Genomic DNA, 53,684 nt, shown 5'->3' with positions numbered 1-53,684 from the left:
AAATGGGCGCTTACACCTGCCTAATTTCACGCCGCCCACCTCTACCATAACCAACATGGGAAAATACGTGCGTGAGACTATGAAAAAATCACCTTTGAACTTACTGCTCCTAGCATCGCTCACGCTGGGGGCATCACACCAGGCTTGGGCTCAAGATAGCACTAGCTCAGGTTTTTATGAGCGAAAAGAAGAGGGTTGGTTCTGGTACAAAGAAGAGCCAAAAGAACCAGAGAAGAAACCCGAAAAGCCTAAACCGAAGCCGGTGGCAGAAGCGAAGCCAGCGCCGTCGAAGCCTACCGATCCACAGCCGAGCGGTCCAGAAATGTTTTCGGCAAAATGGTTCCGAGAGAACTTACCCAAGTACAAAGATCTAGCTTGGAACGACCCGACTGTTGAAAACGTCAGGACGTTCCTCTACTTGCAAAGATTTGCAATAGACCGCTCAGAGCAATTTTCTGATGCAACAGAGCTTGCTGTTGTGGGTGATCCCTTTTTGGATGAGATAACCAGACGCCCAGCGGCCACGTTTGCTTCACAGCAGGTGGATCGAGATGCTGGCAACGCCAAAAATATGCTGCTCAAAAGTGTTGCCGACCGTGTGGGGATATTCTTCTTCTACAAGTCAGATGACGACTACAGCGAATTACAAGCTCCGCTCATCAAAATGCTTGAACAAGGAGAAGGCTTCTCGATTATCCCTGTGTCTATGGATGGTAAACCTCTCCCCAGTGGAATCTTTCCTAATTACAAAACCGATGAAGGCCATGCCAAACAACTTGGCATCGTAACTTTCCCTGCTGTTTACCTAGCGTCTCCGGATGGTCAATTCGCCCCGATAGGACAAGGACCAATGTCACTTCCTGAGCTGAACCACCGGATTTTGGTCGCAGCTAAACGCAACGGCTGGGTATCAGACGAAGAGTTCAACCGTACTCGTCCGGTGCTCAACCTAGAAAACAACATAGCCGAACGCTTGGCATCACCAGAGTTGGGGTCTGACCTCCAACAGCTATCACAAGCGAGCGGAGACAAAGACAACTTCGTACCACCGGAACAACTAATGAAGTACATCCGGGACAAATTACAGGAGAACTAAAATGGTCACGCACAAGACATTAAAAAGGAGCCTGATTGCCCTAAGTGTGGCGACCAGTCTCTTTATTGCTCCAACAGGAGCTATGGCATCTAACGGCCTACAATCTCAGATGGACAAGCTGTTCAATGAAATGAGTAATACAACACCGCCTGGTGTTTATGAAAGCCAGCGGCGCGGTGTGTTAGCTGGTGGGCGATTCACTGCCAAGACTCGTATCTTTGACGAGAATTTGGTGAGTTTTGCACCTCCATCATGGAAAGCAGGTTGTGGTGGTGTGGACCTATTCGGTGGGTCACTTTCATTTATTAATGCCGATCAAATCGTCCAGCTTCTTCGTGCTGTCGCAGCAAATGCCAAAGGCTATGCCTTCCAGCTTGCACTGGATAACGTTTTCCCTGATGGGGCTAAATGGATAGAGAACTTCCAAAAGAAGGTGCAAGCACTCAACCAACATCTAGGAAATTCCTGCCAACTAGCGCAAGGGATCGTAAACGACCTAACCAGCAGTATGGACGTTAAGCACAAAACCGATGCTTCTATCACCGCCACAACTTCCGGCTTGTATGAAGACTTTTTCGGGTCCAAACAGGAAACCAGCGGTAAGAGCCCTCTGGAAGAACTAAAAGCCAACAAGCCTGATGAATACAACAAAATGATTGGCAACATTGTTTGGAAGCAACTAAAGGGCAACAACGCAAACACCTGGTTCCAGTACGGGGATAACACTCTGCTTGAAGCGATCATGTCTTTAACTGGCACGGTAATCATTGGTGATCTTGTCAACGACCCTAGCTCAACCGGAACTGGCGCAAAAACTACTCCTCTGACGACGCTACCTGGCAACAAGATTACCCTTTCAGACTTGATTTCAGGTGGCTCTGTTGAGATTTACTCTTGTGATAGCGATACGACCAATTGTTTGAATGCCGGAACCTCCAATAAAACGGTCGCGCTCAAAGGGATTAAGAACCAGATCACGGATATGCTGCTAGGAACCAGCTCTACTCCGGGAGTTATCTACAAATACGCAACCAACTCAGGAACCTTGACTGACCCGGAAAAAGCCTTTGTATCTAATCTTCCAGGAGGCATAGGCACCATTGTTCGTAACTTGTCTGTCCTCTCGCAAGACGGAGCTAACCTTTTCGCCACGGAGTCATCAGGAGCAATTGCTCTGGCAATGATGTATAGCTTTTCGGAAGAGTTTTTCCGTGCCGCTCGTATTGCAATGGCAAACAGCAACTCACCCTATAAAAAAGAGGCTCTAGATCTTCTCTCTCAATCACAACAGCAAATCCGTGGCGAGTACACAATCCTTGCCTCTCAGTATGGCGACCTAGCGAGCCAAATTGAGAAATATAACAACCTACTGGACAACATCCGCAAGCAAAAATACATGCTGGCAACTTTGTCCAATCCTCCTAGCACAAACTAAGGGGCAATAGGAATGGGAGCTTTTTCAATCTACTCTATTGGTGACTCTGCTTTTCTGGAGCAAATCCTGATTGCAGTATCAATGATCACCGGAACTGGAGACTTCGAGAAAATGGTCAGTATCGGCCTGCTTCTTGGTGTCTTAATGGTCTGTATTCAGTCTGTCTTCCAAGGCGCAAAGCAAATAAACATTCAGCAGGTTCTGGTCGGCTGGATTCTGTATGCTTGCTTCTTCGGCCCGACCACAACAGTGACTATCGAAGACGCTTATACTGGGCAAGTTCGGGTCGTAGCCAATGTACCTATTGGTGTAGGTTTTGCTGGTGGCGTCATATCCAATGTGGGATACACCATCACCAATTTGTTTGAAACCGGGTATGGCGTGATCGTCCCTAATGTTACGGAAAGCCATTTCTCCGAAACACTGAAACTGCTTAACGACGTCAGAAGGCGAGCCTATGACACAGGGGTGTTCACCGCTCTTAACTCTGCAAATGGCGGAGGCTACGTTGACGTGAGACGCTCTTGGAACAACTACATCAGGGAATGTACGTTGACTAAAGTCGATCTTAACCTCATGTCACTTGATGAGTTAATGAATCGTTCTACTGATTCTGCTTTACGTTTCAACTCGCAGCTCTACGGTACTCGCTTGTATTTATCTACGTCAGACCCAGATGGAGCAGATTACACCTGTACAGACGGATGGGTGGCAATTAGTTCTGCCACCGCAAACCTGAGCAGTCCCGTTGTTGTTGATGCCCTGAACAGCTTGCTTGGCATAGACACTTCAACCGGCGATAACGCACTAACGAAGCTGACTGATTCCCTTCAAGCTATGGGAGCCACCACTACATCATCAATCGACTACCTGAAAGCCGCCGTTCTGGAACCTCTCTATTACGAAGCCGCAGCAGGTCGCTATCAGGATCTCCAGGATTACGGTTCTGCTTTGATGGTCAACCAAGCGATCCAGCAACGTAACACTCAATGGGCCGCAGAACAGTCTATGTTTATGACGGTCGTTCGCCCAATGCTGACGTTTTTCGAGGGTTTCATCTACGCTATCACCCCGATAATTGCTTTTATCATTGTGATGGGCAGCTTTGGGCTCCAGTTGGCTGGTAAATATGTTCAAACCATACTCTGGATTCAGCTCTGGATGCCGGTTCTCTCGATTATCAACCTCTTTGTTCACACAGCCGCGTCAAACGAGATGTCTAGCCTCAGCGCTTCTGGCCTCAATTCTATGTACGCACTATCTTCGACTGGGGATGTGTTGCAACACTGGATAGCTACAGGCGGGATGCTTGCAGCGGCCACCCCTGTAATTTCACTGTTTATCGTCACAGGTAGTACCTATGCCTTCACCAGCTTAGCATCAAGAATTAGTGGCTCTGACCATGTTGATGAGAAGATGCAAACACCAGATCTCCTCAAGCAAGGTCCGGTCATGCAGAGTCAGCCAGCTTACAATCACAATCAGTTCAGTGGAGCGATGGCGAACGGCGCAGAAAGCATGATCAGCACCTTCTCTCTTGGTTCCACATTGGCCTCAGGAGTTAGTTCCGCTCAAGCGTTACAAAGTCAGAAATCAGAGGCATTCCAGAGCACCTTAGGGCGAGGTTTTTCTGATGGAGTGAGCCAGGATCAAGCATATTCGAGACTCTCCAATGTAGGGCGCAATGTATCTTCGCAAAACACAGCTCAGAGCCAGCTCGTCAACCAGCAAGCCAAGAACTTTATGGATAAGTTCCAGGTGGACGATACTCACTCCGATGCTGTAAAGGGTGCGTTTGCCATGCAGGCTATGGGCACTCTCGATGTTGACGAGGCGGCGTCCATGCTCATGCCTATGGTTGGCAAAGCGAGAGCAGCGATGAAGGCTGCTGCTGGAGTTAAATCTAGTAGTACAGCTCTTGTTCCCGCCGGAGGTGAAGGTCAGTCTGGTGGTGGCGGTAGTGATCTCCTTGACATCAAAGCACAAGCAAAGGGATCAACAGAGTCATCCGCGCAAGACTCTTCAAGCTGGTCTGCAAGTGATGTGTCTCAGTTCATGAAAGGTGTTAGTTATTCGCAGACCGATAGCCAAGCGTTAACGAATCAATTAGCACAGGGTTTCAGCCGCTCTGGTAGCGAATCATTTAAGCAAACATGGGGGGATAACCTTTCACAGAATCTGTCCAAGTCGGCTTCTGAGTTGGTTTCTGCGTCAGATACATTCACGACAATGAGCCAGCTCCAGAATCAAATGGGGTCCATGACGAACACCGACTTTAAAACTCTCGGTGGCGCTGTCGCGCAAACTCCAGCGGCTATGAATCAACTGAACGACTACTTCCGTAATGCTGCACCACAGTCTGTGAAAGACGAGGCTTCTTCACTACAACAAAGATACCAGTCTTACGGAATGTCCCCTCAAGTGGCTCAAGCAGCAGCGCGAATGACTGCAATGACTAACTCCAAAAACTACGAACCTGGTAAGGAGCTTGGTGGGTATCAAGCAGCACTACAGGCTATTAATACCGCATCAGGTCGCAATGGAGCGTTTAATGGCGATGCTTACGGAAATAACGGCATTGAAGGTCCTAATGTTCAAGGGCTGCCTTCCCAGGTTCAAGGAGCTGTTGGCAGTGGCCCCAACTTACAACCTGGATTTCGTGAGAATGTGGCGGGTATGGCAGGAACCAATCCTGCGTCAGAAGCCAGCCAGTTACCAACAGACAGTCCACTTGTTCAAAATGACAATGCTATCGGCTCAGCAGCTCTTAACAATAAAGCACAGCAAACTGAGCGTGATGTGTCAGCTCCTGAATTGAAAAAATCTCAGGACAACCTTATGAACTCGCTTCCAGAGATGTCCAAGAGCGCATCTTCATGGGGCGCGTGGGATAACTCCTCTGATTGGATGGGCCGTAGAGCTGAGCAAGCTGGCGGAGCTCTAATTGCTGGGAGTCAGGCTGGCGCAGATGCTTTTTCTAAAGCGATGGACCAAATGAGAACGATGACACCTGAACAGCGAGATCAATTCATTGCGGCGACTCAACGGGGAGATGAAGCGGTAAAAGAAGAGTTTGGCTGGGCCGGTGATGCTTTGGTTGGGATGGCTAAACTTGGCCGCAACGTCATGGGAGCTGCGGCCAGCGGATATGATGCAGCCAAAGAATGGTTAACAGGTAAATCCGACCTGTCAGAAGCGGCCAAAGGAATGAACATTGAGGAACGAGGAGCGTTCTATGCAGCCGCTCTTGCCTCAGCCTCAGAAGCAGGTGGTGGAGCGGCTCAGCAGTTTATGAGCCAGTACGGTGATGAGTTTAAAGAGACTATGCAGTCTATTGCTCAAAGCCGATACGGGCTGACGGAATCCCAAGCTGCTGTTTATGCTGAATCTTTTGATACCAACCAAGGGCGCATGGACCAAGCTGTTCAAAACCTGAAAATGGAATACGCAGAACGCAACCCAGATGGCTCACCAATGATGCAAGATGGTCAACCTGTTCTTTCTCAGCAGAACGAACAATTTACAGACAAGTTGGTAAACGTATTGCAAAACTCGACAGACGCCGGGGATCGTTCAGGAAGCTATCTGACAGCCATCAGGGGCTACAACATAGCAAACCAGCGGTTCTAAAAACAAGCAAACAATAAGGGGGCCATCGGCCCCCTTATTCGTCTCCAGCTCCAATATGATACTTCTGATCAAAGTCGTAGGAATCTTGAAAACCACCAGCATGTTTCTTTATACGTCGAGTAGGCGGTGCCTCTTTGTAAGCTGACCGAGCAGATCGGACTAACCATGTCATTCCAAACAGGGCTCCGACCGCTAAAGCAACTTGCCACTGGAAGTAGGCGATCCCCCCCCAAAAAACCACAGCAGCCCAAAGGCTTTTGTGAATAAAAAATAGGAACCGAGCCCCCCAAACTGCAAAAGGAGCCAATGCCACACCAAGCCCCCAAGGGGTATCAGCCATCATAGCTATTCCAAGAAGAACCATTCCCAGTAGCAGAATATTGATCACATGCTTCATACAAAACCCCTCACTCAATCTTTAAATCAAGTTTACCACAGCATCAAAAAATGCAACTGTGAAAATTTGACTATTTTTTGCTAAGAAAGCATTTCATCAAGAAAATTTATGATTAAAATGCGCTCCGAAACTTTCACATGTGAAAGTCAGACCTTACGGAACAAGGCATTTGTTGACAAACCATTACATAGTTGAACATGTCAAACAGATCGCATAAACTATGCTACAGGCCATTGCTAACGTTTTGGTCCCTATCTGCAACATCGCAGAGTCTTTATTTCCAAATATCTCATTTTGTAAACTCCATCATCCTTGTGTGGTCGGGGCGCTCCTTTGCCTTCCCTGCCCTCCTCAGCTCCTGCTGTATTCGCAATTTCAGCCCTCGCTGTATCCATAAAATCACTTATACCAAAACGCTATTATATATCCCAAAATATCGCACCTCCCGTGCGCTATTTCCGTCATTCCATTGGCGCACTTTCTAATACTATTTCAAAATAATTCGTATCTTATTGATTACTAATAATATTGTAACTTTGTACTGTCGGTACAAAGTTAAGTGTATGTTTTTAAAGGTTTTCTATTGTTTACAGCATCATTATTTGGGCTTATAAAGGGCGCAAAATATGTCAGTTTGTGACAATAGAGAAACTCTAAAAGCGTTCATTTAATAACGCACTTTTAGTATTGGTAATAACGCAGTTTAAGGGGTGGCAACAATGGACAAATGCCAAGTAATAGACATCCCAATCGACCCGGAGAAAAAACGCGAATGGATCAAGTACAAATTAAAGATCCAGGGGCTTTCTCTGGCCGCATTGGGTAGAAAACACAAAACTTCTCGGCAGGTAGTGTCTACAGCACTCTACAAGCCCAGCCCACGTTGGGAGCACGAGATAGCGACAGCTTTGGGTATGAAGCCGTCTGAGATTTGGCCTGAGCGGTATGACGAAGAACACGAAATACCCATTAAACATAAGGAGGCAAGCTGATGAAGAACAAAGCAAAAGTATTGGTTCTTTCTGCGGCTCTCTTGTCGTCAACAGCAAATGCTATTGACCTGAGTGGGACGGTCTTCGACAAAGCTGCGAAAGCACATAACCTTGATCCTCTTCTGGTGTATTCGGTCGCATTGGCCGAATCTGCCTCTGGACGAGGTAACGGCGCTATAAGTCCTTGGCCTTGGACGCTTCGCGTTCCGGGGCTTCCTTTCTATGCCAAGTCGGAAGACCAGGCCAAGGCGAAGCTGGCTGAATTTCAGCAACAGTATGGACGGGCAATTGATGTTGGGTTCATGCAAGTGAACATCCGTTGGAATGGTCACAGAGTATCTTCACCAGCAGAACTTCTTAACCCTGAAACCAACGTAATGGTTGGTGCAGAAGTGCTTTCAGAAGCCATTCAGTCATCTCCAAATGATTTGGAGCTTGGTATTGGCCGTTATCATGCCTGGGAAGACGAAATCCGAGCCAGAAACTACGGTAGTCGAGTCTTGGCTATCTATCGCAACCTTCGTGATTTGTGAGGGGGAGCGAAATGTTAGAACTAGACATTATTGGGGCTTGGGATGCTAAAGCGGTCAACCTCGATCAAGAAAAAGCAGACAGAAACGTCTACGAATTCGATCTTACACTTTGGAATCTGCTTTGCTCTCTGGCAAAAGAACGTCCAGAGGACGCGGCCTCACAATTTGCTTTGGGCATGGGCACGGTACAAAAATTATCACTGGCGACACCTTCCCAATTAGAAGCGCTTGCCTCTGGCGTACTGATTTCTTTCAAGCTGGAAACAGCAGAACAGAACATCTTAACGCGGCTATCAGGAGCCTATGATCCCGTTGTTTTCATCAATCATAGCGTCGATGAGTTTGATGCGGCCTATTGGTTGCTATTTAACCGCGTTGCTTCGAGAGACCCGGAGATGGCTAAAGAAGTTTTCGGTGTATCGAGAGAGCTTTCGGAGCTGGTGGCAAAAGCAACAGATAGTCAATTGCGTCATATGTCTGGAACAACAGTAACGCATTTTACACTGCGTTTCGCTCCCAGCATCATTGAAGAAATCCTTGATGATAGTCGGGATGAGGTAACACACCCAGTATTGAAAAAACTGCAACAGTCTCTACAGGGACGTGGGAGGTGGAGATGAACATTGGCAGCTCTGGTACATTGGGTCGGTGGGTTACAGCTAGACACATGGCCCTCGCCGGATACATCACAAAAATTATCATGATCGAGACAGGGCTGACCTATAAGCAGGTCCGACGGCTTTATCAAGATTTGGAAAGAGATGGATACACTCTGGAGCGAAAGTCCAGGACGTTCAGAGGTGGTGCGACACTTATCCATAGCCATACGTCCAAGATACAGGCATCACTTTTGATGCAGCTCTATTTCAACATTGGTGGGGAAGCAGTGTTACGTTCTGTGAACATAAAAGCCCTAAATAAGGCGTTCAGAATGTATCACGCTATTCGCAAAGAAGTGCCAGGAATGAAAGGTGCGCGATGGGCTCCGTTTGATATTACCGACGCTTGGTGTCTTGCTTCTGAGTTACGAAGTGGGGACGCAATGCTGGAAGAATGCGATAATTGCAAATGCACATACTTCACTTCTGTCAATCAAAGAACCTGCGTTGAGTGTCCGTTCTGCAAGGAACAAGGAAGGCATGGTGGTGGGGAGAAAGAGTGTGCTTGAGTAGCCTATGACATTTTCAACTAAAAGATGAGCGCCTCAACTTTGCGGCGCTCATTTTTTTACTTTTTCTGCGGTATACGAAAGCGTTCTAGCTCAACACGCCCCAACCCCTTAAAGGCATCGGGGCGACGGCCTTGACCGCTCCAGGATACGCCGTCTTTTGAATATTTCGCATTATCAGGTTCTGATTTGCTTGTGTACATCTCATTGAGAAGATTGATGTCCACTCCACATGATTCCATGTCACTCATTATTCGCTCGGCCTGAGCTCGCTTTTCTTTTTCTTCTTCTTCTCGCTTTTTGTACTCTTCCTCCAGTTCATTAAGAACACCTTTCATTCTGTCTATGATCTCCCGAACTTCATCCAGCGGGAGACCTCGTAATAGAGTGCGTATCCGGCTTTTTCGCTTTAACTCTGCGATTATTAATTCTCTACGTTCAGCCGCTGATAGCGTAGAGAATTCCTCGTGGTCTTTCATGTTATACGGAGCCCATCAGTTTTCCTTTAAGTTGATCACGCTTGGAGTCCAGTTTATCTTCAACCTGCAACTGCTCAGGTTGAGACTTAGCAATTTGATGCTCTGAACTCGGTTGCCCAAAAGACCCAATGTTGCCAGAAAAACGAAGAGAATAAAGCCCCAATAGAGCAAGTGCGCGCAGCCGATCACTACGCGCCTTGTGCTGCATCTGGGACAGCTCACGATATAACTCCGGAAATCCTTGCTCCGAAATATTCAGATTAGATATTTTCCCATCCCATTTGCTACCAGCCACTACGACCTCCTATCTATTAGCCGCAGTACCAGAAGCCTCTGGCATTGGATGCCACGGATTCTTTGGGTAGTACGATCCTACTCTTAGGAAAAAGCTCTTTGGCTGCATCCTGGTATGCTTCGGCACCACCACCAGCCAGCAGAACAACATCAGCATCCATCCCGTCTTCCCGCATTGACTTACGCATAGGGACTAATGCGTTTTGAGCCACCTTGGCTGAAGCCTTCTTAAAGTAATCTTTGATCGATACCTTCTCACCATAGAGAAAAATTTCAGTCTTACCGGCGCGAATTGCTTTTTCGATCTTTTCTATGCCAGGCGCACCACCGTGGTCTTCTTGGATGAGTCGATTAGTTTCTTGTAGCAACATCGACATGGCCTTTAGGCTGGTGCCAGATGAGTGATAACGAACTTCACCTTCTTCAAGCGCAACCCAGTCAACAGAGAAAAATCCGGGGTCAATAACAACAGTTTTCCCTCCCTGAATAATTTCGAGTAGGTCATCATCCTTTGTAGAGCTGACAATATCCATGTAAGCACCGGCAGGTTGAGGCACAACCACGACAGACTTAACCGTTACCGTTCGTTTAGGTGTGATCTGGTGCTCACCCTCCAGCCGAGCTTTCAATGCCTCTCTGAGTTCCGCTTCCATGTACTGGCTTACTGGAAGACCTGTCACCAGCACATCAATTTCCTTCTGTTCCGACATCAGAAGTGCAGCGTAAAAAAGAGCCTTATACGGTTTCGTTGATGGGTAGTCACCGTGAAGCTCTCGCTCCCACCCTTGCAGACGGTCAGGTTCAACACCAGCAACCCACTTCTCCCCATCAATCACAACCTGAATACAGGTCCCAGCGCCACCAGTTAACTGCTGTGGCATCAGTTCCAGTGGACCAGCGCCAACAGGCATAACAACAGTACGAGCTTCTTCACCTTTATGACCCATAGCCATTTTCAGGTTGGAGTAGCCAATATCCAAACCCATAACAAACTGATTCATGAAATCCTCCAAAGATTGCTTTTCGATTGTCTTTCTCTTGTTGGAGAGAGAATACAGCCTGACTAAGGCCTATATAGCCTCTGTAGTTGCCCAAAAGGGGCGTTTAGATTGCTTTTCGGTGGCTTTTGGGTTTTATAACCGGCCATACATGTGGGTATGCTGCACGGATAGATAAATTAATGACGACAGCACCCCACCACATATCAAGCACTCCTTTACCAGTACCCATAGTGATCTCGTAAATATTTGGAATCTTATGGTTTTTTATCCAATCTATCTGGAATCTTGCCTAGTGGATTCACATAGAAATTATGGGCATCTGAATTAAGGCTGTAAGATTCCAGATAGATAGAGGGGTATTTGACAAATTCCAAAGATGGGGTAGCCTAGTAACAGGATTAGATTCCAATATTGGAATAATCAGCTTTAAATTCCAGATAGATAGTTATGTGGATAGGAATTGGATAGGAATTGGGAGGGTTTTGAGGTGAGTCTACCAAAAGAGCGATGGTTGGATCTGCTAGATCCTAAGCTCGAAGAAGAACGATCCGAGATAACAGAAGATCTGCTTGAGGCAGAAGGTCGAGAGTTTGTCACGGAGTTACGGAGCAAGCTGGATCACGCTATAGCTGTTCTTGCTGTCGAAGCACAGCAGGAAGCAGATATGTACTGGAACGCGCACAGGTCTGCGCGTGAAGAAGCATCGGAGGACGAACAAGGGCGTGTTGGTACACGAGTTCGCATTCTAGGTGTATCACTCGTTGCAGAGTGGTATCGCAACAGATTTGTCGAACAGGTTCCAGGTCAAAAGAAAAGGGTTCTATCAACACATATCAAGAAGGGCCGAGGTCACGCCTACAGCATGTCGCACTTCAAGAAAGAGCCAGCTTGGGCACAAGAGCTTATCCAGCAAGTAGAAAGCAGGTATGCCGCGTTAAGACAAAGAGCGACAGCGTTAGCAAAAATTCGCCGGGCGCTTAACGAGTATGAGCGACTGCTAAACAAGACTCATAACGATGAGGTGTAATAACATGACAGTATCTGTAGCGGCCACTGAGCTGGCGAAGCTCGGCAAATGCGAAACGATGATAAAAAGATTTGCTAAGCATCCTCGCCCTGCCCCAGCAAAACGCCCACAATCGCCACAGGGAACCGATAACACCCTTAGAGGTGAGTTCGCCCATTTTCGGTATGAAGCTGCTGCCCTGCGCTTCATGAACAGTGCTGCGGGGGCTAAGCGTCGCATCTACCAGTTAGTGTTTGCAGCAACGGTAGCAGCGGGAGTATTGACACTGCTGGCGGCATGGACCACCAGCTAGATAGTATCGACGGAACAATCATGAGCAAGAGAACCAAAGACAAAGACGTGGAGAAACTAGACGTAATCAAAGACTCACCACAAATGAGCCTGTTTGAGATCATTGAGTCTCCGGCCAAAAAGGACGACTACTCCAACACCATCGAAATTTACGATGCGCTGCCCAAGTACATCTGGGACCAAAAGAGAGAACACGAAGACCTTTCTAACGCTGTAGTGACGAGACAATGCTCAATCAGAGGTCAGCAGTTCACAGTAAAAGTGAAACCAGCCATCATCGAGAAAGATGACGGTAGAACCGTTCTGATCTATGCAGGACAGCGAGAGGAAATCCTTGAGGATGCGTTACGCAAGCTCGCGGTGAACGGCAAAGGACACATGATCGAAGGCAAAGCCGGAGTTATGTTCACTCTGTACGAACTCCAAAAAGAGCTGTCAAAGATGGGTCACGGTTACAACCTGAACGAGATCAAGGAAGCCATTCAAGTTTGTCGCGGTGCAACACTCGAATGTATTAGTAATGACGGCGAAGCCTTCATCAGCTCCAGCTTCTTCCCGATGGTGGGCTTGACCACCAGAGGTGAGTTCCGTAAGAAAGGTGGTAACGCCAGGTGCTATGTGCAGTTTAACCCTCTGGTAAACGAATCGATCATGAATCTGTCGTTTCGTCAGTACAACTACAAGATCGGAATGCAAATCCGCTCCCCTCTCGCCCGGTACATCTACAAAAGAATGAGTCACTACTGGACTCAAGCATCCCCAGATTCGCCATACACGCCATCACTTATCAGCTTTCTGACCCAGAGCCCTCGTGAGCTCAGCCCACGTATGCCAGAAAACGTCAGGGCCATGAAGCTCGCGCTGGAAGCTCTCATCAAACAAGAGGTCATAAGTGATTACGACGCGAACCAGATTAAGGATGGCCGCAAAGTCATCGACGTGCGTTACGTCATAAGGCCTCACGAGAACTTCGTGAAGCAGGTAATGGCATCCAACAAGCGTAAGCAGCAAACAGAACTAAGAGCCATTAAGCAAGGCATGATTGATCACGACATCATTGATGAGCGCCAGCGTAAGGGACGATAGCTGCCAGCATCTCCTTGCTGAGGGATCATGAAAAAGGCGCTGATGCGCCTTTTTTCATGCGTAGAGGAAATTCGATCTCCAAGGCTTCCAGTCAAATCCAGAAAACGGGATGACATCGGCATATGGGAAACCTGCACGTATACAACGAACTGGAGACCATATGCAGCGGGGACTTTCGCTCTATATATGGGTTTGTTGCACGTTAAATAACGGTGCAACCTTAAAACCGTGCAAGCTCGGTAGAAACTCTGCAATAGGGAGTCTCGCAAGACCAAAGCTGAACTTGTAAGACATTGATACTTAAAGGACTGATGTGTGGGGGAGCTGCACGTTATGGGGTTTGATATATGGGAGCGTTGCACGATTGACAAAGCAGAACAAAGATTGACAGGACAGGACAAACACCAAAAGTGGTCAAAATTACCCTGACAGTCCAAAGTGTGACCATGTTCACGCTGAGAAAGGCTAAAAGTTATCCACATTTCCTGTGTATAAGCACGAGGTTGGTATGTGGGTACGCTGCACGACTACATGTGGGTATGCTGCACGGTGCAAAAAACGACCAAATTTGATATGTGGGTACGTTGCACGTTAGTAGAAAATATATGGGGCAACTGCACGTTTAAGGGAAAACATATGGGTACGTTGCACGAACGACAACACAAATATATGGGAACGCTGCACGAACGGTCTGTTTTTTAAAGATTTTGTGGAAAAAAAGGGGGTTCCGTGTGGATAACAGTGGATAAGATCCAGAGGCATATGGGAACACTGCACGGCAACCTATGGGAACGCTGCACGTAACTATGTGGGTTCTTTGCACGGTACAAACAGGGGATTCTCAATAATATCAAGGCGTTGACGGCATATTTAGAGCGGCTAACCTATCTTTAACCGCTTTTAATCCTTTATACAAAGATCAAAGATCTTTATATTTATCCTTATGATCGCTGAACAAAAAGTAATCACCTTTGTTTTTTTAGAAAAAAGTCTCGTGCAATAGGCCAAACACGATTAGTATCACCAACAATACAAACATAGACAGCACAAAGTAACCCGACTCATACAGCACTGTTTTGATCAATGAGGTAATGCGTATTGATCTTCCAGAGATCCGCCCAACGATCCATTGATATGCAACGAACGAACCTAGACCACAGAGCAACACTACCACCACAGAAACAAAAGAATGATCCCTCAGAACAGACTCACTCAACAGACCGTACTGGATACTTAAAAATACGAGTTTGCCTATTCCAAAACCCAGACCTAAAGCAACGATTCCTCGCACCAGCACTACCTTAAAAGACTGAACCCATGTCAAATCAAGATCCATTGCCTTCCGCGAAGAACGGCGCACCAGCACAGTAGATATAACTAAGCCCAAAAACACCAAAAGAACAAAATCAAACATTGCCACCTCAGCACAAATCAATCAGAACCACAGGCCTCTCGGCCAAACGCACCACCAGGAAGAGCCCACCTCTGACCCTCAGGTACGAAAATAGGGAGTGTGTAACTTTCTCTGGATACCTGCTCCAACGCTTCAATATCACTTATATGTATCGGCGCAACAGCAGAACCTAAATCAATAACGTCAATTTTTTTCCTTGATACCGTTACACCAAAGGTTTGTTCATACCGAGCAATATTCCAAGCTCTATCAGGCCAGTAGTGACGGATCGTGGACCAAATCCGTTGTGAGTTGTAGATACAAGTCATACATGACGACCGGCTCCAGCCAAGCCGATATGGAACTGGAGCCAGGATACGATGACGCTCTATCACCTCCCAGACTTGCTCCTCGCTCCAGTGGAGAACTGGTCTCCAAGCGTCCACTAACCGTGCAGTCTTCCCATATCTTCTGTCACAAGCATGGGCTTCGAGCTGGTTATACTTCGATCTGTTTGCACTTTCCTCACGTCTCTCACCAGTGATAAAAAGGATCTTCTTCTCCTTAAAGCGCTCCTGGTTATTAATCGCCCTACGGCCCACATCAATCTTCAAGGCAGATGAGCACCAACGTGTTTGCAATGACGGCGATTGCTGTGGAAAACGAAGGCGTGTGCCAGGCTTAGATCTATTATGGTCTCTAGGCAGCACCAGAAGCCCCTCAGGCGTTTCTACGCGATGGGGGTGGCTGTAGGTATTCTCCTTGAGCATTTCCCCCTCAAAACCGCCCTCAAGCCATGAGAAGTACATTGTGATACCCAGTGCATCCCCAAGCTGACGGCAGTAATCACGCATAAAGGCCCAATCCATCAAAGAACTACCTTCCTGCCCGTCAACGTCATGGTGCCAGAATTCCACCTTTGACTTATCAACCCCCATGTCTACCAGTCGCAGATACGCAGCAATTGAGTCTTTGCCACCTGACAGACAAACAATGATGTGGTCGTACAAACTCAAGTCCACATCCGGAGCAGAGAAATACGTTGTTCTTTCATCACAAACCTGCTTTGAAGACATACCGGTAAGAACCGATTCCAAGGATGGCAAGATCACCTTGTCATCGAACAGATCTCGTTGATTTTCTCGTTTTAACATAAGCCGCTTTTTTTCTTTACTGGGTTGTTTTTATGATTTACAGTATTATAAAATGATACTATGAAAAGTAAAGTTTTCAGATCGACTAATCACTCAGGAGAACTTGAGAAGCACCAAAAAGCAATCTAAAGGTGGTTTTTCGGTGATTGGTGTTCAGGTGGCACCTGTCGCAATTAGTTAAAAGTCATTAGAAAGTGGTTTTTTGGTGGGTTTACAGTTTGGAGATGAGTATGTGGGAACATTGCACGGATAAAGGGGGCCGCACATGAAAGCGATTAAGCGGTTCATCATATGGGTTAATTACGGGCTTGAGGGCTGGAGCATTTTTGGTTCAAGCGATGACTGGGATGAAGCTGTATCCATCCGCTCAGAAGCTATAGACGAATGCAGTATTGATGAAGATGACATCATCCTGGCTGAGAACAAAAACGAGCTGGTGGTGAAGCCAGTGGCTAAACAGATGACAGAGTGGCACCGAGAGCTGGAAGCTGTCCTTATGACACTTGACGACTGCCAAATGGAATGTGACGGCATGACATGGGCGGTAAGTCACCTACTGAACGAAGCTGGTGTCCCGCATGACTGCATGTATGGATTTGTGCGAAACGAACAGACCAAGGACATCGTTACACCTCATTTTTGGGTTGTCCTGGATGATGGTTGGCTGGTGGATCTTAGGCTTCGCATGTGGCTTGGCGATCACGACAACATTCCTCACGGGGTATTTCATACCGATAACGAGCCCGGATTTTTCTACAAGGGAGACCCTGTTCAAAACCATAAAGGGATGAGATTGGGCAAAGCTGTCCTGGACATCATGACCGACGGAAAACTTTCACATGTGAAAGTTCCTGAACGACAAGACGGAGAATAATAGCGTGGAATTTGATTACGACAAATCAGTGTCAAACGCACATCTTGAGGCTGCTGGCTGGGGTATGGATGCCTTTAACCACTCCAATCCATTTGAGAGTCATGTCATCTATGTACGTGATTATCGTAACGATCACATCCGTCTGTTCACAATCAAGCAGGCTGACTTCGACACCATAAAACTCCCCCTTCACCTTACCTCCGACATGCTGGCTTCGGTGATCGCTGAGTTCGTATCAAAGGCTGCAAAAGGAAAATTGAATGCTAAGGAGTCCGATACGCTGGCTCCGGCCTTGGTCGGCTATGCCAAATCAACGGAAACTTACCGGAGCTGGCGAAGAGTGTCAGGGGCAGCAGAGCGATTGCACATGGTAATCAACATTTACGCCGGTTCTGGATTGTTGAGGCCTTTCATTGCTCGGGCTCCTAAGACCGTCCTGACGAGCCAAGAGGTGTTGGCATTCTCATCGCAGGTTAAAGGCATGGATGTATCTAATCATCCTGAGTGGTTTAGGGGCCGGAGGTAGTCATGAAGGCAGCTCTCTGGATATTCGTCCTGATCATCGCCCCTTTCGTCATTGCGAAAGTGGACCAGTGGCGCAAGCGCGGTATTGGAGACACCTGGGCGTGGTGGAAATCAGAGAACATGCCGCCGGAGCTACGATCAGCCACTTTGTTTCTGTCCGAGCAGGATGTATCAACCACTCTGCCGGTGCCAATGCACGGCAGGGTTGATCAGGTGTACCAAACAAAGAGAGGAATTCTCATCCCCCTGGACACAAAGTTACGTCAGATAAACCACATCTATGAGTCAGACATTATCCAGCTCTCTGTTTATCAGGTAATTCTGTCACACAAGTACAAAGTGCCCGTTGCCAAGTACGGCTATGTCCGAACCGTTGTGGAAACAGCAGACGGAGATAAAGTCCGTTACATCAAAACAACCCTTCTTAGCGAAAAAGAAGTGGTCAAGCTGTGGCACCGCTACCAATCGATCCGTTCTGGTCAGGTAAAACCCTCCTGTTCCTGTGGCGGAAAGTTTCACATGTGAAAGTTTTTTTGTGAAAAATCGGTTGCCCGAATTGGGCAGTTAGGCGGGGTTGCATTTTTAAAAAGTCCTGTACGCTGGTTGGCATAGGAGGTGAATCGTGGCTCAACTTAAACATAACCGCTTAGTCATGTTGGGGTCCCTGATGGCAACAGTTGTAGCTGCCGCTAATGGGTTGAGCTTTATCACCCTTATGGCTGGTGGAATAACCCTTCTCCAGTTCTTGGCTTGGAAGCAACAAGATGCTGTCCAGAGTCGTTTCAAGGCTGCGAAGAATGCTTTTGAAACGTTGAACGTCATTGCGTTCGACAAGCACTGGGTAGGTTCAACCGCGACGGTTGCAAAAGTGTCGAACATGCTTACCCCGGCAGAAAGACTTGATAAACCTTGGGCGGTACAAGTTCTGGCAGTAGCCGAAGGTGGAACCTGGTTCGCAGTTGACCTGCAAGTGACTGGTACTAACAAAGTTCAGATGCTCAGTCTCCACCAGCTCAGTGAAAAGGCAGCAAAGACTATGTTGGCCTTTGACCTCGAAGTGTATGAGAAATTTTTCGGAAAACCTGATGTTGCATGAGGAAAATGTGATGGAAAAAATCAAAAACGTAGATGCTGTGGAATTCACAGTTGAAGATAAAAAAGCGATGACCCATGCGGCATACGCCCAGTGTATCTTCATTCTGGCCCAAGCGCTTGCTTTCCCTTCCCAGGGGATGGCTGGCGCTATGGTTGCAGCTTTATGCGGCATGATGCCGTGGCTGACTAAATTCGCTAAAGAAGCCCCGTCGAAAGCCTTTGGTATGGTGATGGCTTCACTCTGTATTGCACCTGTTTACGGGAAGCTCTGTGAGCTTGTGATCCACGCGATTCAGGGGGCTTGAGCTTATGGGGCTAGTACGAGCTCCCTATCTCTTGGCTGAGCTTAAAGAACGCGGCGGTGATGAATCTGCTCTGGCTAAGATCATGCAGCCCGGTTGCAGGATTGGAGAGGAAGACCTGCGAGCGTTGGCCTCCAAATTAGGGATTGAAATATCCTCTCTGGCTCCAGCGCCAGAGAATGCGGCCAATACCCGGTTCAAAGCAAAGCTGAGAGGAGGTTTGGCCTCCTTTCTTTTTGAGTATGACGGGTGTTTTCGACATGCAGAAGGCTCCAGCCATGCAGAAATGCTGGGTATCGAGCAAGAAGATGATATTGGTCTTCCGAGTCGAGCTGCTGATGCCATGCTCTTGGAAAAGACTCTCTACCAAGTGATAGCTCGGGCCAAATATATGCTGAGCAAGATCGACAGCAAATTTGTTCGGTCAGAACAAGCAATAGAGTTCCGTGAACAACTTGCTCCAGGGATCTTCAAACCTGGTTACAGAGGGTTCCGGTTCAAGGAAGCGGCTTCTGGTGATTTGCCTACTGTCATGATTGATGGTCGGAAATTCAATTGCATTGCCAGTATAGCCAGAGCACATGGACTTGATCCGGTTACAGTGCGGAGACGCATTGCGGATACCGGAAAGACCGCAGAAAAACTCACCAATGATGAGTGGAAACTCATCCTCTCCAAGAAAAAAGGTAAAGGAAAACCCTTCACCTACCAGGATAGAACCTACAGCAATATTGCTCAGTTCTGTCGTGAGCATCAGCTCAACAGCAACCTTGTTTACCAGAAAGTCAAAGATCGGGCTGATAGCACTGATGAGGAGTTCTGGGGACAGATTATTGAAACATGCAAAAGGAACGACTAATGGCAGAAAACAAAGAAATCCCCTGGGAGAGAGAACTCATTGAGAAATACATGTTCACCCTTCACAAAGAGCAAGTGAAAGATCGTCGCTGGCGGACAATGTTGCGTGTGCTTCGTGCATCAGGCTTCGTACTTCTCATGGTCGGCTTCATCATCCTAGCTTCCAATCCAGGTGGAATGCCTTGGCAAAGCGCCAAAGCAGCAGCTCCCCATACCGCCTACATCAACATCCGTGGCGAGATTGCAGCAGGAACGCTGGCAGACGCGGACCATCTTATTCCGTCCATTCAGGCTGCATTCGACAACCCTAACTCTCAAGCGGTAGTTCTTCGCATAAACAGCCCAGGAGGTAGCCCTGTTCAGGCTGGACGGATTTATGAAGAGGTGAAGGCGCAACGGGCTCTGCATCCGGAGAAAAAGGTTTACGCCATCATTGATGACATTGGTGCCTCAGGCGGTTATTACATCGCCTCTTCGGCGGATGAAATCTATGCAGACCGCGCCAGTCTGGTTGGTTCTATCGGCGTTATCAGCTCCGGGTTCGGGTTTACCGGCTTGATGGACAAGCTCGGCATTGAGCGACGGGCTATCACCTCCGGAGAGCACAAAGCACTTCTCGATCCTTTCTCCCCTCTTACCGCTGATATGAAGACGTTCTGGGAAGGAGTTCTATCAAAAACCCACCAGCAGTTCATCGAGCGAGTGAAGGCTGGTCGGGGGGAACGACTGAAAGACGACCAAAAGGTGTTTTCTGGATTGCTCTGGAATGGTGAGCAGGCCAAAGAGATTGGTTTGATTGATGGGCTGGGTAGTTTGAACTCAGTGGCGCGAGACGTCATTCACCAGACCAGCCTAGTGGATTACACACCAACCGAAGACATCATCCGGAGACTGACTCAACGAGCCAAGCTCGAAGCCAACTCGTTCGTGCAAGAACTCAGCGCTGTGAAAGTTTACTGATAGGAGCAATTTGATATGACAGAACAAAGTACCAAAACACTACGCATCGGGGTTATTGCCGCCGTTTTTTTAGGGCTTGTAGGAACCGGCTTCGGGATTTACCAATTCGTGAAAGAGAAAGAGCTGGCGCAAGAAATCGCCAGCGTGAAATCCACTGTGAACCAGGTGAAGGATGCCGAAGGCGTCACTTTCAAGAGCAAAGCCGAGTTTGATGCGGCTGTGGCGGCAAGCATCAACAAGTTTGTCGAGCAAAAACAGCAATCGGACATCGATCAAAAGTATGCCCAGTTTGAGGGGGCTCCCGAAAAGGTTGAGGATGGCAAGCACATCTATGGGGACCTTGGTGCCCGATTCACGCTGGTGGAGTTTTCTGATTTGGAGTGTCCGTACTGCAAGCAATTTCATGACACACCAAAACAGATTGTGGATGCCAGTAAAGGGAATGTGAACTGGCAGTGGAAGCACATGCCCCTCGATTTCCATAACCCGGCTGCTCACAAGGAAGCTCTGGCCGCCGAATGTATTGCAGAGCAGAAAGGCAACCGAGGCTTCTGGGTCTTTATTAATGATGTATTCCAGCGTTCCCAAGGTAACGGGCGCGGCGTTGAAGACCTTGCTTCCGTTGTCACTGGCGTAGGTGCTGATCTGGATGCTTTCCGTGAGTGCCTCAGCTCTGGCAAGTACGAAGATAAAGTTCAAGCTGACATCCAGAAAGCCAAGAGTTACGGCGTTAATGGTACTCCAGCCACCTTTGTTGTAGACAACCAGACAGGTAAGAGTCAGTTACTTGGTGGTGCTCAACCAGCACAAGCCATCATGGCGGTGATGCGAAAAATGATGATTGAGTCGCAACAAGACGACTCAGCGAACCAATAAAACTTTCACATGTGAAAGTGGAGTGAGAACTGATGATCAATACAACAACTAAATTGGGATGTTTGCTTGGGGGGCTGCTTGTCCTGTCGGCTTGTTCCAGCGCCCCTCAGCCAAGCAACGAATACAAGATGGCTCTGGATGATACAAAACAGTTATGTGAGGCATGTGCTTTGGTTGGTAATGACCTGCTGGTGGCCCTTAACAAGTCATGCAATACCCCGATGACCCCTGAGAGTTTTACCGGAGTCATGAATAGCAACCCGATGTTTGCAGCAATGATGGCAATTAACTCCATTGGTGGAACCGATCTCTATCAGGTTTATCGTGACGCAGCCATAGACACCCTGCGTTGCCATGAGATGGACTCTTGGCCTGAACGGACCAAGATTCGTTTCCAGCAGCCCGATATGCAAAAGGTGCTGGCCTTGAAGGTTTCTGCCAGACAGCAGAAAGCAAATTAACTTTCACATGTGAAAGTCAGGCTCTCCGGGGCCTGATTTCACTATGAGGTGAACCTATGGAGTTACAAGAAGCAAAAGAGGCCCTCGATAGCCTTCATCCTCACAAGGCCTCAGCGCCTTTGAGGTTAGTCATCCACCAGCCAGGTGGGATTGGTGGAACCCCTACTGTGGGGGTCAAAGCTATTCACGCTGGCTTTGACTGGGACAGCAACACCATCCTGATCTATCCGGAAGAACAGCTCACACGTTTGACGCCGGATGAGGTCGCCGCCATCACAAAGTCAGTATCAAAAGGACAGTCTTGGCATTCATATCAGCAGTTAAAAAAGTATCGTGAGCAATTGGCCGCAGCCACGGAAGAAATTAGTAGGCTCAAAGTTGAGCTTGAAAGCTATCAGAAAGATGGGGGGGGAGAATGCTAAAACGCGGAATAATCAACCTCGCTGCAAGTTACATCATTGTCGATGCCCTGCTCCGGAACGCGGCAATTTGGATATTTGGCCTGTCTTTCTCCGTTGGTGGTACTTACGTTGTTGGTGAGGCCAGTTCATGGGTCGTCTACCTTGCAACCTCTGGAGCAGTGACACTCTGCTCTGTCGTAACAGCCTATCTGCTCGTTACTTATCACCGATGGGGACTGATGGCCGCTAGAGTGTGGCTGTTATTGAGTGCCTGTCTAAACGGTTACGCCGCCTACTTGAGTGGTCATAACATCCAGTTGATGGTGGCTCTATTTGCCAGCTTGTTCATTGCTCTGTGGATGCTCAAGACCCTTGAGCAACCAGCAGTAAAGGGGACATACAAGGTAATCGCTGATCTTCACTCTCAGTTATGGGGAATGTTAAAGGGGCAAGCCAGATGACTACGAATACTGAAAACGCGAACACCAACCAGGTTAAGTCTTTACGCGACATGCTTGCCCCCGCCCTGTTGTTCTATGTGGTGATGACGTCCATGTTTGTGGGACTTGACGCCTTCATGGATAAACCCACCAGCATGAACCTGCCATTCATGCCGTTCCTGATCTCGATGGTGAGTTTTACCAGTGACGCACGTCGAGCGTGGGACTGGCGGAACGCGATCAAGGTTGTGGCTGTATTGACTGCGGTAGCCATGCTGTTTGCATTCATTTATCAGCTCGCGGTCGGAGAGATGAATCTCTTAGGGATTGGTATATACCCCGCGACGGCTCTGCTTATGCTTGCTGTTACCTGGATAATTCGCTCTATCGGAAAGACGGCACCATTCCAGTTCCTTGGGAGGCTCCTTGCGCGGATTGGTGCATCGAAGTGGGTCCAGCGTACCGCCGCAGTCATTGTTCTCGCTGGGGGGCTTGCGATCACTTTCTATGCCTACTGGCTTAACCACGGGAGCTGATGATGATCATTGCAACGAAGAGCGGCTTGCTGGTGGCCGCAGAACTAATCAAGGAAGAGACCGGATATTGGCTACTACAGCCTCGTGACCAAAAGACGCCGGTCAGGGTGAATAAGCAGGATGACAATAAACGCGCTTTCACGCATATGGGAGACGCCCTTCGCTGGGCCGGTGATCCTGAGCTTGCAAAGCAGTTCGATGACGAGGGGGAAGATCATGCAAATTCGTGACTACATGACAAAGTTGTTTGACGCATTCGGTGATGCACAAGAAGTCACCCGAGAAATGCTTCTGGAGCAGGCAGAGCTCATTCATACGATTAGCGACAAGTGTCAAAGCACAGGCCTGTTTCTGGACAGTCAGGCTCGTTTCAACCAGTTCGTTCAAGAGATTGAGGCTGACGACAAGGTGGAGGATCGGTTGCTTCATGCTTGGTGCTGGGTGATAGACAGGATAGTGAAGGCACCAACATCCTTTCATATGGATGGGGCTGTGATTTTGACAATGCCTCTGGTCGCAAAATACCTGCCACCTGTTGAACGGGAGCCGGAAACCATCGTGGTGAATCTCGATGAGGACTACAAGGCTCCTGTAGGCAACCAAACACTCTGCGAGCTCATTATGGAACGGAGGCATTGGCCGCAAGGTGCAACGTGTGCGACCCAAGATGCGGACGGGGGAGTTCTCTACTGGGACGCCCCGGTTGATTTGGTAGAGGAAGGCAGAAAGGTTGCCGGTAAGCACGGCATGATGGCCGAGGTTGGATTAAAGCATCAAGTCGATGCCTGGTATGCTGACATGAACGATATACGTCTAGCAACCGATTGGAATTCCTCTGTCATCACGCCTCACTGTTTGCTGCTTGCCTATCTTGATGTGCTCCAAAAGAACAAAGTGCCGTTTGATGAGGGGGTGCGACTCGCTGCCGAATGGGTAACGCAACTTGGTGGGGAGTCTCATGAAGATACCGAGGAAGAGCCGGAAGCTGAGGCTACGGTTCTTTCTCTGGGGAGAGCCACAGCTCATTGCTTCAAGCCTTACCCGGACACGAAGAATTTCTATTACGAGGCATAAGCCTCAATCAAACAGGAGAAACAACATGCGATACCATGTATTTAAAACGAAGGAAGGTGGGCAGCCGGTGTTTACTGCACCTTGGTACTGGTTAGCCTCAACCATAGCAAACTGGTCATCACTTAAATGGGATGCTTGTCGAATCGTAGATAGCAAGGTGAATGAGACAAGGCTCTGCTGGGCCAAGGCATTGCCTGCTGAAAAAAACAATTAATTTGGTGGAGTGACTATGACTGTGGGTTTTGTGAAAAAGATGAGGATTTCAGCGTTCCTATCAGCAATGCTGGTGCTGGCTCCTCATGTGTGGGCAGAGACCTTCACTGCAAAGGTTGTGGGGGTGTCTGATGGTGATACGGTCAAAGTGCTAACGGAACAAAGCTGCGATACCGGGAAAGACTGCCGGAGTGGCAAGATCCAGTACCGAGTAAGGCTCGCGGAGATCGATACCCCAGAGAAAAAGCAGCCATACGGCTCAAAGGCGAAGCAGGCCTTATCAGATCTGGTGTTTGGTCGAATGATCAAAGTGGAGCAAATCGACAAAGACCGCTATGGCCGCCTGGTTGCCAATCTCTATGTCGATGGCAAGTGGGTCAATGCGGAAATGGTTCGCTCTGGTAGTGCGTGGGTATACCGGCAGTACGCCAAAACACCGGAGCTGTTCAAGCTGGAGGCCGAGGCTAAAGCAGATAAGCGAGGCCTTTGGGCGTTACCAGAATCAGAGAGAACCCCACCTTGGGAATGGCGTAGGAAAGACTAAGTTTTTGATGCGCTGTACCTGATGGTCAAAGTTTTAGTCGATTTTATTCACGAATGCAGGAGTTAAGAATGAGAAAATTAATACAGGAAGCTGTGGCCGATATAGATAGCAGAAACCCTGGGATAGAAAATGCGATAAGCATAGCTCTTAATCAAGGGAAAATTCCGTTACTGGTCGGTAGCTCAGGAACAGGAAAAAGTGTCCTTGCCACAAGAGCTCTTGGATTGCCTTACGAATCGGGCGACAAGATAATCGAACTCTATTGGGAAAAAAAAGGACAAAAGCTCTCCAGTAGCGACTATTTTCAACCGACGGAAAATGGAACGTTATTGATAGACGAAATTCATTGCTACCAACAAGGCGATGAATTGGATCATGTGCTGGCGCTGGCTATTAGTCATGATATGAAGGTAGTCATAACATCACAAAACATTGGGGATGTAGATCCTCAAATATTGAAAAACAAACGAATTGTTCAAATTAATTTGCACTAAGGGGACGATATGAACAAAAGCGAACTGATTATGAAAGTGGCCGAAGACGCTGACATTAGCAAAGCAAAGGCCGAAGCTGCGGTGAATGCGCTGATCAACTCAGTGACAGAGGAGCTTAAAGCAGGTGGAACTGTGGCGCTCACTGGTTTTGGTACTTTCCAAGTCAAGGAACGCGCTGCGCGAACCGGGAGAAATCCCCAGACTGGTGAGAATATCCAAATCGCTGCGGCCAAGATACCTGGGTTTAAAGCTGGTAAGGGGCTAAAAGACTCCGTTAACTAGCTCTTAATCATGTGACACATGAATAAGATTTACATAAGGCTCCTTTTGTGGGAGCCTTATTCATATCAGACATGAATAAGGGGGGCGGCGTGAGACTGTCGTCAACGCAGAAGGATGTTCTGTTCATTCTATACGCAATTGAGGCTGGTGGAAAAGCCCAGCCTGTTCCTGGCGTGAAAATACTGGAGATGATCAACTCATCGCGTCATAGCGGTATTCATGGAACGAATTTCCGAACATCATGCCACACGCTGGTGGAGAATGGTTTATTGAGTAAGTACAGGAACCCTTCTCTAAAGCTGGCTTTTAAGCTAACCGAAGATGGTAGGGAACGTGCAGGAGAGATATACCGCAAGCGGCTAGAAGAAGATCAGGAGAAGTAATACGCCCCGCTCCGGGGCGTAGTGCATGTTAAACAGAAAAACCGTAGTGGGTGCCGTCCGGCAGTTCCACATCGAGTCGCAGCTTACCGCCGGATGCCTCAACGTAGCGCTTAATGGACGAAAGTTTTAGATCTCGTCCAGGTTTCTCCATATCAGAGACTGTCGGTTGTTTAACCCCCAGAGAAGCAGCAATTTCACCTTGGGTGAGTTTCATGCGAGAGCGAAGCTCTGCTAGGTGGATGTTCAGCAACATTTCAGTCGCCGCTTTCTGTGCTTTGGCAACAACATCAGGCTTTTCTGTTGCCAGCATTTGGTCAAGAGTTCTTGCCATAACGTTTACTCCTTCTTTAATTTATCCAAGTGCGCCGCAAATTCACGGTCTGCAATTGGGATCATTACTTCATAAAATCGTTTCTCATCCCCAGTCTTATTACCGGCACAGAGAAGAATCCCCTTACGCTTTGGATCGAATGCAAAGAACGCTCTGAGAGGATCTCCTTTGCTTTGAACCCGTAGCTCTTTCATGTTGCTGTAGGATGAACCGTTCACAGTGTCAGCGTATGGCCTCGAAAGCATAGGACCTCTGTCACGAAGTACCATCATCGAAGCAAGGACGTTGGCTCTATCAGTATCATCCAGAGCATCGAACCACTCATCAAAGGTGTCGGTTGTCTCGATGGCCCACATGATTCCTCCTTACTTAATATAGGTGCAATACTATATAGATTCAAACCTATAATCAAGAAAAATCGACGACTGGGGTTTGATCCAAGCGAGCAGGTGTAAACAAGAAAACTTTCACATGTGAAAGTCTTGCAAGGCGTCTTTTTATTGTTTACAGTATCATAAAGTGAATCTGTAAAGGTGCGAGATGAATGTGCTTCCAACGAAAAGCTGGCCTTGGGTGTTATAACTCAGCCAGACCTGAATGGCTGGCGGCGTACCGAAACGCAAGATGTATGAGAAACTCAGGTAAAGAGCCTGATGCTTCTCTTTCCGGGATAGCTTGGAAGGCGCAACTCATTGTTGCCCACGAAAGAGACGGAATTGACAACCTGGCAGTCCCTTTGGAAGCCAGATTGATAGCAAAGAACCTCATCAACGAGATTCTTGCTGAGGAGAACTGATGGACGAAAAAATCACCTACGAAGAAATGATTGAACAACTCGATCAGAAAGGCATCCGCATTACCAATGGTGCGCGACGGCTTTATGTCGCGTTGAACAATGGAGTAAAAGCTGAGGTGCTGGGTAACTGCGGTCCCGCGACAATCAGCTTGGTTGACGGAATAATTGTTGTGGAAGAGCAAACTCTCCACTAAGGGCAGCAGCATGGGCAAAAAAGTACATATCATTTGCGGAAAGTGTGGCAGTGACGAGATGAACTTTGTCATCAATGAACACTGTCCAGACGATCCACAGAATGTTGCCAGTATGTCCTGCTCAAACTGTTGCGAACTGACAGGCATAGCCGAGTGGTCGGAATTTAATGGCCGGGAGTTGAAAGGTGAAGCAGTCGCCCTATCAGCATCGGCAAGCGTGAATGCTCTTCTGGGATTGCTTCGCCAGGCGATGGACAGCGTTGAGTATCGCCTCTATGGCGGGGACATGTCATTGAGCGGTCATGATGCTGCCGAACTGATAGACCTCCAGGAGCGAGCAGAAAAGGCCTTATCTGCTCTTCGGAGTGATCAGCATGAGTGATTTATACGAACCGCTTGAGTTTGTGTTCTGTGGATTTAGGAAAGGGGACGCTGGGCTCTTTATCTCGGTAGCTACTTTGCGCGATGGCGTTTTAGGCCGTGAGATGTATTTCTCAAAAGCCAAAAGCAAAAGGCGCTGGGTTGTCGGTGGCATTTACTCAGGGGCCTCTTTTTCAGACAGCGGAGCAAAGGGTCTGGATGATGCTCGTTACGTTAAAGCATGGGAGGTGCAGGGCGACCAGATAGAGTGGCAAGCAAAAAGCGAGCAAGCCGAAGCCTTGGCGCGGAGCGAGAAACTTGAAGCCGACGATAGGAAGCGCAATGAACTCGAAGAGGTGATGTTACCCATCAGGAAGCAATATGGGGCATTAATAAAACGTCGTGATAGAGCAGGGGCCGCAGCTCTTGAAGAAGCTGTCCTGAGAGCGCTGAGAGCGCCCATCAGGAAGGCTGAGGAGAAATAACCGTGGAGCCAGTCTTAGCTAAAGCATTCGCCGGTTTTAAAGTCGTAGCTATACGTGCCCATCAGATTGGCTTTGCGGCTTTTCTTGCCATTGGTGTTTGCTGGAGCTGGCGCTTTAGGGGTAGCAAGTACGCCATAGAACAGGATACCAGCAAGAGCCGCTTGCCATGCGAAAACAGCAACCAGAACCCAAAAAGCAGCCGCCAGAACCGGCAGTTTGTGCAGAAGATTAAGCACTGGTTTGCTCCAAACAACTACCGGGATAGCGAGCACTGCGTAACCCCAGTTGGTCGCCTCAAGCATAGCTAGTCCAAGAACAACAATAGCCATCAGCGCGATATTCAGTACATGTTTCATGGTTATTTCTCCTTTTCAATTTACACTTTAATCCTATCACAGCATTAAAAAATGCAACCGTGAATAGGCGTTTTTCAGACAAAAAGAGGTGATATTTTGAGTGCAATTATCAGCAAGTGCGGCATGTACCGATACCGTCTTGAAAGGGATGTGCAACCCGAAGGCCTTGTGTTTGGTTATTTTGGTGTAAACGGCTCTACGGCCACGGCCACCGAGGACGATCACACAGTTAGAAAGTGGATAGGGTTTACCAAGGTCAACGGAGGGAGGCGATTCATAGTCGGTAATGCTTTTGCTTTTCGGGCGACCGACGTTCGTGAGCTGGCTACGGCGGTTGATCCTGTCGGGCCTGAAAATGAAATTCATCTGGAAAGGATTATTCGAGATGCTGATGTGCTGGTGCCCTGTTGGGGGAGCCGAACTAAACTGCCTAAGCCTCTCCACATTCATCTGGATAGACTTTTTGAGCGGCTGGTTGCATCTGGTAAGCCGGTCATGACATTCGGTGTTACTGGATCAGGAGATCCGAAACATCCTTTGATGCTTGGATACTCGACACGCCTTACCCTCTGGGAGGGAAATAACTATGGTAATGATTGAAGCTCATGTAAAGAAGTAGCTAAAGGACAACTATTTTGTAAGGGCGGCTTTGGCCGCTTTCTTTTTAATATTTACAGTATCACATAATGATACTATGATTGTGTGAATTTATTTTTGGAGGCGATTATGCTTACGGCGAAATGTATAGGGTGCGGATGCACAGATGATCATGCTTGTGTTGAAAATGGTCAACCATGCCACTGGCTTCGTGTAAATCGAGTGGAAGGGTTGGGGGTTTGCTCATCGTGCCCGGACGCTCTCGATCAATTTGTATCAACAGGACAGGAACAAACAACTACACAGGAACACTACCGAAACAGTCCTGAATGGAAGGATTTTTCGTCACGCATTGGTAATGCGCTATGCGGGGGAAGGAGCAAAGGAGAGTAACGTAAATCGGCTATGCCGTTTTTATTTGTTTATTATAGGGTCACTTTATAACCCTATAACAATTGAGCCTGTAATTGCCCAAAATGGGCGTGAACAGGAAGGGGATAAGGTGTGGTACTGAGGCAAAATACTTTGTACTAGCAGAACAAAGCAAGAATGAACTTTCACATGTGAAAGTTTTGGGGGGAACTGGATGGAACAAGAGATTCAAAATTACTTGGCTAAAGACCAGCAATACCTGGATAGGATTGCCAGTGCCCTTAGTCAGGTTAAAGAAAAAGGGGGGGAATACGATGCGTTCTGTCGGCAGCGCGCATCGTTGGGGTTCTGGCAAAAAATCAAAACATTCTGGCAGTTTCGCAGGGACATCGCCGTTATACGGTCAGCACTGAAAGGCTGTAACAGCAATTTACGAAATTTGCATCGGGAGAGGGAAAGCCTCAAGGAGGCTCTGATTGCTCGGGTTGTTAAGCAAGCGATTGATGGTAGCCAAATTCTGGAACGAATCACCCAAGCTCAGGATAGGCTTGACGCTGCATCTCGGCTCCACGAGAGCAATAAGCGACTGGTGGACATGGGGCAAAAAGCCTTACGCGAAATCAGTGAGGCCTCCTCCAGTGTTTCGTCAGCACAATCAATGGAAGTTCTCGACCTTGTGACTGACAACAAGGGGATTTCCGTCATGTCGTCGATGTCCAACTCCTCGGCCAGCAGTGAAATAAACGATGCGAAAAGAGCTGTGAAAGCCTTCGCAAATACCCTGGGGGAGCATCGTGACATTGTGGGCTCGCTGCACCACTCAATGGCAACAGAGTTTATCGATCTAGGCATGGACTTTGCCGGTTTGAATGATGGTTTCGACTTTGGGAGCGTCTTCTCGCTGTTCAGCTTGTCGTCTGCTAGTTCGTCTCTGGACAAAGTAGAGTCTCGCGTTGAATCACTGATGCCAGATCTAAAACGAGCCGCCTCCAATTCGGCAGCAGAGTATGCCCGTGTTAACGAAGAGTTCTTTGGCTTAAAACAGCAGGTTTGTAGCCAGTGGCGTGAGCTGCTGGTGGCAAGTGGTGTAGACGTATCTGTCAAGCTGTTTGAATCCTCTGTAGACCGCTACAGAGTTGGAAATTGAATATTTACAGTATCAAAAAGTGATGCTATAAAGTGAGAAAGTCACAAGGAGAACCAACGAATGGCTGCTATCAATTCACTCCGCGCTCTTAAAGGCGTTACCGCCCCCGAAGAACTTAAAAAAGGGGATGGATTCACTATCGCTCCTCAGCTTCTTCTTGAAGAGGAAGGGTTTAACACCCGTGGTGCTTTCTGCGAGAACTACTACGAGCGCCCGGATATTAAGGCTGGAATTCGAGTTCTGGCCGATGCTTACAAGCGTGGCGACTATGTTCCGCCGATCATCGTCAAGGTTATCGACGGTAAGGTATATGTCCGTGAAGGGCATCGCCGTCGCCGTGCCATGTTACTCGCTATCGAGGAAGGCGCGGACATCCAGTTCGTGCAGGTCGTAGAGCACAAAGGCGATGAAGCTGAACAGAGCCTTCTGATCGCCACCAGCAACGATGGGCTCCCTCTTTCTCCACTTGAGCGAGCCGTGATCTACGCCCGGCTTGCAAACTGGGGGTGGAGTGACCAAATGATTGCCCAACGTGTTGGCCGCTCGGCTGAGCACGTTCGCATTGCTCGTGCCCTTCTGGAGATGCCGTTGGAGCTGAAACGGATGATTCAGGAAGGGGCAGTGGCCGCTACCTATGCTCAGGAGCTCTACAACGAGCATGGCACCAACGCCGTTGAGATCTTGAAAAAAGCACAGGAAGAACAAACCACTGGCAATGACGGTAAGAAGACTCCAAAAAAACTGACCAAAAAGTCTGTCGAGAAAGGTCCTCGTCTGGGAAAAAAAGTGGTTGAGGCTATGCACCGAGGCGTGAGCTCTATCACCAGTCGCCTGGATAACATCAAGCCGAACGATGACGGGGAAACGTTCACTCTGACTCTTAGCCGGGAAGATGTCGATGCGTTTCAGGAACTGAAAGCCAAGCTGGCTGAGCTGGAGCCAAAGGCCGAAGAACCCAATGAGGACCAGCAAGAGCTGGATCTGGCGGGTAATCAGTAATGGGGCGCTGTACTGTTGAGGATGCCATCCAGTTGCTGGAAGGAGGAACTATTGTTGCGGTAATAGCTGCTTCATCCGACTCAGGTGCGCTGGTAGTTTCCTCTATCAGGCTTGAGTCTGGACTGACAGTACAGTTTTCCCCTCCAGCGGCAGTAAGTGTCAGTGTTCAACTTTCGGAGACTGATGATGAACAGTGACCAAAGATCGTCTGAACTAACCAGACTAAGGCGTCAGCATAAGCTAGTTTGCACTGTCATCGCAGCCGTACTCATCTGTGCAGGTATATATGGGATCGTTGCACGTTTGGGCTTCATCCTGATGGCACCATTTTTTGTTATCGCCTTAGGAGTGTTGGTCGATGCGTTTCTGCCAAAAGTAAGTTGGTTCTTCTGTGTGCGGGACGTGAGAGACATCTTTGGGTGGAGAAAACGATGATTGTGAAAAGTGTTTTTGTGTGGTTAAAGGCCGGGGCAATACTGGCTTTCTTGTTCATCGGCATTATTGGTGCTGCTAACAGGATTTATTGGGTTAACAGCGAAGGATTGAGTCAGGGAGCGATGTCATCCGCATTGGTTATAGAAAAATTTGACCTAGATCTCGGTGAAATGTGCCGTTATGACAAACCACAGCATGTCGAGTTCAAAGTCCTTTATAACCAGACAATCCAGTTTCGCTGCTCTTGGTTTGAAGGTGGTGGGTTAACCTTGTGGCCTTTTTACACCGAGCATAACGTAAGTAGTGCCGAAGCAACCTCTGTGTTCAATGGCATATTCCAGAATATGGAGGGACATGATGAGTAACCAGTTAGAGCTCTTCCATGTCCAAGAAGCGTATGCCAAGGCGGATAAACCTTTATCCAATGACGAACTCTACGATTCAGTGGCGGAGCTCGCAGGGATTCCTAAAAGCGCTCTGAATGAACAAAGTGAAATTGGCAAGGCAAAGGTCAAGCGAAGCAAGCTGAAAAGGCAGATCCGCTGGTATCAGCAAACCCTCAAGTCGATGAACCTTATCCAAAAGGTAGACGGCGAGCGGGGTGTCTGGGAGCTATCAAGCAAAACCAAGAAGGGCCTGCATGAGGCTCTTGGCGGCGTTCGACTTGTCGCCTATTCAACAAATCTTGGACTGGCAGTGTGGTCAAACAACAGGAGCTTTTTCTCTGACCTCGATGAGCCGGTTCATCTGTGTGTTACATCGCCGCCGTTCCCGCTCCGGATACAGCGTGGCTATGGAAACGTTGATGAAGCCAAATGGGTGGATTTCATTACTCAGGCGCTCGAACCGATAGTCAAGAACCTTGTGCCTGGTGGAAGTGTTGTTCTGAATGTCAGCAATGACATCTTCGAGGCCAAGAGCCCCTCCAGATCTCTCTACGTTGAGAGAATGGTGCTGGCGCTCCATGACCGGCTCGGGCTGTCTCTCATGGATAGATGGCCGTGGATCAATCTGTCCAAACCACCAAGTCCTACCCAGTGGGCTTGTGTGAATCGTTACCAGTTGTGTTCCGGGTGGGAGCCTGTTTATTGGTTTACCAACGACCCTGACAGGGTGCGCTCAGACAACAGAAGGGTCTTAATCCCTCATACAGAGAAACATCAGAAGCTGATGGCCCAAGGTGGTGATAGCAGGGTGGTTAGTTATGGTGACGGGGCCTATCGACTGAGAGGGAACGCATTCTCTAATGTTACCGAAGGACGGATACCGAAGAACGTTATCCAACGCGGACACCGTTGTGCGGATACGCTGGAGCTTCGCAGGATCGCTAAAGAACTGGGATTGCCGCCGCACCCGGCCATGTTCCCAACAGACATTCCTGAGATGGCTATCCGCTTCCTGACAGAAGAGGGGGACCTGGTTGTTGATCCGTTCAGTGGGTCGAATAAGAGCGGGTTGGCCGCAGAAAGGAATAACCGGCGCTGGATCGCTTGTGACATCATCCTTGAGTACATTCGCACCCAGGCGGAAATGTTCACCGGCTTTGATGGATTTTGGATGAACCCAGCAATAGGAATGGTAGGAACGGGAGCAGGGCAATATTCATGAAGCGTGATTTATTAGAATCAATAGGGCTAGATGCTAGTCCCTTAGAGTTGGCGGCCAAAGCTGTGCTTCGTGAAGAGCTAGACCGTGTAGAAGTTCATCCTTGTGATGAAGGTGATGATGTGGTTGCTGCCAGGCATTTAACACAAGAGATGAAAATTTTGCTATCCGCTCTCACGGGCTATAAATTGTCGAAATAGCTTAGTTGATATTATTTAATAACAAAAAGAGGTTTGTATGAACGTAACAAAAGTCCTTCTTATTGCATTGATTGCTTCTGTATCAGCACTGCTCACGCTTTGGGTGGCGGGAGGTTTGACTATGAGCGGTTGGTATATTCCAATTGTTTTTTTGGTAATAGCTAGTGTCATTTCTGACAGGGCTGGCTTGGGGTCAATATCTGAGTTTTTTAAAATCTAAATGAAGGGAAATCGTATGTCAGCACAGCAATTGGCCGCTTTACTGGGGCAGCCACTTTGGAAAATTGAGCGAGCTCTGGCTGCGCTACGAGCCAAAGGCCTTATTGAAACCAACAAGTAAGGAATCCGCAAAATGATTCTGAGTTTTCTGGATTTCTTAATCATAGCGCTCATCATTCGTGGGCCTGAGTTGCTGCGCCTGTTTGTGGAGGTTTTGCAGTTCGGTTGTAGGCTTGATAAGGCGCAGTACGCGCTTGCCTGTGATGACCATGCTAATTTTCACTACAAAGAGAAGCCTTGCGTTTGGTTTAGAGCAAAGCTGGCAGTAAAAGCATTTGTTCTAAATAAGTAATAGGATACCGAACATGGCAACATGCTGACAGAAACGCTGTCATGTGTAATGGCTCACGCCGGAACGAGGCTCTGCACTGCCAAGCAGTTATTGGCGAATGAGCTTGGTGCTGCCCTGCTACAATTGCGCTGACAGTACAAACATTCTAAAAACGCGGCCTTTATGGCCGTTTTTTGTTTCAAGTTTGTTTTAACAGAACCATAATTAGATATTGCAGTATCATTTTATGGTATGTACAATCTTTCACATGTGAAAGTTTGGGGGTGATATAAATCACCTGAAAGTAACCAAAATTGAGGTGGGTATGGCAAAAGTAATCAGCTTCGCCAACCAGAAAGGCGGGGTGGGGAAGAGTACCCTCTGTATCCAACAGGCCTTTTATCTGGCGTTACAGAAGAAAAAGAAAGTGCTGGTCTTGGATATGGATGGTCAGGGGAATACATCCTCTCGACTGGCCCCCAGACGAGAGCTGGAGGATGGAGACTATGAGCCTATCCTAACTGGAACAAAAACCGCTGAGCTGTTCGCTTACGAGCTGGACGGCATTGATGTTATGCACTGCCCTTGTGGTGCTGACCTTATTCATACACCGAAAAACGATCCGGATTTGTTTGAAATGGAGGCTGTGCCTCTCGATCAAGCAATGAACCCGGCTCGCCATTTGGCTGCTCTTTTTGAGAACTATGACTACGTGCTGATTGATTGTCCGCCTAGCCTCGGCAGAAAGCTGGTGGCTGCGTTGGTCATGTCCACCCATGTGGCATGTCCAGTGAAGCTATCAGGTTTTGCTGTTGACGGTGTTGAAGGTCTTTTAAATACAATAATTGGTGTTCGAGAAGCGTATAACTCTGAGTTGAACATTCTTGGAATTATTATAAATGATATGGATGGATCAGTTAATCACGCTAAGTCTTTGCATAAGTTGGAAAAAGAAATACCAGATTTTTTATTTAAAAACAAAATTATGCACCGTCCACCATTAGATACAGCAACCACGGATGGGATACCTGTTTGGGATCTGCGTTACGGACATGTCGCGGCCAGAGAGGTTGAGGCGGTGTTAGAAGAAATTTTAGAGAAGGTGGGCTAAACGATGGCATTAAATAATTTGAGAGGCCTGTCGGATCTTGCTAAAGCTGCCAAAGGCAAGAAAGGTAAAGAAGTTCTTACTGTGCCAGTTGACGACGTTGTTTCCAAAGTCCAGGTGCGTAAGCGCTTCCGCAACATTGAAGAGTTGGCAGCGACTATGCTAACCGAGGGGCAGCAGTCTCCTATCATCGTGTTTCCTAAGAATGAGGAAGGAAAGTTCGTCATTCAGAAGGGGGAGCGACGTTGGAGAGCATGTAAACATGCAGGTATTGATACTATCGATCTGGTTGTCAATGATAAGGTCCAGAATAATCTGGACGAAACTGCTGGTGAGTTGATCGAAAACATCCAAAGAGATGACCTAACGCCGGTAGAAATAGCCGAGGCATTGAATCTGTTTATTGAAGACGGTTGGAAGCAAAAAGACATTGCTGATCGCCTCGGGAAAAACATCACTTTCGTATCTACGCATTTGTCATTGCTAAAACTACCAGACTGTGTGCGCGAGTTGTATGATAATGAAGTATGTTCTGATACAGAAACCTTGAATAATCTTCGTCTTTTGTTCGATATGAACGAAGAACGCTGCCGTGCTGTCTGTGCTGTGGCTATGTCTGACGGGATCACCCGGAAACAAAGTCGTGAGCTTCTGAACGATGCCAAGCGCATCAAAGAAGAAATGGAAAAAGGCCCTCTGACTGGCTCCGGCCACAATGATGAACCTGGTGATGGAAATACCGATGACCAAACCCTAAACTCAAATGGGAATGGTACGGAGGAGCAACTGGGTAATACCGAGCAGAACCATAACCAGAATGTGTTGGAAGACGGTTCAGACCGTGATGGTCTGAATGACGATGATTTGGACCCTTTGCTCGATGAAGAGGACAAAGAGCCTGTCCAGCAGCCTATTAACAGCGGAAAGAACAAAGATGAAGGTGGTGATGCTCTTCCTCCTCTGCCGAAGGACAAAGAGTGGAAGAATGTCCGAGCCGACAGTTTGGTTATTGCTGTCAACGTTAACCTGGATGGTGAAACTAAACGCGGAGTCATCATGACAGACCGTGTGGCTCTGGTTCCATCTACTGTCTGGGTCAAAACGCTCGATAGTGAAGGAAAGGAAAAGCATGTTCATGTGCCTGTGTCAGACATTGAACTCCTTAGTGTCGAAGGCTAACAAAGGAGGCCCAGCCAAAAAGGGTGGGCCTGTCAAGAACAGGTGAATATGAAGATCTCGCAGGACATGAAGAGAAAATTTGCTTTGGTGAATGCCCTGTCTAAAACGGAGAAGCCAAGTCTCCAGGACCTTCACAAGGCGACAAATATTCCTGAATCAACAATCAAGAGGCAGTTGGCTGCTTTGCGTGATGAGTTCGGAATGAACATTTTATTCGTCAGGGAGTCAACCGGCGAACGAGGTGCCACCGGCTACTACATACTGACAGATTGGGGGATCTTAGACAGGTCTTCGTTCTTGAACCGGTACGGAAAGCTGTAAGGTGCCATAGAGCAGAGTAATGAATGGAAAACCCGCCATCAGGCGGGTTTTTTTATGCGGCCACGGTGGCGGCGGATGCTGGAGGTTTCTCAGCGTAGTAGGCGATATTCCTGGTTCGTCTGCTTAGGGTGTCTATGCCGACGATACTCAGAGTTTTTGGCGTGGCATCACGGGACTCGAAATAATGAAAGAGCTGGAGCATACAGCACTTCACCATTAATGGATCAATGTCTTCCAGGTAGATTGAGGTTTCGGCTAAGGCCCCTGGGCCTTTGTTCTCGATCAGGTTTTCCATCCAGTGAATGGCGTTGACGCCAGAGCCACAGCAAGGCTCATAGAAGTCTGCCGAAGACTGTGAGCCAACAATGAGTGACAGCAAGCGGCCAATCTCTGGAGGGGTGGGGAAGTAGTTGGTGCCTTTCTTGTGGAAGCCAGACATGCTGAGGACGTAGCCAAGAACATCGCTTGTGGGATCGCGCTTCATTGCCGCAGACAGAACATGGGAAAGCTCGAAGGCGACCGGCTGTAGTTCCTCTGGGATCTCCTCCTTGGCTGGGTATAGGCCAGTCTGCAAATAAGCCCATTGGTCGATAAAGGCCTCAACAAACTGAGAAGTGCCCATTCTGTAACGGGACTGCTCAATGAGTGATAAAGCCTTGGATGTAAGTTGCTGTGTTTCTGGTGACATAAGCTCTCCAGTTTGTTCTGACGAAACATTCAAGAGGTAGAAACGAAGAACCCCGCCGAAGCGAGGTTCTTAGCTTTCCTGATTGCCTTAGTGCCGAAGCAAAGACGTCTTGATAAAGTCGGGACAACCGGACATTTCCCGGTCGATGAAGTCCTGACGTTTCGCCAGCGGCCATTTCATGAACGCCGCGAGCGGGATGCGCTTATTCGTGTTAGTATTGCCTTGCAGCATAACAAAGCTCCTTAATAGCTTGATTGTGTTGTAAGGGCTGCAACGAAGGTAGAAGAGCGATGCGGCCCTTATTTGTGATTATTACAGCATCATAAAATAATATCAAGAGACAATAAAACGATACTAAGAATAATGAACTTTCACATGTGAAAGTATTCAAATCCCCAATCTAGCGTGATCCCCACCTCCAAATAACTTGTTCTTCTTCCCAAAATGGGCGTGTCAGCGTCCCATTTAAAGTAATTGTTAGTGAGATATTGACTACACGAAATATGCCTATATCATAAGGTCATAAAATGATGCTGTGAAAGTGAGCGATATGCGAAAGACAGCAAATCATCTCCGTTTGAAGAAACCTTGCGCCAACTGCCCATTCCGAAAGGAAGGGGCTATCGAACTTGCCCCTGGTAGGTTGGAAGGCATCATCAACGACATAGTTGAAAACGATATGACGACGTTCCACTGCCACAAAACCGTGCATTCAAAGTACGGTGGTGAATGGGATGAAGAGGGCAACTATGCACCTTCGGGACAAGAGTCGATGTGTGCCGGTGCGGCTGCTTATTTGATGAAAATGGGTAGGCCAACAGTGGCTATGCGGATAGCGTTTGCTTTTGGTGACGTAAAGGTGTCCGACTGGGACGAGGCTCAAGCGCTGGTTATTGAACCGTTGGTGCTGGGGAGCGGAAATGAGTAAGCAATACGCGGTAGTGCCGCATCCAAAACTGAAACGAGAGTACAAAGGTAGATTGAATTTATCGAACCGATTACAGAGGAAAAAATGGACGAGAAAAAACTCAACATTGAAACGGTAGATGGGCACAACGAGCTGGTAGTCAGCTTTCTATCCAGAATGGTAAGCCTGAGCCGTGAGGAAAAACAGGTTGTATTGTCCTGCCTTCCTGATACCGGCAAACAAACAATCACCCAGCTCTATGAGGCGCTGCGTTCTCAAGGACACAAGGACCTCGCTGAGAAAATTGCACCATACCTTCAACAGGGGGTGTTTGGTCCAATCTTCGATAACGCGAATTCTAAGGTGTTCATTCGGGACGAAGCGCCTTCTTTCTTCATGGATGAGAATTCTCTGAACTGGGATGAGGCTAAAGTATTCAACCGCCTCCGGATGAGAGCTACTTGTGTTTCTGGCCGTGGTGGCTGGACTGTCGGTGAGCGCTTTGATGATCGCTTTGATACCGAAGTTGGTGGCACACAACTTATCGTCACCCAGTCGCTCAACGAGAAGGGCGAGATAGAAGGTGGCTTGCCTACCTCCATGTCGCTGAATGACTTTGCGGCGTTCCCAAAGCAGACAATACCACCTCAAATAGTCGATTACCAAGAAGACAAGCGGTACACGCTTGAAGAAGCAGAAGCTATCCATGAACTTGCTCCAGTGGTTCAGCGACTTAGAGAACGTATTGCAGAGTATGAGGAGAGAAGTGTCCATGATTGATCTGACATGCCGCCTCTGTGCTGGCTCCGGTGTTTATGATTTTTCGCCTACCAAAGAAACCTGCGGGATGTGCCAAGGGCATACAAAATTTGTTGACGCAAAAGCAATGCTGGTGGCCGCTATCGAACTGGCAAAGAAGCAACAAGAGCCAGTCATTGAAGTCGTAATGGGGCTGGTGCTACATGGTGTAGATGTGAGGGGAAAGGAGCCCGGAGAGTTGTTTAAGGCGATTAAGGCCTTTAACGCCCCAGGGCACAATCTATTGCGATACGGGTGGGATGCGTGGGAGCTCTATGCCATCCATGAAGGTGTCAGTCCTGAACTTGCCTCTCTTGGACGGAGTGTTATGCGTGAGTGGTACAGCCATTCATGGGGCCGTTTCAGTGGTGAGGTAGGTTTCAACGCCGCTGACAGCATGATCAAACAGGCCAAAGATAATCCTGAAAAAGCAGAAGAGCGATGGTCGTTCCTGCTTAGCGAAGAGTGGATGGTGGAGTAATTGTCGTGACAGAACAAACCAATAAGAAATTGATGCTGGATGAATCTCCAGCCATCCCACTGCAATTCAAGTGGAGAAAGTTTGGCTGTGCAATTTTTACGGCTACGCAAACAATGGAGCACATCAAGGAAGGGCGTAAGTTAGGGCCGACTCCTGCGGGAATGCTGCCTCAAGAAGAGTGGTTGAATCGTCTGATCGCTATGGAAGAGACTCTGCCACGAGGGAAGTTTTTTGACAGATTCCGCTGCTGCGATAAGAGCGAGCAGTATGACCTCGCCGCCCAACATCTCCGCATAGTCGGACAGAAAAAACGATAGGGGGCCATATGAAAGCACAGGCATACCCACCATCGGTAATTCGGAAAGACGCTGTTTTGTATGCAGCCATTTATTACATTTCTGATGACGATAAAGCAAAGGTCGAAGTTACTCAGTGGATAGTTCGTTCCATTCAGAAAAAACGTAACTCAACTAGCGATCAGCGCTACGTCAATCTGGCCCAAAAGATAGATGGCGTTACCTGGGGAAAGAGATCCAGAAAGAACGGAGATTTTGGTTGGTTGCCATCTATACCAAGTTGGTGTTTGAAGCAATTCAGGGAAGGTTGCGAATTGCCGTTTAGTGTCTACACGACACGGTTGGCGGCACTCAAATTTGCGAAAGCCAGCTTGCAGGAAGAGGTCCAATACTGCGAGAACGAGCTGAAAAAGCCACAAACCGAAGAGGACACCCAGCAGCTTCAAGAGGAACTGACGGAGAACCAGAGACTTCTGAAAGCCGCTGCCTCAATGGTGAAGCGCGAGCAAAACAATAAGGGGTATACGGATTTAATGGTTGATGGGGCACCTTCACCCCATCAATCTGATACCACCCTCAGATGGTTGATAGATCGACTCCGTAGTTGAGTTCCTCTGCGAAGTCCGGCAGTCCGTAACCGATGGTTTTCTTGTAGAAAGGAGAGACCTTCGCAGTCGGTGCCTTCTTCTTGTGCTTCGTGGTGTAGAGCATTCGTGCCCGCATCACCTCGAAGGAGTAACCGCGCCCTTCACGGTTCTTGTCCTTGGCCAGTCGGTTGATGGGCTCCGTGTAAGCGTTGGTGACGGGCATGTCCGTCTCGAAGTAGGTCATGGTCTCTTCGCGCCAGTTTCCCACTGCCCTGACCAGATCGCTCCAGACTTCCTTTTGGCCCTTCGGGATGGTGGCTATCCACTCGTCCAGGGCGGCTTCTGCCTGGAGCCGTGTGGTGGCGTCCCAGATGCCGTAGAAGCGCTCTTTGTGCTCGTAGGCGGCCAGCAGTTACGGGAACGCGCCTGTCCAGGTCTCCATGATGAGGCGCTCCCGGTCTGAGACTTCGTGAGCGCGTTTCAGCAGGATTTTCCGGTCTCCCTTGAGAGTCCAGCTCTGGGACGGTTTCAGCTCCTTTCTGAGGCCCTTGCGCACTCTCTCTAGGGCATCGTTGGCCATGCGCACCACATGGAACTTATCGACCACGATACGGGCCTGGGGCAGCACAGCCTTGACCGCTGCCCGGTAGGGGTTCCACATGTCCATGCTGACGATCTCGACCTTCTGCCGGTCTTTCAGCTTCATCAGGTAGTTGGTCACCACGTCCTGGCGGCGGGTGGCCAGCAGGTCGAGCAGGGTTCGCTCCTCAATGTTGGTCAGAATGCAGCGGTAGCGCTTGTTCAGGTATAGCTCGTCAATGCCCAGGATGCGGGGCGTCTCGAAGCGGTGCCAGCGCCCCAGGAACTCGGCGCGGGCGTTGAAGATGTCGCGCACTGTCTTCTCGTACGGGGTATCCCCTTAGCTCCACAGCTCTTAATTTATAGGTTTTACTCGCTTCTTCACCACATCTTGATAAGTAACAGCCTTTGTCACAACGGCTTGCTGAAGTAAGCGATAAAACAGTAAGCCCCTTGATTTGGATTTACGGCGATTAAATCGAAACACATATTCGTTAAGGTAATTATCCAATTGTTCTGGCTGGACTGCACCATGGTGCGTACCCATCATCCAACGTTGCAAAAGTGATGCAACTCGGTGAACGCCTGGCATAGACTCATGAGCTGGTGTGGTTGAGCGAAGGTGAACTGTTTGTCGGTGCTCGTATCCATTTTCTTTGATTTGGCGGTAAGCAGGAGAACCATCGGTATGAATGAGCGATCCTGGAGTAATGGAGGCTTTAATGAATGGCATTAGATTATCGTGGTTGCCACGCTCAATCTGTTGGATTCGAACTCGTCCAAAACCTTTAGGGTGTAGTATTTCGACTGCTATAACTACCAATAGCTTGGTAGTGTTGCTCTTCCGGCCCTTCGTACTTAACAGCTCCGTTCGGTCAGAGAGTGCAAGGTAGGTTTCATCAACTTCAACCTCCCCATGAAGTAATTCTCTATCCGGCCGAACCATTGCACGGCGTAGTCTGTGTAGCATAGTCCATGCTGTTTCATAGCTACCAAGACCAAGTACACGCTGCAATCCTAATGCACTGACACCATGCTTTTGGTTGGTAATGTACCAAATGGCAGCGAACCAAACACGAAGCTCGGTTCGGGTTTTATCAAAAATAGTGCCTGCGGTTACTGTTGCTTGATGCCTGCACGTTGGACAGATCAATCTGCCACGACTACTTCGCTGCACTTGTGATACCACTCCACACTTAGGACAAATAAGCCCATCCGGCCAGCGAAGCTTTTCCAAATAATCCCGGCATGCTTGCTCAGAATGGAACCAGTCAAGGAATTGAACCCAAGTGGTTGGATAGTCTTTTCCACCTATGGGGTAGGTTTTTTGAATACTCATTTGAGTATTTTGTCATCTGTGGAGCTAAGGGGATACCCCGTCTTCTCGTCCAGGCCGGTCTGTGCCGCCACAAAGGTGTAGGGGTAGTTGAAGGATTCCTTCTCCACGTACTCATGCAGCCGCAGTGTCATACGGAATCCGTCCACCATCTCCGGTAGCTGGGGCCTGAATGTTGTCTTGCAGGCCCGGCAGGTGTATCGGCGGCGGACCACCCAGAGAGTGACCCGCTTGCCGTGGATGGGCAGATCACGATAGGGAACGTCACGCTTGCCGAACCGTACGAACTCACCCTGCACGCCGCATTCCTCGCAGGCGATGGGATCGGGCACGTCCACCTGGAAGTGCATTTCATCGTCGGTTGATTTGCAGCCCAGTACTTGGTATTGCGGCAGGTGAAGGATGTTGTCGGGAAGTTCGGTCATGGTGTTGTATAGGCGTAGGTGTCAGTCAGATCCATCCGGCTCGGCATTGGTGTTTGCTTTTTGGGGTCGTCTCAGAATTCGGAAAATAAAGCACGCTAAGGCGTAGTCACCCCGTGACTCCCCCGCGCCGATGCAGCGAGCTTCGTTCCGTCTTGCAGTGACGCAATCAGCGGGCAGGAAACGTTCCCTTTCCGCGCATGGCAGGCGCACACCAGTTCAGACAGCACGGCCTCCATGCGTGCCAAGTCGGCCATCTTCTCGCGCACATCCTTGAGCTTGTGCTCGGCCAGGCCGCTGGCTTCCTCGCAATGGGTGCCATCCTCCAGCCGCAGTAGCTCGGCGATTTCGTCCAGGCTAAAGCCCAGCCGCTGGGCCGATTTCACGAACCGCACTCGTGTTACATCCGCCTCGCCATAGCGGCGAATGCTGCCATAGGGCTTGTCTGGCTCCGGCAGCAGGCCCTTGCGCTGGTAGAACCGGATGGTCTCCACATTGACCCCGGCCGCCTTGGCAAAAACGCCAATGGTCAGATTCTCAAAATTAATTTGCATATCGCTTGACTCCGTACATAACTACGGAAGTAAGCTTAAGCTATCCAAACCAAATTTGAAAGGACAAGCGTATGTCTGAACCACAAAAGTCTGAACCACAAAAGTCTGAACCACAAAAGTCTGAACCACAAAAGTCTGAACCACAAAACGGGCGCGGCGCGCTCTTCGCCGGTGGGCTGGCCGCCATTCTTGCGTCGGCCTGCTGCCTGGGGCCGCTGGTTTTGATCGCCTTGGGATTCAGCGGCGCTTGGATGAGTAACTTGACGGCATTGGAACCTTACCGCCCCATCTTTCTCGGTGCGGCATTGATAGCAATGTTCTTTGCCTACCGCCGCATCTTCCGGACTACGCAAGCATGCGAGCCTGGCGATGTATGCGCTGCCCCACAAGCCAAGACGTCGTACAAAGTCATCTTTTGGATTGTGGCTGCGCTAGTTGTCGTTGCACTAACGTTCCCGTATGTAATGCCCCTGTTCTACTAATTGAGGAAAAATCATGAAAAAACTGCTTACCGCTCTTGCCCTTGCCGCTACCTTCGCTGTCCCTGCCTGGGCCGCCACGCAGACGGTCACGCTGTCCGTACCGGGCATGACCTGCTCCACCTGCCCGATCATCGTCAAGAAGGCGATTTCCAAGGTCGAAGGCGTCAGCAAAATTGACGTGACCTTCGAGACACGCGAAGCGGTTGTCACGTTCGATGATGCCAAGACCAGCGTGCAGAAGCTGATCAAGGCAACCGGAGACGCGGGCTTTCCGTCCAGCGTCAAGCAGTACATCTACCCGGAAAGCGATGATGAGTAACTTGTTTAGATACGGACGTTCGTCCGTCGTAAGCGGCCTTCTGATGCTCATGAGCGTCGGTGCGTTGGCCTATGACTTCAAAAGGATGGAGGCGGCCATCGAGTCGCTCTCGCCTACCACGCAAAGCGAATGGGAGCGCAAGGCCACAGCGGGTGAACCCATTGCGCAGAACGTCACCGGCATGGCGTACAAGTACGGCATCGGCGTCGCGCAGGATCAGGCAGTCTCGTGGAAGTGGTTCCGCTCAGCGGCAGAGCAGGGCGAGGCGGACGCCCAGTTCAACCTCGCGCGCATCTACGAAGGGCATGCCAACGACACCTTCTATCGTCGCCACGCACGGCCTGTGCCCGCTGACGACAGCGAGGCCGTGAATTGGTACCGCCGCTCCGCTGAGCAGAACCACACACAGGCGCAAGTTAAGCTGGCACAGCTGTACGCGAAGGGCGTCGCTCCGGCCGCGTCCGATCTGGTCCAGGCGTACAAGTGGTTCGGCATCGCCGCCGCCCGCGGCGACGAGACCGCGGTCAAGCTGCGCGCCGAGCTTGCGGCCAGATTGACACGTGAGCAGATCGCGGACGGCGATGCTCAGGCTATGGAATGGACAAGAAGTTCCAGTGTTAAGCAGTGAGCGACATCATGGGCTTGATTACACGCATCGCCGATAAAACCGGAGCGCTCGGCAGCGTCGTTTCCGCGATGGGCTGCGCGGCTTGTTTCCCAGCCATCGCCAGTTTCGGCGCGGCCATAGGGCTGGGCTTCCTGAGTGAATACGAGGGCCTGTTTATCTCCAGGCTATTGCCGCTGTTTGCCGCCATCGCCCTGTTAGCAAACGCGCTGGGCTGGCTTAGTTTTACACGGGCATCACAAAAACGTTTGACTCCGTACATCGGTACGGAGATTACACTTGCTCCATACACTGAAATCAGAGGAGTAAGTCGTGTCACAGAAAGAATCCAATCTACCTATTATTGGCGGCGTTATCGCGGCTGTTGGCGCTGGCCTGTGCTGCGCTGGTCCTTTCGTGTTGTTGCTGCTAGGCGTGAGTGGCTCCTGGATTGGTAATTTAACCTTGTTAGAACCTTATCGTCCCATTTTTATCCTGCTGGTTTTAGCCTTATTTGGCTTCGCAGGCTGGAAGGTCTATCGCCCCGTTGAGGACTGTGAGCCAGGCACCGCCTGTGCAGTTCCTCAAGTGCGAAAACGCCGGCAGGTGATCTTTTGGTTAACGGCACTGACTGCGTTGGTGCTAGTCACCAGCAATTATTGGATTGTCTGGTTTGCCTGAATACTTTCTTACCGCTCACTTTTATTAATGACTTAATACGTTACTGGAGAAAATGATGAAGAAAATTGCCTTGTTGTCTTTGCTAGCCTTGACCAGCCTGACCGCTTTTGCTGCGCCGAAAACAGTTACTTTGGAAGTTCCAACCATGTACTGTGTGGCCTGCCCCTTTAAGGTCAAAAATGCCTTAAAAAATGTTGAGGGTGTGAGTAAAGCTGAAGTCACCTTTGAAACCAAATTGGCAGTTGTCACATTCGACGACGAAAAAACCACAGTAAAAGCACTGATCGAAGCCACCACTAATGCGGGTTTTCCATCAACGCTCAAGGAGTAAAGCATGGAAATGCTAATACAGTTACTGACCCGTTTCGGCGATAAGAACGGCTGGAGCAGCTATGTCACCTATTCAGCGTTAGGCCTGATGGTTGCCGTATCGCTTTGGGATATTTTTTCACCCGCGAATAAACGCTGTGATGATGACAGCTGTGCTGTTTAACACGACGCAATGCCTGACTACTATTTGAGGAAAACGTATGATCTTACTATCGATAGAAGGGATGACCTGTCCAAGTTGCGTCGCTCACGTTAAAGAAGCGCTCGATGCGATCGAAGGCGTGAATAAGGTTGAAATATCTTATGAAAACGCCAGCGCAACGATCACCACAAACGGTGGGGTCAGCGTAACCGATCTCATTGGAGCGATTGAAGCCCTGGGTTATACCGCAAAAGAAAACCCCTTAGCGGAAAACACAGCACCGAACGCCTACTGTGACAACGAAAATACCAGCAACACAGAAAGCAACCGAACTCAACATGTGGCGATTATCGGTACGGGTTCCGGCGCTTTTGCCTGTGCTATCAAAGCCGCTGAAGGTGGTGCCAAGGTCACTCTTATTGAGGGAGCCGATGTGATTGGCGGCTGTTGCGTGAATGTCGGCTGCGTACCCTCAAAAATTTTGATCCGCGCCGCTCAATTGGCACAGCAGCAACGCAATAATCCCTTTGCCGGACTGGAAAATCATGCGCCCCAATTGAGTCGAGCCTTGTTGGCTCAGCAGCAGACCGCTCGAGTCGAAGAGCTGCGCGCTGCAAAGTATCAGAATATTCTAGAGACAAATCCTGCGCTTAGTTTACTTAAAGGTTGGGCGCAATTTAAAAATGCAAACACCCTGATAGTCAGAAAAAATGATGGCACTGAGCAGGAAATCTTTGCTGATAAAATCCTGATCGCCACTGGCTCCACGCCAACCATTCCTCCCATCGAGGGGCTGGCCGAAACGCCTTACTGGACCTCTACCGAAGCGCTGTTTGCCGAGGAATTGCCGCAGCACCTGGTGGTGATTGGTTCATCGGTCGTGGCGCTAGAAATTGCCCAGGCTTACCGACGATTGGGCAGTGAAGTCACCGTGTTGGCAAGACACTCACTACTTTACAGTGAAGACCCCATAATCGGTGAAAAACTGGCAGGCTGTTTTGAAAAAGAAGGCATTCGAGTTTTAAACAACACGCAAGCCACCCAAGTGACCCACGATGGAAATCAATTCACCCTGAACACTAATGCAGGCGAGCTCAGTTGTGATCGTTTGCTGGTAAGCACCGGGCGACACGCCAATACCAGCCAACTCAATCTGGACGCGGTGGGTGTCACCACCAACAAAAAGGGCGAAATCGTTGTTAACGAACGCATGGAAACCAATGTTGCTGGTATTTACGCTGCCGGTGACTGCTCTAACATGCCGCAATTTGTCTATGTCGCCGCGGCCGCCGGTAGCCGTGCTGGTATCAATATGACGGGCGGCGACGCCAAACTGGATCTGTCCACCATGCCCGCCGTGATCTTTACCGATCCACAGGTGGCTACCGTCGGACTGACCGAGGAGCAAGCCAGGGCTCAGGATATTGAGACCGACAGCCGCGTACTGGGTATGGAAAATGTCCCACGTGCGTTAGCCAACTTTGAAACCGACGGTTTTATCAAACTGGTCACAGAGAAGGAAACGGGGTTGTTGCTAGGCGCGCAGATCCTGGCTCACGAAGGCGGCGAACTGATCCAGAGTGCGGCTTTAGCCATCCGCAACCGTATGACGGTGACGGAATTAGCCGACCAGCTTTTCCCTTACCTCACCATGGTGGAAGGTTTGAAGCTCTGCGCGCAAACCTTTAACAAGGATGTCAAAGAACTGTCCTGTTGTGCAGGATAAGAGAGGGCAGTATGGGAACGGCACCCGCCACGCATTCACTGACAGCCCCAACGGTCAATGCGTTGGCGGATGGATTGAACAAGGGTGAATTCGTTCCTTTTTACCAGCCTCTATGGGATGTTCAACACCAATGCTGGGAAGGCGCTGAAACGCTCATTCGCTGGCAACATCCAACTGAAGGATTGATCCAGTCAGACACCTTTATTCCCGTTGCCGAACAAAGCGGATTAATTCTGGAACTGGGCGCGTTTGTCTTACGGGCGGCCTGTCAACAGATGATGCATTGGCGTCAACGCGGTTTACCCGAGGGTATCATCGCGGTCAACGTCTCTGCCTTACAAATCCACCAACCTGACTTTGTCGAAGACCTTGCCAGGATATTGCGTGATACGGGACTGCCTGCTCCGGCATTGGAACTGGAATTAACCGAAACACTGGCCCTGGAGGATACGCCAATCCTGATCGAAAACCTGCATCGCTGCCAGGCGCTGGGCATTCGCCTGTCCATCGACGATTTTGGTACCGGGAGTTCGTCGCTGGCACGCTTGCAATGCTGCCCAGTGACCCGCCTAAAAATCGACAAAACCTTTGTCACGCATATGACAACCGAGCCAAAGGATCGCGCCATTACCGAAAGCGTCATCACCCTTGGCCATAACCTGAATTTATCCATCGTCGCGGAAGGGGTTGAGACGGCCACTCAACAACAACTTTTAGAGAAGCTTGGCTGTGATGTATTACAGGGCTATCGGCTGGCGCGGCCAGCCGATGCCGAAACGACTGAAGCGTTGTGGCCAGGCCGCAGTGTTTGAAACGAACGGAGACAAACCCATGTCAAAAGCCGCCGTGTCAAAAGATGTGTCACGATACTTTGAGGTGATCCCCGACTTTGCGGCATTCATGGATGCCGATGGGCAGGCACTCGAATTTCCCCTGACGATCTCGCAACTGGCGAAAGCCGCGCAAACCACAGTGCATACCGTCAGGAATTACGTCTTGGAAAATTTGGTACTTTGCCCAGAGCATTCCGCGGGTGGTTTCGGTTTATACAATCAATGCGCTTTAAACCGGCTGCGCTTCATTCGCGCAGCGCGTGCGGCGGGCCTGCTGATCCTGGATATAAAACCCTTGCTCTACGCCATCAACGAAGGCGACCAGCAAGCCTGTGAAGCCGCCATGCGCGAACTGCAAACCAAAATTGATGAACGCCAGGCTTACTTGCAGGCATTGGATTCACAGCTGTCGGAGCTGCGCCAACTGGCCTGATCGCCATAACAAAGGAGTATACGATGTCAGAAAAATGTGAAACCGGCCCCCACGACTGGGTAGCCAATAAAGGGGTCGTCTCAGAAAACGGAAAATAAAGCACGCTAAGCCGGTGGCAGCGGTCGCAATGGCCTAAACTTCCCCGCACCGACCTTGGCGCTGCTGCGCCATAGGTAATCGCCGGTCAGGTTGATGTGCTCCCACCCCAGCGGCGACAGATATTGCAACAATGTGTCGTCCAGCGCCGTGCCGTTGCCACGCAAAGCACTGGTGGCACGCTCCAGATATACCGTGTTCCACAACACGATGGCCGCCGTCACCAGATTGAGGCCGCTGGCCCGGTAGCGCTGCTGCTCAAAACTGCGGTCGCGGATTTCACCCAATCGGTAGAAGAAGACCGCCCTGGCCAGCGCGTTGCGCGCCTCGCCCTTATTCAGCCCCGCATGGACGCGGCGGCGCAGCTCCACGCTTTGCAGCCAATCCAAAATGAACAGCGTGCGCTCGATGCGCCCCAGCTCGCGCAACGCCACGGCCAAGCCGTTCTGGCGCGGGTAGCTGCCGAGTTTGCGCAGCATCAGCGAAGCCGTTACCGTGCCTTGCTTGATGGAGGTGGCCAGCCGCAGAATTTCATCCCAATGGGCGCGTATTTGCTTGATGTTCAGCCTGTCGCTGCTAATCATCGGCTTGAGCGCGTCATAGGCGGCATCGCCCTTGGGGATGAATAGCTTGGTTTCGCCCAAGTCACGGATACGCGGCGCGAAGCGAAATCCCAGCAAATGCATCAAGCCAAACACGTGATCGGTGAAGCCTGCCGTGTCGGTGTAGTGTTCCTCGATGCGCAAGTCCGACTCGTGGTACAGCAGGCCATCAAGCACGTAAGTTGAATCACGAATGCCCACGTTGACCACCTTGGCACTGAAGGGCGCGTACTGGTCGGAGATATGGGTGTAGAAAGTCCGTCCTGGACTGCTTCCATACTTCGGGTTGATATGACCAGTGCTTTCTGCTTTGCTGCCGGTTCTGAAGTTCTGGCCGTCCGACGATGACGTGGTGCCGTCACCCCAGTTGCCGGCGAAGGGTTGCCGAAACTGCGCATTCACCAGCTCGGCCAGCGCCGTCGAATAGGTTTCATCGCGGATGTGCCAGGCTTGCAGCCAAGACAGCTTGGCGTAGGTGGTGCCAGGGCAGGACTCGGCCATTTTGGTCAGACCCAGGTTGATCGCGTCGGCCAGGATCGTCGTCAACAGCAAGGTTTTGTCCTTGGCCGTGTCGCTGGTCTTCAGGTGTGTGAAGTGGCGGGTGAAGCCCGTCCATTCATCGACCTCCATCAGCAACTCGGTGATTTTGAGGTGCGGCAGCAGCATAGCTGTCTGGTCGATCATGGCTTGCGCGGCGTCTGGTACTGCCGCGTCCAGCGGCGTGATCTTCAGGCCTGACGCGGTGGTGATGATGGCATCCGGTAAGTCGTTGGCCGCAGCCATGCGGTTGACTGTGGCGAGTTGCGCCTCCAACAATTCCAACCGGTCATGCAGGTATTGGTCGCAGTCGGTGGCCACTGCCAGCGGCAATTCGCTGGCCAGCTTCAAAGTGGCGAACTTCTCGACCGGCACCAGGTATTCGTCGAAGTCCTTGAACTGGCGAGAACCCTGCACCCAGACATCACCGGAGCGCAGCGCGTTCTTCAGCTCCGACAGGGCGCATAACTCGTAGTAACGCCGGTCGATGCCGTCGTCGGTCAGAACCAGCTTTGCCCAGCGCGGCTTGATGAATGCGGTTGGCGCATCGGCGGGCACCTTGCGCGCGCTGTCGCTGTTCATGCCGCGCAGCATGTCGATGGCATCGAGCACACCCTTGGCGGCGGGCGCAGCCCGCAATTTGAGCACGCCCAGGAACTGCGGCGCGTAGCGGCGTAGCGTGGCATAGCTTTCACCGATGTGGTGCAGGAAATCAAAGTCGGCAGGCCGCGCCAATGTTTGCGCTTCGGTGACGCTGGCGGCGAAGGTGTCCCAGGGCATAACGGCCTCGATGGCGGCGAACGGATCGCTGCCGCTTTGCTTGGCCTCAATCAACGCTTGACCGATGCGCCCATACATCCGCACCTTGTCGTTGATCGCCTTGCCGGAAGCCTGGAACTGCTGCTGATGCTTGTTCTTGGCCGCGTTGAACAGCTTGCCGATGATGCGATCGTGAAGGTCGATGATTTCATCGGTGACGGTGGCCATGCCTTCGATGGCCAGCGCTACCAGCGTGGCATAGCGTCGTTGCACCTCGAACTTTGCCAGATCAGCAGGCGTCATCTGGCCACCTTCACGAGCGATTTTGAGCAGGCGGTTCTGGTGAACCTGCCGCTCGATGCCTGCGGGCAGATCAAGTGCTTGCCAGGATTTCAGGCGCTCAATATGTTCGAGCATGTGGCGAGAGTTCGGTTTGGCAGGCGACTGGCGCAGCCATGCCAGCCACGTCACTTTACTGCCGTCCTTGCGCTTGAGAAGTTCGTCCAGGCGCTGACGGTGGGGTGATAACAAAGAATCGGTCAGCGCCGCGTAAATGCGTCGGTTGGCACGGGTGATGGCCTCGGCGCTTGCGCGCTCGATGGCATTCATGGCGGGCAGGATAATGCTCTGCCGCCGCAGATTCTCGACAAGTGCGCTCGCCAGCACGATGCCTTTGTCGGTCTGCAAGGCCAGCTCGGTCAATGTATGCACGGCTTGCCGATAGTGGCTCATGGTGAAGGGCTTGAACCCAAAAACCGTTTGCAGCTCGACCAAGTGCTCCCGCCGTGTCTGTTCGCGCTGGCCGTACTCGCTCCAACTTTCCACTGGCATCTTGAGTTGCGCGGCCACCATGCGCAACAGGGGCGGAAACGGAGGCTCATCGACGCCCAAAAAGGTGCCAGGGAATCGCAAGTAGCAAAGCTGCACAGCGAAGCCCAATCGATTCGCGGCGCCGCGACGCTGACGGATCACCGACAGGTCGGTTTCGTTGAACGTGTAGTGCCGTATCAGTTCGTCTTTGGCATCTGGCAGTGCCAGCAGGCTTTCGCGCTCGGTGGCGGACAGGATTGAGCGGCGTGGCATGGTCAGTCTTCCCGCAGGTACTGGTACAAGGTTTCGCGGCTGATGCCGAAGTCACGGGCCACCAAGGTTTTTTGGTCGCCTGCCGCAACTCGCCGTTTCAACTCGGCAATTTGTTCGCTGTTCAGCGATTTCTTTCGTCCCCGGTAGGCACCGCGCTGCTTGGCCAGCACGATTCCCTCGCGCTGACGTTCGCGGATCAGGGCGCGCTCGAACTCAGCGAAGGCTCCCATGACCGACAGCATCAGATTGGCCATCGGTGAGTCCTCGCCGGTGAACTTCAGCCCTTCTTTGACGAACTCCATGCGCACGCCCCGTTGTGTCAGCCCTTGGACGATGCGGCGCAGGTCATCAAGGTTGCGTGCCAGCCTGTCCATGCTATGCACCACCACGGTGTCGCCCTCGCGGACGAAGGCCAGCAGCCTTTCCAGCTCGGGACGCTGGGTGTCCTTGCCAGAAGCCTTGTCGGTGAACACCCGCGCCACCTGAACACCCTCCAATTGCCGTTCCGGGTTCTGGTCGAAGCTGCTGACGCGGACATAGCCGATGCGTTGACCTTGCAAGATGCCTCCAAAGGCAAAAGTGTCAGGATGAAATCTATTACCTTTGACGGAATATGTCAATCAATAGGAAATTTAATTCTATTCTGACATCGTTTGTCGTTTTCAGAAGACGGCTGCACTGAACGTCAGAAGCCGACTGCACTATAGCAGCGGAGGGGTTGGATCCATCAGGCAACGACGGGCTGCTGCCGGCCATCAGCGGACGCAGGGAGGACTTTCCGCAACCGGCCGTTCGATGCGGCACCGATGGCCTTCGCGCAGGGGTAGTGAATCCGCCAGGATTGACTTGCGCTGCCCTACCTCTCACTAGTGAGGGGCGGCAGCGCATCAAGCGGTGAGCGCACTCCGGCACCGCCAACTTTCAGCACATGCGTGTAAATCATCGTCGTAGAGACGTCGGAATGGCCGAGCAGATCCTGCACGGTTCGAATGTCGTAACCGCTGCGGAGCAAGGCCGTCGCGAACGAGTGGCGGAGGGTGTGCGGTGTGGCGGGCTTCGTGATGCCTGCTTGTTCTACGG

72 protein-coding genes and 4 pseudogenes are annotated in these 53,684 nt (G+C 49.9%); 58 read left to right on the top strand and 18 right to left on the bottom strand.

Annotated elements, in window-relative coordinates; translation table 11 throughout:
* Positions 1-55 precede the first annotated feature (55 nt).
* Genes traF through CXF88_RS15825 form a run of 3 tightly spaced genes read left to right on the top strand, consistent with a single transcriptional unit; the run spans position 56 to position 6,161 of the window.
* Positions 56-1,096 carry a conjugal transfer protein TraF gene (traF, locus tag CXF88_RS15835; RefSeq protein ID WP_071681576.1) on the top strand — a complete coding sequence of 347 codons (1,041 nt, stop codon included), beginning with the start codon at positions 56-58 and terminating at the stop codon, positions 1,094-1,096.
* A 1-nt stretch (position 1,097) separates the two neighbouring features.
* Positions 1,098-2,531, top strand: a complete 1,434-nt coding sequence (locus CXF88_RS15830; RefSeq protein ID WP_022635567.1) for a conjugal transfer protein TraH — start codon at positions 1,098-1,100, stop codon at positions 2,529-2,531.
* A 12-nt stretch (positions 2,532-2,543) separates the two neighbouring features.
* Positions 2,544-6,161: a conjugal transfer protein TraG N-terminal domain-containing protein gene (locus tag CXF88_RS15825; protein ID WP_022635568.1), complete on the top strand. Its 3,618-nt coding sequence runs from the start codon at positions 2,544-2,546 to the stop codon at positions 6,159-6,161.
* Between the two features lie 34 nt (positions 6,162-6,195).
* Here CXF88_RS15825 and CXF88_RS15820 read toward each other — a convergent pair whose 3' ends face one another.
* Positions 6,196-6,558 (bottom strand): permease, encoded by a 363-nt coding sequence (locus tag CXF88_RS15820; RefSeq protein WP_071681574.1) that lies wholly within the window; start codon positions 6,556-6,558, stop codon positions 6,196-6,198.
* 719 nt (positions 6,559-7,277) lie between these two features.
* Here CXF88_RS15820 and CXF88_RS15815 point away from each other — a divergent pair.
* From CXF88_RS15815 to CXF88_RS15800, 4 genes are read left to right on the top strand one after another with little or no spacing between them, the layout of a single operon-like run.
* Entirely contained in the window at positions 7,278-7,550 is a 273-nt protein-coding gene (locus CXF88_RS15815; protein WP_023043913.1) for a helix-turn-helix domain-containing protein, read from the top strand.
* Positions 7,550-8,083, top strand: coding sequence for a transglycosylase SLT domain-containing protein (locus CXF88_RS15810; RefSeq protein ID WP_071681572.1), 534 nt, complete (start codon positions 7,550-7,552; stop codon positions 8,081-8,083). Before CXF88_RS15815 ends, CXF88_RS15810 begins: the two co-directional genes overlap by 1 nt.
* A gap of 11 nt (positions 8,084-8,094) precedes the next feature.
* A complete protein-coding gene (locus tag CXF88_RS15805; RefSeq protein WP_071681570.1) occupies positions 8,095-8,703 on the top strand; it encodes a transcriptional regulator in 609 nt (202 codons plus the stop codon).
* Positions 8,700-9,251 (top strand): FlhC family transcriptional regulator, encoded by a 552-nt coding sequence (locus CXF88_RS15800; protein ID WP_071681630.1) that lies wholly within the window; start codon positions 8,700-8,702, stop codon positions 9,249-9,251. Before CXF88_RS15805 ends, CXF88_RS15800 begins: the two co-directional genes overlap by 4 nt.
* Positions 9,252-9,310: 59 nt before the next feature.
* On the opposite strand, the gene CXF88_RS15795 is transcribed toward CXF88_RS15800, so the two are convergent.
* The 3 genes from CXF88_RS15795 to CXF88_RS15785 are packed head-to-tail and all read right to left on the bottom strand — an operon-like array spanning position 9,311 to position 11,025.
* A complete protein-coding gene (locus CXF88_RS15795; protein WP_071681568.1) occupies positions 9,311-9,730 on the bottom strand; it encodes an H-NS family nucleoid-associated regulatory protein in 420 nt (139 codons plus the stop codon).
* A 1-nt stretch (position 9,731) separates the two neighbouring features.
* The gene (locus CXF88_RS15790) at positions 9,732-10,025 is read right to left on the bottom strand and encodes a hypothetical protein (RefSeq protein ID WP_071681566.1); all 294 of its coding nucleotides are present in this window, start codon (positions 10,023-10,025) and stop codon (positions 9,732-9,734) included.
* 16 nt (positions 10,026-10,041) lie between these two features.
* Positions 10,042-11,025 carry a ParM/StbA family protein gene (locus CXF88_RS15785; RefSeq protein WP_036845016.1) on the bottom strand — a complete coding sequence of 328 codons (984 nt, stop codon included), beginning with the start codon at positions 11,023-11,025 and terminating at the stop codon, positions 10,042-10,044.
* 487 nt (positions 11,026-11,512) lie between these two features.
* On the opposite strand from CXF88_RS15785, the gene mobI reads away from it, so the two are divergent.
* Genes mobI through CXF88_RS15770 form a run of 3 tightly spaced genes read left to right on the top strand, consistent with a single transcriptional unit; the run spans position 11,513 to position 13,429 of the window.
* Positions 11,513-12,052 (top strand): conjugative transfer protein MobI(A/C), encoded by a 540-nt coding sequence (mobI, locus tag CXF88_RS15780; protein ID WP_161783458.1) that lies wholly within the window; start codon positions 11,513-11,515, stop codon positions 12,050-12,052.
* 4 nt (positions 12,053-12,056) lie between these two features.
* A complete protein-coding gene (locus CXF88_RS15775) occupies positions 12,057-12,344 on the top strand; it encodes a hypothetical protein (RefSeq protein WP_041573997.1) in 288 nt (95 codons plus the stop codon).
* On the top strand, positions 12,329-13,429 hold the full coding sequence (locus CXF88_RS15770) for a RepB family plasmid replication initiator protein (protein ID WP_022635569.1): 1,101 nt from the start codon (positions 12,329-12,331) through the stop codon (positions 13,427-13,429). The genes CXF88_RS15775 and CXF88_RS15770 overlap by 16 nt, the downstream gene beginning before the upstream one ends.
* 979 nt (positions 13,430-14,408) lie before the next feature.
* Here CXF88_RS15770 and CXF88_RS15755 read toward each other — a convergent pair.
* Both CXF88_RS15755 and CXF88_RS15750 read right to left on the bottom strand, forming a co-directional pair.
* Entirely contained in the window at positions 14,409-14,843 is a 435-nt protein-coding gene (locus tag CXF88_RS15755) for a hypothetical protein (protein WP_071681561.1), read from the bottom strand.
* Between the two features lie 17 nt (positions 14,844-14,860).
* Positions 14,861-15,976 carry a phosphoadenosine phosphosulfate reductase family protein gene (locus tag CXF88_RS15750; RefSeq protein WP_071681559.1) on the bottom strand — a complete coding sequence of 372 codons (1,116 nt, stop codon included), beginning with the start codon at positions 15,974-15,976 and terminating at the stop codon, positions 14,861-14,863.
* Positions 15,977-16,241: 265 nt separating this feature from the next.
* Between CXF88_RS15750 and CXF88_RS15745 the strand changes: the two genes are divergently transcribed.
* From CXF88_RS15745 to CXF88_RS15655, 19 genes are all read left to right on the top strand, one after another.
* Complete coding sequence (locus CXF88_RS15745; RefSeq protein WP_162598458.1) at positions 16,242-16,850, top strand: hypothetical protein; 609 nt, start codon at positions 16,242-16,244, stop codon at positions 16,848-16,850.
* A gap of 4 nt (positions 16,851-16,854) precedes the next feature.
* Complete coding sequence (locus CXF88_RS15740; RefSeq protein ID WP_071681557.1) at positions 16,855-17,376, top strand: hypothetical protein; 522 nt, start codon at positions 16,855-16,857, stop codon at positions 17,374-17,376.
* Positions 17,377-17,378: 2 nt separating this feature from the next.
* Complete coding sequence (locus tag CXF88_RS15735; RefSeq protein ID WP_071681555.1) at positions 17,379-17,900, top strand: hypothetical protein; 522 nt, start codon at positions 17,379-17,381, stop codon at positions 17,898-17,900.
* Between the two features lie 97 nt (positions 17,901-17,997).
* On the top strand, positions 17,998-18,471 hold the full coding sequence (locus CXF88_RS15730; RefSeq protein ID WP_013141668.1) for a hypothetical protein: 474 nt from the start codon (positions 17,998-18,000) through the stop codon (positions 18,469-18,471).
* A 10-nt stretch (positions 18,472-18,481) separates the two neighbouring features.
* Complete coding sequence (locus tag CXF88_RS15725) at positions 18,482-18,775, top strand: hypothetical protein (protein ID WP_162598457.1); 294 nt, start codon at positions 18,482-18,484, stop codon at positions 18,773-18,775.
* A 4-nt stretch (positions 18,776-18,779) separates the two neighbouring features.
* Complete coding sequence (locus CXF88_RS15720) at positions 18,780-19,631, top strand: hypothetical protein (protein ID WP_071681552.1); 852 nt, start codon at positions 18,780-18,782, stop codon at positions 19,629-19,631.
* Positions 19,631-20,590 carry a signal peptide peptidase SppA gene (gene sppA / locus CXF88_RS15715; RefSeq protein WP_162598456.1) on the top strand — a complete coding sequence of 320 codons (960 nt, stop codon included), beginning with the start codon at positions 19,631-19,633 and terminating at the stop codon, positions 20,588-20,590. The genes CXF88_RS15720 and sppA overlap by 1 nt, the downstream gene beginning before the upstream one ends.
* A 15-nt stretch (positions 20,591-20,605) precedes the next feature.
* Positions 20,606-21,466 carry a DsbA family protein gene (locus CXF88_RS15710; RefSeq protein ID WP_071681551.1) on the top strand — a complete coding sequence of 287 codons (861 nt, stop codon included), beginning with the start codon at positions 20,606-20,608 and terminating at the stop codon, positions 21,464-21,466.
* A gap of 32 nt (positions 21,467-21,498) precedes the next feature.
* Complete coding sequence (locus CXF88_RS15705; protein ID WP_071681550.1) at positions 21,499-21,927, top strand: hypothetical protein; 429 nt, start codon at positions 21,499-21,501, stop codon at positions 21,925-21,927.
* A gap of 56 nt (positions 21,928-21,983) precedes the next feature.
* Entirely contained in the window at positions 21,984-22,349 is a 366-nt protein-coding gene (locus tag CXF88_RS15700) for a hypothetical protein (protein WP_071681548.1), read from the top strand.
* The gene (locus tag CXF88_RS15695) at positions 22,343-22,789 is read left to right on the top strand and encodes a Fe3+-siderophore ABC transporter permease (RefSeq protein WP_071681546.1); all 447 of its coding nucleotides are present in this window, start codon (positions 22,343-22,345) and stop codon (positions 22,787-22,789) included. The genes CXF88_RS15700 and CXF88_RS15695 overlap by 7 nt, the downstream gene beginning before the upstream one ends.
* Positions 22,786-23,304 carry a nitrite reductase gene (locus CXF88_RS15690; RefSeq protein WP_071681544.1) on the top strand — a complete coding sequence of 173 codons (519 nt, stop codon included), beginning with the start codon at positions 22,786-22,788 and terminating at the stop codon, positions 23,302-23,304. Before CXF88_RS15695 ends, CXF88_RS15690 begins: the two co-directional genes overlap by 4 nt.
* On the top strand, positions 23,304-23,534 hold the full coding sequence (locus CXF88_RS15685; RefSeq protein ID WP_081365501.1) for a hypothetical protein: 231 nt from the start codon (positions 23,304-23,306) through the stop codon (positions 23,532-23,534). The genes CXF88_RS15690 and CXF88_RS15685 overlap by 1 nt, the downstream gene beginning before the upstream one ends.
* A complete protein-coding gene (locus tag CXF88_RS15680) occupies positions 23,521-24,378 on the top strand; it encodes a hypothetical protein (RefSeq protein WP_071681537.1) in 858 nt (285 codons plus the stop codon). Before CXF88_RS15685 ends, CXF88_RS15680 begins: the two co-directional genes overlap by 14 nt.
* Before the next feature lie 25 nt (positions 24,379-24,403).
* Positions 24,404-24,592: a hypothetical protein gene (locus CXF88_RS22115; protein WP_071681535.1), complete on the top strand. Its 189-nt coding sequence runs from the start codon at positions 24,404-24,406 to the stop codon at positions 24,590-24,592.
* A 15-nt stretch (positions 24,593-24,607) separates the two neighbouring features.
* On the top strand, positions 24,608-25,135 hold the full coding sequence (locus CXF88_RS15670) for a thermonuclease family protein (RefSeq protein WP_071681532.1): 528 nt from the start codon (positions 24,608-24,610) through the stop codon (positions 25,133-25,135).
* Between the two features lie 68 nt (positions 25,136-25,203).
* Positions 25,204-25,629 (top strand): ATP-binding protein, encoded by a 426-nt coding sequence (locus CXF88_RS15665; RefSeq protein ID WP_071681530.1) that lies wholly within the window; start codon positions 25,204-25,206, stop codon positions 25,627-25,629.
* A 9-nt stretch (positions 25,630-25,638) separates the two neighbouring features.
* Entirely contained in the window at positions 25,639-25,911 is a 273-nt protein-coding gene (locus CXF88_RS15660; protein ID WP_013141679.1) for an HU family DNA-binding protein, read from the top strand.
* A gap of 89 nt (positions 25,912-26,000) precedes the next feature.
* On the top strand, positions 26,001-26,294 hold the full coding sequence (locus CXF88_RS15655) for a chromosome segregation protein ParM (RefSeq protein WP_071681628.1): 294 nt from the start codon (positions 26,001-26,003) through the stop codon (positions 26,292-26,294).
* A 28-nt stretch (positions 26,295-26,322) separates the two neighbouring features.
* Here the strand turns inward: CXF88_RS15655 and CXF88_RS15650 are convergent, their stop codons facing one another.
* Both CXF88_RS15650 and CXF88_RS15645 read right to left on the bottom strand, forming a co-directional pair.
* Positions 26,323-26,625 carry an XRE family transcriptional regulator gene (locus CXF88_RS15650; protein ID WP_071681528.1) on the bottom strand — a complete coding sequence of 101 codons (303 nt, stop codon included), beginning with the start codon at positions 26,623-26,625 and terminating at the stop codon, positions 26,323-26,325.
* A 5-nt stretch (positions 26,626-26,630) separates the two neighbouring features.
* Entirely contained in the window at positions 26,631-26,981 is a 351-nt protein-coding gene (locus CXF88_RS15645) for a type II toxin-antitoxin system RelE/ParE family toxin (RefSeq protein WP_013141682.1), read from the bottom strand.
* Between the two features lie 439 nt (positions 26,982-27,420).
* Here CXF88_RS15645 and CXF88_RS15635 point away from each other — a divergent pair, with 439 nt between their 5' ends.
* Genes CXF88_RS15635 through CXF88_RS15625 form a run of 3 tightly spaced genes read left to right on the top strand, consistent with a single transcriptional unit; the run spans position 27,421 to position 28,460 of the window.
* Positions 27,421-27,615 carry a hypothetical protein gene (locus CXF88_RS15635; RefSeq protein ID WP_071681524.1) on the top strand — a complete coding sequence of 65 codons (195 nt, stop codon included), beginning with the start codon at positions 27,421-27,423 and terminating at the stop codon, positions 27,613-27,615.
* A gap of 10 nt (positions 27,616-27,625) precedes the next feature.
* Entirely contained in the window at positions 27,626-27,997 is a 372-nt protein-coding gene (locus CXF88_RS15630; protein WP_071681522.1) for a hypothetical protein, read from the top strand.
* Positions 27,990-28,460 (top strand): hypothetical protein, encoded by a 471-nt coding sequence (locus tag CXF88_RS15625; RefSeq protein WP_071681520.1) that lies wholly within the window; start codon positions 27,990-27,992, stop codon positions 28,458-28,460. The genes CXF88_RS15630 and CXF88_RS15625 overlap by 8 nt, the downstream gene beginning before the upstream one ends.
* Before the next feature lie 14 nt (positions 28,461-28,474).
* Here the strand turns inward: CXF88_RS15625 and CXF88_RS15620 are convergent, their stop codons facing one another.
* The gene (locus CXF88_RS15620; protein ID WP_071681518.1) at positions 28,475-28,816 is read right to left on the bottom strand and encodes a hypothetical protein; all 342 of its coding nucleotides are present in this window, start codon (positions 28,814-28,816) and stop codon (positions 28,475-28,477) included.
* 96 nt (positions 28,817-28,912) lie between these two features.
* Here CXF88_RS15620 and CXF88_RS15615 point away from each other — a divergent pair, with 96 nt between their 5' ends.
* From CXF88_RS15615 to CXF88_RS15555, 11 genes are all read left to right on the top strand, one after another.
* Positions 28,913-29,416, top strand: a complete 504-nt coding sequence (locus CXF88_RS15615; RefSeq protein ID WP_071681517.1) for a DUF1643 domain-containing protein — start codon at positions 28,913-28,915, stop codon at positions 29,414-29,416.
* Positions 29,417-29,999: 583 nt separating this feature from the next.
* Positions 30,000-30,932: a hypothetical protein gene (locus tag CXF88_RS15605; RefSeq protein ID WP_071681513.1), complete on the top strand. Its 933-nt coding sequence runs from the start codon at positions 30,000-30,002 to the stop codon at positions 30,930-30,932.
* Positions 30,933-30,992: 60 nt separating this feature from the next.
* Positions 30,993-31,931, top strand: coding sequence for a ParB-like protein (locus tag CXF88_RS15600; RefSeq protein ID WP_022635571.1), 939 nt, complete (start codon positions 30,993-30,995; stop codon positions 31,929-31,931).
* Between the two features lie 431 nt (positions 31,932-32,362).
* Entirely contained in the window at positions 32,363-32,731 is a 369-nt protein-coding gene (locus CXF88_RS15585; protein WP_219921394.1) for a hypothetical protein, read from the top strand.
* Positions 32,724-33,974 (top strand): site-specific DNA-methyltransferase, encoded by a 1,251-nt coding sequence (locus CXF88_RS15580; protein WP_071681507.1) that lies wholly within the window; start codon positions 32,724-32,726, stop codon positions 33,972-33,974. Before CXF88_RS15585 ends, CXF88_RS15580 begins: the two co-directional genes overlap by 8 nt.
* The gene (locus CXF88_RS15575) at positions 33,971-34,171 is read left to right on the top strand and encodes a hypothetical protein (protein WP_071681505.1); all 201 of its coding nucleotides are present in this window, start codon (positions 33,971-33,973) and stop codon (positions 34,169-34,171) included. Before CXF88_RS15580 ends, CXF88_RS15575 begins: the two co-directional genes overlap by 4 nt.
* Before the next feature lie 37 nt (positions 34,172-34,208).
* Positions 34,209-34,391: a hypothetical protein gene (locus CXF88_RS21930; RefSeq protein WP_071681503.1), complete on the top strand. Its 183-nt coding sequence runs from the start codon at positions 34,209-34,211 to the stop codon at positions 34,389-34,391.
* A 132-nt stretch (positions 34,392-34,523) separates the two neighbouring features.
* Positions 34,524-34,742: a hypothetical protein gene (locus CXF88_RS15570; protein WP_071681501.1), complete on the top strand. Its 219-nt coding sequence runs from the start codon at positions 34,524-34,526 to the stop codon at positions 34,740-34,742.
* A gap of 304 nt (positions 34,743-35,046) precedes the next feature.
* Positions 35,047-35,832, top strand: coding sequence for a ParA family protein (locus CXF88_RS15565; protein WP_022635572.1), 786 nt, complete (start codon positions 35,047-35,049; stop codon positions 35,830-35,832).
* 3 nt (positions 35,833-35,835) lie between these two features.
* Entirely contained in the window at positions 35,836-37,008 is a 1,173-nt protein-coding gene (locus CXF88_RS15560; RefSeq protein ID WP_022635573.1) for a KorB domain-containing protein, read from the top strand.
* Positions 37,009-37,056: 48 nt separating this feature from the next.
* Positions 37,057-37,329: a helix-turn-helix domain-containing protein gene (locus CXF88_RS15555; protein WP_041982374.1), complete on the top strand. Its 273-nt coding sequence runs from the start codon at positions 37,057-37,059 to the stop codon at positions 37,327-37,329.
* A 52-nt stretch (positions 37,330-37,381) separates the two neighbouring features.
* Here the strand turns inward: CXF88_RS15555 and CXF88_RS15550 are convergent, their stop codons facing one another.
* On the bottom strand, positions 37,382-38,017 hold the full coding sequence (locus tag CXF88_RS15550; RefSeq protein WP_071681499.1) for an N-6 DNA methylase: 636 nt from the start codon (positions 38,015-38,017) through the stop codon (positions 37,382-37,384).
* Positions 38,018-38,104: 87 nt separating this feature from the next.
* Positions 38,105-38,248 (bottom strand): hypothetical protein, encoded by a 144-nt coding sequence (locus CXF88_RS21925; protein WP_000939033.1) that lies wholly within the window; start codon positions 38,246-38,248, stop codon positions 38,105-38,107.
* Positions 38,249-38,567: 319 nt separating this feature from the next.
* On the opposite strand from CXF88_RS21925, the gene CXF88_RS15545 reads away from it, so the two are divergent.
* The 5 genes from CXF88_RS15545 to CXF88_RS15525 all read left to right on the top strand — a co-directional run bounded on the left by CXF88_RS15545 (position 38,568) and on the right by CXF88_RS15525 (position 41,107).
* The gene (locus CXF88_RS15545) at positions 38,568-38,945 is read left to right on the top strand and encodes a hypothetical protein (protein ID WP_071681497.1); all 378 of its coding nucleotides are present in this window, start codon (positions 38,568-38,570) and stop codon (positions 38,943-38,945) included.
* An 84-nt stretch (positions 38,946-39,029) separates the two neighbouring features.
* Entirely contained in the window at positions 39,030-39,704 is a 675-nt protein-coding gene (locus tag CXF88_RS15540; protein WP_071681495.1) for a thymidylate kinase, read from the top strand.
* Positions 39,697-40,203, top strand: coding sequence for a hypothetical protein (locus CXF88_RS15535; protein WP_071681493.1), 507 nt, complete (start codon positions 39,697-39,699; stop codon positions 40,201-40,203). Before CXF88_RS15540 ends, CXF88_RS15535 begins: the two co-directional genes overlap by 8 nt.
* Before the next feature lie 5 nt (positions 40,204-40,208).
* On the top strand, positions 40,209-40,520 hold the full coding sequence (locus tag CXF88_RS15530) for a hypothetical protein (protein ID WP_071681491.1): 312 nt from the start codon (positions 40,209-40,211) through the stop codon (positions 40,518-40,520).
* An 8-nt stretch (positions 40,521-40,528) separates the two neighbouring features.
* Positions 40,529-41,107 (top strand): hypothetical protein, encoded by a 579-nt coding sequence (locus CXF88_RS15525; RefSeq protein ID WP_240500566.1) that lies wholly within the window; start codon positions 40,529-40,531, stop codon positions 41,105-41,107.
* Here the strand turns inward: CXF88_RS15525 and CXF88_RS15515 are convergent.
* From CXF88_RS15515 to merR, 4 genes and pseudogenes are all read right to left on the bottom strand, one after another.
* Positions 41,076-41,990, bottom strand: a pseudogene (locus tag CXF88_RS15515) (ISL3-like element ISPst2 family transposase); the annotation flags it as partial. The gene CXF88_RS15525 and the pseudogene CXF88_RS15515 sit on opposite strands and share 32 nt — an antisense overlap.
* A gap of 30 nt (positions 41,991-42,020) precedes the next feature.
* Positions 42,021-43,004: an IS1595 family transposase gene (locus CXF88_RS15510; protein WP_071681308.1), complete on the bottom strand. Its 984-nt coding sequence runs from the start codon at positions 43,002-43,004 to the stop codon at positions 42,021-42,023.
* Positions 43,005-43,042: 38 nt separating this feature from the next.
* Positions 43,043-43,426: pseudogene (locus tag CXF88_RS15505) on the bottom strand (transposase family protein); the annotation flags it as partial.
* Between the two features lie 95 nt (positions 43,427-43,521).
* The gene (gene merR, locus CXF88_RS15500; protein WP_001166628.1) at positions 43,522-43,977 is read right to left on the bottom strand and encodes an Hg(II)-responsive transcriptional regulator; all 456 of its coding nucleotides are present in this window, start codon (positions 43,975-43,977) and stop codon (positions 43,522-43,524) included.
* A gap of 71 nt (positions 43,978-44,048) precedes the next feature.
* Here merR and merT point away from each other — a divergent pair, with 71 nt between their 5' ends.
* The 10 genes and pseudogenes from merT to CXF88_RS15450 all read left to right on the top strand — a co-directional run bounded on the left by merT (position 44,049) and on the right by CXF88_RS15450 (position 49,527).
* Positions 44,049-44,459, top strand: coding sequence for a mercuric ion transporter MerT (merT, locus tag CXF88_RS15495; protein WP_101087654.1), 411 nt, complete (start codon positions 44,049-44,051; stop codon positions 44,457-44,459).
* Positions 44,460-44,472: 13 nt separating this feature from the next.
* The gene (merP, locus tag CXF88_RS15490; protein WP_020833619.1) at positions 44,473-44,778 is read left to right on the top strand and encodes a mercury resistance system periplasmic binding protein MerP; all 306 of its coding nucleotides are present in this window, start codon (positions 44,473-44,475) and stop codon (positions 44,776-44,778) included.
* Positions 44,768-45,406, top strand: coding sequence for a tetratricopeptide repeat protein (locus CXF88_RS15485; protein WP_010981355.1), 639 nt, complete (start codon positions 44,768-44,770; stop codon positions 45,404-45,406). The genes merP (CXF88_RS15490) and CXF88_RS15485 overlap by 11 nt, the downstream gene beginning before the upstream one ends.
* Positions 45,407-45,414: 8 nt before the next feature.
* Positions 45,415-45,627 (top strand): annotated as a pseudogene (locus CXF88_RS15480) (MerC family mercury resistance protein); the annotation flags it as partial.
* An 88-nt stretch (positions 45,628-45,715) separates the two neighbouring features.
* Positions 45,716-46,063, top strand: coding sequence for a mercuric transporter MerT family protein (locus CXF88_RS15475; protein ID WP_007642845.1), 348 nt, complete (start codon positions 45,716-45,718; stop codon positions 46,061-46,063).
* Between the two features lie 55 nt (positions 46,064-46,118).
* Positions 46,119-46,394 carry a mercury resistance system periplasmic binding protein MerP gene (merP, locus tag CXF88_RS15470; protein ID WP_020833622.1) on the top strand — a complete coding sequence of 92 codons (276 nt, stop codon included), beginning with the start codon at positions 46,119-46,121 and terminating at the stop codon, positions 46,392-46,394.
* A gap of 42 nt (positions 46,395-46,436) precedes the next feature.
* A pseudogene (locus CXF88_RS15465) lies at positions 46,437-46,556 on the top strand (mercury transporter MerC); the annotation flags it as partial.
* A 37-nt stretch (positions 46,557-46,593) separates the two neighbouring features.
* Complete coding sequence (merA, locus tag CXF88_RS15460; protein ID WP_020833624.1) at positions 46,594-48,261, top strand: mercury(II) reductase; 1,668 nt, start codon at positions 46,594-46,596, stop codon at positions 48,259-48,261.
* An 11-nt stretch (positions 48,262-48,272) separates the two neighbouring features.
* Complete coding sequence (locus CXF88_RS15455; RefSeq protein ID WP_020833625.1) at positions 48,273-49,073, top strand: EAL domain-containing protein; 801 nt, start codon at positions 48,273-48,275, stop codon at positions 49,071-49,073.
* Positions 49,074-49,092: 19 nt separating this feature from the next.
* The gene (locus tag CXF88_RS15450; protein WP_011711644.1) at positions 49,093-49,527 is read left to right on the top strand and encodes a MerR family transcriptional regulator; all 435 of its coding nucleotides are present in this window, start codon (positions 49,093-49,095) and stop codon (positions 49,525-49,527) included.
* Positions 49,528-49,631: 104 nt separating this feature from the next.
* On the opposite strand, the gene CXF88_RS15445 is transcribed toward CXF88_RS15450, so the two are convergent.
* The 3 genes from CXF88_RS15445 to CXF88_RS15430 all read right to left on the bottom strand — a co-directional run.
* Entirely contained in the window at positions 49,632-52,604 is a 2,973-nt protein-coding gene (locus tag CXF88_RS15445) for a Tn3 family transposase (protein WP_001138073.1), read from the bottom strand.
* A 2-nt stretch (positions 52,605-52,606) separates the two neighbouring features.
* Positions 52,607-53,164: a recombinase family protein gene (locus tag CXF88_RS15440; protein ID WP_001162012.1), complete on the bottom strand. Its 558-nt coding sequence runs from the start codon at positions 53,162-53,164 to the stop codon at positions 52,607-52,609.
* A 296-nt stretch (positions 53,165-53,460) separates the two neighbouring features.
* On the bottom strand, positions 53,461-53,684 hold a 224-nt coding region (locus CXF88_RS15430), incomplete at its 5' end, for a tyrosine-type recombinase/integrase (protein WP_072262682.1).

Origin of the sequence: Shewanella sp. ALD9 (assembly GCF_002836315.1) — a bacterium.
GTDB lineage: Bacteria > Pseudomonadota > Gammaproteobacteria > Enterobacterales > Shewanellaceae > Shewanella.
This window is presented reverse-complemented; position numbering and strand designations above follow the sequence as displayed.

Coding starts and splice junctions, on each gene's coding strand:
- traF (WP_071681576.1), top strand. CDS start 56: ATGGGAAAATACGTGCGTGAGACTATGAAAAAATCACCTTTGAACTTA.
- CXF88_RS15830 (WP_022635567.1), top strand. CDS start 1,098: ATGGTCACGCACAAGACATTAAAAAGGAGCCTGATTGCCCTAAGTGTG.
- CXF88_RS15825 (WP_022635568.1), top strand. CDS start 2,544: ATGGGAGCTTTTTCAATCTACTCTATTGGTGACTCTGCTTTTCTGGAG.
- CXF88_RS15820 (WP_071681574.1), bottom strand. CDS start 6,558: ATGAAGCATGTGATCAATATTCTGCTACTGGGAATGGTTCTTCTTGGA.
- CXF88_RS15815 (WP_023043913.1), top strand. CDS start 7,278: ATGGACAAATGCCAAGTAATAGACATCCCAATCGACCCGGAGAAAAAA.
- CXF88_RS15810 (WP_071681572.1), top strand. CDS start 7,550: ATGAAGAACAAAGCAAAAGTATTGGTTCTTTCTGCGGCTCTCTTGTCG.
- CXF88_RS15805 (WP_071681570.1), top strand. CDS start 8,095: ATGTTAGAACTAGACATTATTGGGGCTTGGGATGCTAAAGCGGTCAAC.
- CXF88_RS15800 (WP_071681630.1), top strand. CDS start 8,700: ATGAACATTGGCAGCTCTGGTACATTGGGTCGGTGGGTTACAGCTAGA.
- CXF88_RS15795 (WP_071681568.1), bottom strand. CDS start 9,730: ATGAAAGACCACGAGGAATTCTCTACGCTATCAGCGGCTGAACGTAGA.
- CXF88_RS15785 (WP_036845016.1), bottom strand. CDS start 11,025: ATGAATCAGTTTGTTATGGGTTTGGATATTGGCTACTCCAACCTGAAA.
- CXF88_RS15775 (WP_041573997.1), top strand. CDS start 12,057: ATGACAGTATCTGTAGCGGCCACTGAGCTGGCGAAGCTCGGCAAATGC.
- CXF88_RS15770 (WP_022635569.1), top strand. CDS start 12,329: ATGGACCACCAGCTAGATAGTATCGACGGAACAATCATGAGCAAGAGA.
- CXF88_RS15755 (WP_071681561.1), bottom strand. CDS start 14,843: ATGTTTGATTTTGTTCTTTTGGTGTTTTTGGGCTTAGTTATATCTACT.
- CXF88_RS15750 (WP_071681559.1), bottom strand. CDS start 15,976: ATGTTAAAACGAGAAAATCAACGAGATCTGTTCGATGACAAGGTGATC.
- CXF88_RS15745 (WP_162598458.1), top strand. CDS start 16,242: ATGAAAGCGATTAAGCGGTTCATCATATGGGTTAATTACGGGCTTGAG.
- CXF88_RS15735 (WP_071681555.1), top strand. CDS start 17,379: ATGAAGGCAGCTCTCTGGATATTCGTCCTGATCATCGCCCCTTTCGTC.
- CXF88_RS15725 (WP_162598457.1), top strand. CDS start 18,482: ATGGAAAAAATCAAAAACGTAGATGCTGTGGAATTCACAGTTGAAGAT.
- CXF88_RS15720 (WP_071681552.1), top strand. CDS start 18,780: ATGGGGCTAGTACGAGCTCCCTATCTCTTGGCTGAGCTTAAAGAACGC.
- sppA (WP_162598456.1), top strand. CDS start 19,631: ATGGCAGAAAACAAAGAAATCCCCTGGGAGAGAGAACTCATTGAGAAA.
- CXF88_RS15710 (WP_071681551.1), top strand. CDS start 20,606: ATGACAGAACAAAGTACCAAAACACTACGCATCGGGGTTATTGCCGCC.
- CXF88_RS15705 (WP_071681550.1), top strand. CDS start 21,499: ATGATCAATACAACAACTAAATTGGGATGTTTGCTTGGGGGGCTGCTT.
- CXF88_RS15700 (WP_071681548.1), top strand. CDS start 21,984: ATGGAGTTACAAGAAGCAAAAGAGGCCCTCGATAGCCTTCATCCTCAC.
- CXF88_RS15695 (WP_071681546.1), top strand. CDS start 22,343: ATGCTAAAACGCGGAATAATCAACCTCGCTGCAAGTTACATCATTGTC.
- CXF88_RS15690 (WP_071681544.1), top strand. CDS start 22,786: ATGACTACGAATACTGAAAACGCGAACACCAACCAGGTTAAGTCTTTA.
- CXF88_RS15685 (WP_081365501.1), top strand. CDS start 23,304: ATGATGATCATTGCAACGAAGAGCGGCTTGCTGGTGGCCGCAGAACTA.
- CXF88_RS15680 (WP_071681537.1), top strand. CDS start 23,521: ATGCAAATTCGTGACTACATGACAAAGTTGTTTGACGCATTCGGTGAT.
- CXF88_RS22115 (WP_071681535.1), top strand. CDS start 24,404: ATGCGATACCATGTATTTAAAACGAAGGAAGGTGGGCAGCCGGTGTTT.
- CXF88_RS15670 (WP_071681532.1), top strand. CDS start 24,608: ATGACTGTGGGTTTTGTGAAAAAGATGAGGATTTCAGCGTTCCTATCA.
- CXF88_RS15665 (WP_071681530.1), top strand. CDS start 25,204: ATGAGAAAATTAATACAGGAAGCTGTGGCCGATATAGATAGCAGAAAC.
- CXF88_RS15660 (WP_013141679.1), top strand. CDS start 25,639: ATGAACAAAAGCGAACTGATTATGAAAGTGGCCGAAGACGCTGACATT.
- CXF88_RS15650 (WP_071681528.1), bottom strand. CDS start 26,625: ATGGCAAGAACTCTTGACCAAATGCTGGCAACAGAAAAGCCTGATGTT.
- CXF88_RS15645 (WP_013141682.1), bottom strand. CDS start 26,981: ATGTGGGCCATCGAGACAACCGACACCTTTGATGAGTGGTTCGATGCT.
- CXF88_RS15635 (WP_071681524.1), top strand. CDS start 27,421: ATGGACGAAAAAATCACCTACGAAGAAATGATTGAACAACTCGATCAG.
- CXF88_RS15630 (WP_071681522.1), top strand. CDS start 27,626: ATGGGCAAAAAAGTACATATCATTTGCGGAAAGTGTGGCAGTGACGAG.
- CXF88_RS15625 (WP_071681520.1), top strand. CDS start 27,990: ATGAGTGATTTATACGAACCGCTTGAGTTTGTGTTCTGTGGATTTAGG.
- CXF88_RS15620 (WP_071681518.1), bottom strand. CDS start 28,816: ATGAAACATGTACTGAATATCGCGCTGATGGCTATTGTTGTTCTTGGA.
- CXF88_RS15605 (WP_071681513.1), top strand. CDS start 30,000: ATGGAACAAGAGATTCAAAATTACTTGGCTAAAGACCAGCAATACCTG.
- CXF88_RS15600 (WP_022635571.1), top strand. CDS start 30,993: ATGGCTGCTATCAATTCACTCCGCGCTCTTAAAGGCGTTACCGCCCCC.
- CXF88_RS15585 (WP_219921394.1), top strand. CDS start 32,363: ATGATTGTGAAAAGTGTTTTTGTGTGGTTAAAGGCCGGGGCAATACTG.
- CXF88_RS15580 (WP_071681507.1), top strand. CDS start 32,724: ATGAGTAACCAGTTAGAGCTCTTCCATGTCCAAGAAGCGTATGCCAAG.
- CXF88_RS15575 (WP_071681505.1), top strand. CDS start 33,971: ATGAAGCGTGATTTATTAGAATCAATAGGGCTAGATGCTAGTCCCTTA.
- CXF88_RS21930 (WP_071681503.1), top strand. CDS start 34,209: ATGAACGTAACAAAAGTCCTTCTTATTGCATTGATTGCTTCTGTATCA.
- CXF88_RS15570 (WP_071681501.1), top strand. CDS start 34,524: ATGATTCTGAGTTTTCTGGATTTCTTAATCATAGCGCTCATCATTCGT.
- CXF88_RS15565 (WP_022635572.1), top strand. CDS start 35,047: ATGGCAAAAGTAATCAGCTTCGCCAACCAGAAAGGCGGGGTGGGGAAG.
- CXF88_RS15560 (WP_022635573.1), top strand. CDS start 35,836: ATGGCATTAAATAATTTGAGAGGCCTGTCGGATCTTGCTAAAGCTGCC.
- CXF88_RS15555 (WP_041982374.1), top strand. CDS start 37,057: ATGAAGATCTCGCAGGACATGAAGAGAAAATTTGCTTTGGTGAATGCC.
- CXF88_RS15550 (WP_071681499.1), bottom strand. CDS start 38,017: ATGTCACCAGAAACACAGCAACTTACATCCAAGGCTTTATCACTCATT.
- CXF88_RS21925 (WP_000939033.1), bottom strand. CDS start 38,248: ATGCTGCAAGGCAATACTAACACGAATAAGCGCATCCCGCTCGCGGCG.
- CXF88_RS15545 (WP_071681497.1), top strand. CDS start 38,568: ATGCGAAAGACAGCAAATCATCTCCGTTTGAAGAAACCTTGCGCCAAC.
- CXF88_RS15540 (WP_071681495.1), top strand. CDS start 39,030: ATGGACGAGAAAAAACTCAACATTGAAACGGTAGATGGGCACAACGAG.
- CXF88_RS15535 (WP_071681493.1), top strand. CDS start 39,697: ATGATTGATCTGACATGCCGCCTCTGTGCTGGCTCCGGTGTTTATGAT.
- CXF88_RS15525 (WP_240500566.1), top strand. CDS start 40,529: ATGAAAGCACAGGCATACCCACCATCGGTAATTCGGAAAGACGCTGTT.
- CXF88_RS15510 (WP_071681308.1), bottom strand. CDS start 43,004: ATGAGTATTCAAAAAACCTACCCCATAGGTGGAAAAGACTATCCAACC.
- merR (WP_001166628.1), bottom strand. CDS start 43,977: ATGCAAATTAATTTTGAGAATCTGACCATTGGCGTTTTTGCCAAGGCG.
- merT (WP_101087654.1), top strand. CDS start 44,049: ATGTCTGAACCACAAAAGTCTGAACCACAAAAGTCTGAACCACAAAAG.
- merP (WP_020833619.1), top strand. CDS start 44,473: ATGAAAAAACTGCTTACCGCTCTTGCCCTTGCCGCTACCTTCGCTGTC.
- CXF88_RS15485 (WP_010981355.1), top strand. CDS start 44,768: ATGATGAGTAACTTGTTTAGATACGGACGTTCGTCCGTCGTAAGCGGC.
- merP (WP_020833622.1), top strand. CDS start 46,119: ATGAAGAAAATTGCCTTGTTGTCTTTGCTAGCCTTGACCAGCCTGACC.
- merA (WP_020833624.1), top strand. CDS start 46,594: ATGATCTTACTATCGATAGAAGGGATGACCTGTCCAAGTTGCGTCGCT.
- CXF88_RS15455 (WP_020833625.1), top strand. CDS start 48,273: ATGGGAACGGCACCCGCCACGCATTCACTGACAGCCCCAACGGTCAAT.
- CXF88_RS15450 (WP_011711644.1), top strand. CDS start 49,093: ATGTCAAAAGCCGCCGTGTCAAAAGATGTGTCACGATACTTTGAGGTG.
- CXF88_RS15445 (WP_001138073.1), bottom strand. CDS start 52,604: ATGCCACGCCGCTCAATCCTGTCCGCCACCGAGCGCGAAAGCCTGCTG.